Annotated in this window: 56 protein-coding genes, 1 other RNA gene and 1 riboswitch (2 of these 58 cut by a window edge); of the genes, 28 read left to right on the forward strand and 29 right to left on the reverse strand. The window is 39.5% G+C overall.

The features are described from left to right. Window positions 1-262, reverse strand: partial view of a VOC family protein gene (locus M3O96_RS11065; protein ID WP_249720654.1) — the 5' portion only. Its footprint begins 128 nt before the window's first position; the window shows 262 of its 390 coding nt (coding positions 1-262); the start codon lies at window positions 260-262; its stop codon lies beyond the left edge, outside the window. A gap of 173 nt (window positions 263-435) precedes the next feature. On the opposite strand from M3O96_RS11065, the gene M3O96_RS11070 reads away from it, so the two are divergent. After that, window positions 436-1,575, forward strand: a complete 1,140-nt coding sequence (locus M3O96_RS11070; protein WP_249720655.1) for a DUF4221 family protein — start codon at window positions 436-438, stop codon at window positions 1,573-1,575. A 49-nt stretch (window positions 1,576-1,624) separates the two neighbouring features. On the opposite strand, the gene M3O96_RS11075 is transcribed toward M3O96_RS11070, so the two are convergent. From M3O96_RS11075 to M3O96_RS11100, 6 genes are all read right to left on the reverse strand, one after another. Next, complete coding sequence (locus tag M3O96_RS11075; protein ID WP_249720656.1) at window positions 1,625-2,680, reverse strand: homoserine O-acetyltransferase family protein; 1,056 nt, start codon at window positions 2,678-2,680, stop codon at window positions 1,625-1,627. A gap of 46 nt (window positions 2,681-2,726) precedes the next feature. Then, entirely contained in the window at window positions 2,727-4,025 is a 1,299-nt protein-coding gene (locus M3O96_RS11080) for an O-acetylhomoserine aminocarboxypropyltransferase/cysteine synthase family protein (RefSeq protein WP_249720657.1), read from the reverse strand. 189 nt (window positions 4,026-4,214) lie between these two features. Then, a riboswitch (SAM riboswitch) is annotated at window positions 4,215-4,318 on the reverse strand. Between the two features lie 361 nt (window positions 4,319-4,679). Further along, window positions 4,680-5,003: a YbjQ family protein gene (locus tag M3O96_RS11085; protein WP_249720658.1), complete on the reverse strand. Its 324-nt coding sequence runs from the start codon at window positions 5,001-5,003 to the stop codon at window positions 4,680-4,682. A gap of 126 nt (window positions 5,004-5,129) precedes the next feature. Next, entirely contained in the window at window positions 5,130-6,431 is a 1,302-nt protein-coding gene (locus M3O96_RS11090) for an amidohydrolase family protein (protein ID WP_249720659.1), read from the reverse strand. Window positions 6,432-6,462: 31 nt separating this feature from the next. Further along, the gene (locus M3O96_RS11095; protein WP_249720660.1) at window positions 6,463-7,845 is read right to left on the reverse strand and encodes an amidohydrolase family protein; all 1,383 of its coding nucleotides are present in this window, start codon (window positions 7,843-7,845) and stop codon (window positions 6,463-6,465) included. Window positions 7,846-7,863: 18 nt separating this feature from the next. After that, entirely contained in the window at window positions 7,864-9,561 is a 1,698-nt protein-coding gene (locus M3O96_RS11100) for an amidohydrolase family protein (protein WP_249720661.1), read from the reverse strand. A gap of 251 nt (window positions 9,562-9,812) precedes the next feature. On the opposite strand from M3O96_RS11100, the gene M3O96_RS11105 reads away from it, so the two are divergent. The 5 genes from M3O96_RS11105 to M3O96_RS11125 are packed head-to-tail and all read left to right on the forward strand — an operon-like array spanning window position 9,813 to window position 15,696. Continuing rightward, window positions 9,813-10,172 (forward strand): response regulator transcription factor, encoded by a 360-nt coding sequence (locus M3O96_RS11105; protein WP_249720662.1) that lies wholly within the window; start codon window positions 9,813-9,815, stop codon window positions 10,170-10,172. A gap of 9 nt (window positions 10,173-10,181) precedes the next feature. After that, window positions 10,182-11,777, forward strand: coding sequence for a hypothetical protein (locus tag M3O96_RS11110; RefSeq protein ID WP_249720663.1), 1,596 nt, complete (start codon window positions 10,182-10,184; stop codon window positions 11,775-11,777). Then, window positions 11,770-13,233 carry a glycosyltransferase family 2 protein gene (locus tag M3O96_RS11115; protein ID WP_249720664.1) on the forward strand — a complete coding sequence of 488 codons (1,464 nt, stop codon included), beginning with the start codon at window positions 11,770-11,772 and terminating at the stop codon, window positions 13,231-13,233. The genes M3O96_RS11110 and M3O96_RS11115 overlap by 8 nt, the downstream gene beginning before the upstream one ends. 7 nt (window positions 13,234-13,240) lie before the next feature. Then, window positions 13,241-14,482: a YaiO family outer membrane beta-barrel protein gene (locus M3O96_RS11120; RefSeq protein WP_249720665.1), complete on the forward strand. Its 1,242-nt coding sequence runs from the start codon at window positions 13,241-13,243 to the stop codon at window positions 14,480-14,482. Then, on the forward strand, window positions 14,482-15,696 hold the full coding sequence (locus M3O96_RS11125) for a hypothetical protein (RefSeq protein ID WP_249720666.1): 1,215 nt from the start codon (window positions 14,482-14,484) through the stop codon (window positions 15,694-15,696). Before M3O96_RS11120 ends, M3O96_RS11125 begins: the two co-directional genes overlap by 1 nt. On the opposite strand, the gene M3O96_RS11130 is transcribed toward M3O96_RS11125, so the two are convergent. Then, the gene (locus M3O96_RS11130) at window positions 15,693-17,720 is read right to left on the reverse strand and encodes an LTA synthase family protein (RefSeq protein WP_249720667.1); all 2,028 of its coding nucleotides are present in this window, start codon (window positions 17,718-17,720) and stop codon (window positions 15,693-15,695) included. The two genes, M3O96_RS11125 and M3O96_RS11130, sit on opposite strands and share 4 nt — an antisense overlap. Window positions 17,721-17,805: 85 nt before the next feature. Here M3O96_RS11130 and M3O96_RS11135 point away from each other — a divergent pair, with 85 nt between their 5' ends. The 6 genes from M3O96_RS11135 to M3O96_RS11160 all read left to right on the forward strand — a co-directional run bounded on the left by M3O96_RS11135 (window position 17,806) and on the right by M3O96_RS11160 (window position 20,680). Then, window positions 17,806-18,354, forward strand: coding sequence for a class I SAM-dependent methyltransferase (locus M3O96_RS11135; protein WP_249720668.1), 549 nt, complete (start codon window positions 17,806-17,808; stop codon window positions 18,352-18,354). Between the two features lie 148 nt (window positions 18,355-18,502). Beyond that, window positions 18,503-18,769: a DUF3253 domain-containing protein gene (locus M3O96_RS11140; RefSeq protein WP_249720669.1), complete on the forward strand. Its 267-nt coding sequence runs from the start codon at window positions 18,503-18,505 to the stop codon at window positions 18,767-18,769. A gap of 43 nt (window positions 18,770-18,812) precedes the next feature. Next, entirely contained in the window at window positions 18,813-19,466 is a 654-nt protein-coding gene (gene msrA / locus M3O96_RS11145; protein WP_249720670.1) for a peptide-methionine (S)-S-oxide reductase MsrA, read from the forward strand. A gap of 65 nt (window positions 19,467-19,531) precedes the next feature. After that, complete coding sequence (locus M3O96_RS11150) at window positions 19,532-20,041, forward strand: DUF4920 domain-containing protein (RefSeq protein WP_249720671.1); 510 nt, start codon at window positions 19,532-19,534, stop codon at window positions 20,039-20,041. Beyond that, a complete protein-coding gene (locus tag M3O96_RS11155) occupies window positions 20,034-20,465 on the forward strand; it encodes a hypothetical protein (RefSeq protein ID WP_249720672.1) in 432 nt (143 codons plus the stop codon). Before M3O96_RS11150 ends, M3O96_RS11155 begins: the two co-directional genes overlap by 8 nt. A gap of 5 nt (window positions 20,466-20,470) precedes the next feature. After that, a complete protein-coding gene (locus M3O96_RS11160) occupies window positions 20,471-20,680 on the forward strand; it encodes a hypothetical protein (protein ID WP_249720673.1) in 210 nt (69 codons plus the stop codon). Between the two features lie 168 nt (window positions 20,681-20,848). On the opposite strand, the gene M3O96_RS11165 is transcribed toward M3O96_RS11160, so the two are convergent. Continuing rightward, on the reverse strand, window positions 20,849-21,742 hold the full coding sequence (locus tag M3O96_RS11165; RefSeq protein WP_249720674.1) for an HAEPLYID family protein: 894 nt from the start codon (window positions 21,740-21,742) through the stop codon (window positions 20,849-20,851). Window positions 21,743-21,836: 94 nt separating this feature from the next. Then, a complete protein-coding gene (locus M3O96_RS11170; RefSeq protein ID WP_249720675.1) occupies window positions 21,837-22,211 on the reverse strand; it encodes a hypothetical protein in 375 nt (124 codons plus the stop codon). Window positions 22,212-22,339: 128 nt separating this feature from the next. Here M3O96_RS11170 and M3O96_RS11175 point away from each other — a divergent pair, with 128 nt between their 5' ends. Further along, on the forward strand, window positions 22,340-22,726 hold the full coding sequence (locus M3O96_RS11175; RefSeq protein WP_249720676.1) for a DUF983 domain-containing protein: 387 nt from the start codon (window positions 22,340-22,342) through the stop codon (window positions 22,724-22,726). A gap of 60 nt (window positions 22,727-22,786) precedes the next feature. Here the strand turns inward: M3O96_RS11175 and M3O96_RS11180 are convergent, their stop codons facing one another. After that, window positions 22,787-24,193, reverse strand: a complete 1,407-nt coding sequence (locus M3O96_RS11180; protein WP_249720677.1) for an alkaline phosphatase — start codon at window positions 24,191-24,193, stop codon at window positions 22,787-22,789. 235 nt (window positions 24,194-24,428) lie between these two features. Here M3O96_RS11180 and M3O96_RS11185 point away from each other — a divergent pair, with 235 nt between their 5' ends. Then, window positions 24,429-24,788, forward strand: coding sequence for a DUF2237 family protein (locus M3O96_RS11185; protein ID WP_249720678.1), 360 nt, complete (start codon window positions 24,429-24,431; stop codon window positions 24,786-24,788). Between the two features lie 66 nt (window positions 24,789-24,854). Next, window positions 24,855-25,364 (forward strand): hypothetical protein, encoded by a 510-nt coding sequence (locus M3O96_RS11190; protein ID WP_249720679.1) that lies wholly within the window; start codon window positions 24,855-24,857, stop codon window positions 25,362-25,364. A gap of 30 nt (window positions 25,365-25,394) precedes the next feature. Here M3O96_RS11190 and M3O96_RS11195 read toward each other — a convergent pair whose 3' ends face one another. From M3O96_RS11195 to M3O96_RS11230, 8 genes are all read right to left on the reverse strand, one after another. Continuing rightward, a complete protein-coding gene (locus tag M3O96_RS11195; protein WP_249720680.1) occupies window positions 25,395-26,636 on the reverse strand; it encodes a glutamate-5-semialdehyde dehydrogenase in 1,242 nt (413 codons plus the stop codon). Further along, window positions 26,629-27,714 (reverse strand): glutamate 5-kinase, encoded by a 1,086-nt coding sequence (gene proB, locus M3O96_RS11200; protein WP_249720681.1) that lies wholly within the window; start codon window positions 27,712-27,714, stop codon window positions 26,629-26,631. Before proB ends, M3O96_RS11195 begins: the two co-directional genes overlap by 8 nt. Window positions 27,715-27,852: 138 nt before the next feature. After that, a complete protein-coding gene (locus M3O96_RS11205) occupies window positions 27,853-30,588 on the reverse strand; it encodes a T9SS type A sorting domain-containing protein (protein ID WP_249720682.1) in 2,736 nt (911 codons plus the stop codon). A 74-nt stretch (window positions 30,589-30,662) separates the two neighbouring features. Next, window positions 30,663-31,100, reverse strand: coding sequence for a DUF8693 domain-containing protein (locus tag M3O96_RS11210; RefSeq protein WP_249720683.1), 438 nt, complete (start codon window positions 31,098-31,100; stop codon window positions 30,663-30,665). Between the two features lie 202 nt (window positions 31,101-31,302). Next, on the reverse strand, window positions 31,303-32,313 hold the full coding sequence (gene corA, locus M3O96_RS11215; RefSeq protein WP_249720684.1) for a magnesium/cobalt transporter CorA: 1,011 nt from the start codon (window positions 32,311-32,313) through the stop codon (window positions 31,303-31,305). Further along, the gene (locus M3O96_RS11220; protein WP_249720685.1) at window positions 32,310-32,684 is read right to left on the reverse strand and encodes a response regulator; all 375 of its coding nucleotides are present in this window, start codon (window positions 32,682-32,684) and stop codon (window positions 32,310-32,312) included. Before M3O96_RS11220 ends, corA begins: the two co-directional genes overlap by 4 nt. Before the next feature lie 175 nt (window positions 32,685-32,859). After that, a complete protein-coding gene (groL, locus tag M3O96_RS11225) occupies window positions 32,860-34,488 on the reverse strand; it encodes a chaperonin GroEL (RefSeq protein WP_249720686.1) in 1,629 nt (542 codons plus the stop codon). 43 nt (window positions 34,489-34,531) lie between these two features. Then, window positions 34,532-34,810 (reverse strand): co-chaperone GroES, encoded by a 279-nt coding sequence (locus M3O96_RS11230; RefSeq protein ID WP_249720687.1) that lies wholly within the window; start codon window positions 34,808-34,810, stop codon window positions 34,532-34,534. 218 nt (window positions 34,811-35,028) lie between these two features. Between M3O96_RS11230 and M3O96_RS11235 the strand changes: the two genes are divergently transcribed. Next, window positions 35,029-35,736 (forward strand): hypothetical protein, encoded by a 708-nt coding sequence (locus tag M3O96_RS11235; RefSeq protein ID WP_249720688.1) that lies wholly within the window; start codon window positions 35,029-35,031, stop codon window positions 35,734-35,736. A gap of 36 nt (window positions 35,737-35,772) precedes the next feature. Here M3O96_RS11235 and secG read toward each other — a convergent pair whose 3' ends face one another. The 10 genes from secG to ffs form a co-directional block, all read right to left on the reverse strand. Beyond that, window positions 35,773-36,132, reverse strand: a complete 360-nt coding sequence (secG, locus tag M3O96_RS11240) for a preprotein translocase subunit SecG (protein ID WP_249720689.1) — start codon at window positions 36,130-36,132, stop codon at window positions 35,773-35,775. A gap of 10 nt (window positions 36,133-36,142) precedes the next feature. Further along, entirely contained in the window at window positions 36,143-36,964 is an 822-nt protein-coding gene (locus M3O96_RS11245) for a DUF8458 domain-containing protein (RefSeq protein WP_249720690.1), read from the reverse strand. A gap of 37 nt (window positions 36,965-37,001) precedes the next feature. Beyond that, window positions 37,002-37,547, reverse strand: coding sequence for an LPS assembly lipoprotein LptE (lptE, locus tag M3O96_RS11250; protein ID WP_249720691.1), 546 nt, complete (start codon window positions 37,545-37,547; stop codon window positions 37,002-37,004). Further along, window positions 37,534-38,820 (reverse strand): sigma-54 interaction domain-containing protein, encoded by a 1,287-nt coding sequence (locus M3O96_RS11255; protein WP_249720692.1) that lies wholly within the window; start codon window positions 38,818-38,820, stop codon window positions 37,534-37,536. Before M3O96_RS11255 ends, lptE begins: the two co-directional genes overlap by 14 nt. Window positions 38,821-38,836: 16 nt before the next feature. Beyond that, on the reverse strand, window positions 38,837-40,297 hold the full coding sequence (miaB, locus tag M3O96_RS11260) for a tRNA (N6-isopentenyl adenosine(37)-C2)-methylthiotransferase MiaB (RefSeq protein ID WP_249720693.1): 1,461 nt from the start codon (window positions 40,295-40,297) through the stop codon (window positions 38,837-38,839). 132 nt (window positions 40,298-40,429) lie between these two features. Beyond that, a complete protein-coding gene (locus tag M3O96_RS11265) occupies window positions 40,430-41,839 on the reverse strand; it encodes a S41 family peptidase (protein WP_249720694.1) in 1,410 nt (469 codons plus the stop codon). A gap of 106 nt (window positions 41,840-41,945) precedes the next feature. Further along, complete coding sequence (locus M3O96_RS11270) at window positions 41,946-42,656, reverse strand: cell division ATP-binding protein FtsE (protein ID WP_249720695.1); 711 nt, start codon at window positions 42,654-42,656, stop codon at window positions 41,946-41,948. Beyond that, window positions 42,656-42,859 (reverse strand): fructose-6-phosphate aldolase, encoded by a 204-nt coding sequence (locus tag M3O96_RS11275; RefSeq protein WP_249720696.1) that lies wholly within the window; start codon window positions 42,857-42,859, stop codon window positions 42,656-42,658. The genes M3O96_RS11270 and M3O96_RS11275 overlap by 1 nt, the downstream gene beginning before the upstream one ends. 138 nt (window positions 42,860-42,997) lie before the next feature. Then, window positions 42,998-43,657 (reverse strand): fructose-6-phosphate aldolase, encoded by a 660-nt coding sequence (gene fsa, locus M3O96_RS11280; RefSeq protein ID WP_249720697.1) that lies wholly within the window; start codon window positions 43,655-43,657, stop codon window positions 42,998-43,000. 308 nt (window positions 43,658-43,965) lie between these two features. Then, window positions 43,966-44,052, reverse strand: an RNA gene (gene ffs, locus M3O96_RS11285) — signal recognition particle sRNA small type. Between the two features lie 141 nt (window positions 44,053-44,193). Between ffs and M3O96_RS11290 the strand changes: the two genes are divergently transcribed. The 12 genes from M3O96_RS11290 to M3O96_RS11345 all read left to right on the forward strand — a co-directional run. After that, window positions 44,194-44,496, forward strand: coding sequence for a hypothetical protein (locus M3O96_RS11290; protein WP_249720698.1), 303 nt, complete (start codon window positions 44,194-44,196; stop codon window positions 44,494-44,496). Between the two features lie 208 nt (window positions 44,497-44,704). Further along, a complete protein-coding gene (locus M3O96_RS11295) occupies window positions 44,705-45,547 on the forward strand; it encodes a polysaccharide biosynthesis/export family protein (RefSeq protein ID WP_502798910.1) in 843 nt (280 codons plus the stop codon). Continuing rightward, a complete protein-coding gene (locus M3O96_RS11300) occupies window positions 45,547-47,976 on the forward strand; it encodes a GumC family protein (RefSeq protein WP_249720699.1) in 2,430 nt (809 codons plus the stop codon). The genes M3O96_RS11295 and M3O96_RS11300 overlap by 1 nt, the downstream gene beginning before the upstream one ends. Window positions 47,977-48,422: 446 nt before the next feature. Continuing rightward, window positions 48,423-49,550, forward strand: coding sequence for a DegT/DnrJ/EryC1/StrS family aminotransferase (locus M3O96_RS11305; RefSeq protein WP_249720700.1), 1,128 nt, complete (start codon window positions 48,423-48,425; stop codon window positions 49,548-49,550). Further along, complete coding sequence (locus tag M3O96_RS11310) at window positions 49,547-50,131, forward strand: acyltransferase (RefSeq protein WP_249720701.1); 585 nt, start codon at window positions 49,547-49,549, stop codon at window positions 50,129-50,131. The genes M3O96_RS11305 and M3O96_RS11310 overlap by 4 nt, the downstream gene beginning before the upstream one ends. After that, window positions 50,128-51,090 (forward strand): Gfo/Idh/MocA family protein, encoded by a 963-nt coding sequence (locus tag M3O96_RS11315; protein WP_249720702.1) that lies wholly within the window; start codon window positions 50,128-50,130, stop codon window positions 51,088-51,090. The genes M3O96_RS11310 and M3O96_RS11315 overlap by 4 nt, the downstream gene beginning before the upstream one ends. A 350-nt stretch (window positions 51,091-51,440) precedes the next feature. Continuing rightward, window positions 51,441-52,070 carry an acetyltransferase gene (locus M3O96_RS11320; protein ID WP_249720703.1) on the forward strand — a complete coding sequence of 210 codons (630 nt, stop codon included), beginning with the start codon at window positions 51,441-51,443 and terminating at the stop codon, window positions 52,068-52,070. 9 nt (window positions 52,071-52,079) lie between these two features. Next, entirely contained in the window at window positions 52,080-53,351 is a 1,272-nt protein-coding gene (locus M3O96_RS11325) for an oligosaccharide flippase family protein (protein ID WP_249720704.1), read from the forward strand. A 37-nt stretch (window positions 53,352-53,388) separates the two neighbouring features. Beyond that, window positions 53,389-54,687 carry a hypothetical protein gene (locus tag M3O96_RS11330; RefSeq protein WP_249720705.1) on the forward strand — a complete coding sequence of 433 codons (1,299 nt, stop codon included), beginning with the start codon at window positions 53,389-53,391 and terminating at the stop codon, window positions 54,685-54,687. After that, window positions 54,653-55,606, forward strand: coding sequence for a glycosyltransferase (locus M3O96_RS11335; RefSeq protein ID WP_249720706.1), 954 nt, complete (start codon window positions 54,653-54,655; stop codon window positions 55,604-55,606). The genes M3O96_RS11330 and M3O96_RS11335 overlap by 35 nt, the downstream gene beginning before the upstream one ends. 9 nt (window positions 55,607-55,615) lie before the next feature. Further along, on the forward strand, window positions 55,616-56,689 hold the full coding sequence (locus M3O96_RS11340) for a DUF354 domain-containing protein (protein ID WP_249720707.1): 1,074 nt from the start codon (window positions 55,616-55,618) through the stop codon (window positions 56,687-56,689). A gap of 92 nt (window positions 56,690-56,781) precedes the next feature. Beyond that, a protein-coding gene (locus M3O96_RS11345; RefSeq protein ID WP_249720708.1) for a hypothetical protein crosses the window boundary here: on the forward strand, window positions 56,782-57,671 show its 5' end (the start). 1,060 nt of this gene lie beyond the right edge of the window; 890 of the gene's 1,950 nt are visible here — the first part of the coding sequence; its start codon is at window positions 56,782-56,784; the stop codon falls past the right edge of the window.

A 57,671-nucleotide genomic window follows, 5' to 3' on the forward strand; every position in this document is an offset into this window, starting at 1 on the left:
ATTTGGCCATCAGGTAATCTCTCCGGCTGACTTCAAAAGCGATATGCTGCTTTCCATAAGCATAATGTGGAGGCAAAGTCTGTTCAAATTTGGTCACCTCCGGGATGAAACACAGCAATACAGAACTGCCGCAACGAAAAAAAATATGCCTGTCTGCTACTTTTGATATGATGGGCATTTCAAGGATTTGGCCATAAAAGTTTTCAGCCAGATCCAAGTCTGTGACATACAGGCAGGTTTCCTTGATTTGGATATATTTCATGATAGAAGCTACAAAAAAACAAACGCTTCAAAAAGATAAATGTGGAGGATTGAACTATGTTTTTTTAACCTTCCGATTTTTTGGAATAAATGGTAAATGAAATTTCCGTATTGGATTTAGACTAGGCTGTTTTTTGATTTCAATATGCTATCTTGTTAGTTTAATTCAATCCTATGAAATACCTGCAGCCCGTTAATTCCCTTCTTTTGTTTTTGCTCCTATTTTGGTCGTGTTCTGCTCCAATAGAGAAGGAGACTAAAACTGAACTTGAGTTTGTGGTCACTGAAAAATTCAAAACCTTTCCTTTGCCGGAGGATATTGGGCATTTGGATTTGTATTTTCAATCCATTGAAGACAAGTATTTTTTTCTCTTTGATTACAAAACCAAGCAACTTTTGACGTATTCAATTCCTGAAAACCGCCTGCTCAAAACCATCAAGTTTGAAAAAGAGGGGCCTGCCGGTGTCGGGAACAATATTGCAGGTCTTTTTATAGAAAGTCCGGATGTGATTTACCTGACCGCCGGTATCAATACACTTTTCAAATTTGATGGGGACGGCAATTTGCTTCAAAAAAATCCGATCAATGTAGAGGGATTGGAGGAAAAAGGAATCAGTCTTTTTTCTAACATCTTCACCTTGGCTAAGGACGGCTTTTACTTTCCTGCCTTTCCTATGGTATTTGCATGGACATCGGTAACTCCCAAGGAATTAACCGAAATCCCTAATCTGATGAGGTACGACACTCTCAACAAAATTTTCACACCTGTAAGTTACTTTCCTGAGGAATTTGTTGGAGATAATCTCAACAAGTCAATCTTTCCTTTGCTGTCTTTGGGTCCTGACGACATGCCTGTGATCAACATGAATTTCAGGAATATTTATCGGTTAAAGGAGGGAGAAATTATTTCATCATTTGCAGGACACTCTGCTTTTCCCAATGATCCGCCGATATCAAAGTCCCCCAATATGTTTGAAGACATGCCCGAGATCATGAAAATCATAAGCCATGTGGACATATATACAGACCTTTTTTATTTCAAAAATCAAGAACTGATAGTAAGGGTCGCAAAATTTGAGGATGTCCCTGAAAACGTTTTTGAACCAGGTTCTTTTTTGGCTTCAAAGTGGGGCTTGGTATTTTTGGATTTGGATTTCAACAAAATCGGCGAAATGGAATTGGACCCGGATAGGTATAATGGACATTATATTTTTGAAGACAAAGAAGGCATTTGGATATCTACAGACCATCCGGAAAACCCAGCCTTGTCAGAGGATTTCCTTAGGTTTCAATTGATAGAGATAAAAAAATAAGGGACTTGCTTTTACAGAATCCCTTTTCATTCAAACTCCAGAAGCTAAATTACCCATTATTCTCCAGATAAAATCCTTTCAGAATATACTGCAACTGCCCATATTCAATAAGAAAGGCATCGTGGCCATAGGGAGATTGGATTTCTCTGTACGTTCCCTTGGGAACATGCCGCGATATGAATTGGGATTCTTCTTTGAGAAACAATAAATCCCTGTCTACCCCGATTGCCAAGACTTTGGAAGATATTTGTTGGAGTACTTGTTCCGTTCCCCCTCGTCCGCGTCCCAGGTCATGACTGTCCATGGCTTTGCTCAGCACCCAATAGGAAAATGCGTTGAACCTATTTCCTAGTTTTTGACCCTGATACCTGAGATAGGAGGAAATGCGGAAGTTGTCGAGTTTTTCTTCTGTGTCGGTTTGCTTGAGAGCAAAGTCCTCAGGGTGTCGGTAAGAAAGCATGGCAATCGCTCTTGCGGCTTCCATTCCTTTTTTGCCGGCGTCAGGTTGATTTTCTCCCCAGGTACAGTCAGATTCAATTGCCATTCTTTGGGTTTCATTGAAGCCAATGGTCCAAGGAGAAGTCTTGGCATTGGAAGCTAGGATGATGGTGTTTTTTACCTGATCCTGCAGAAGATATGCCCACTCGATGGCAACTTGACCTCCAAGTGAACCTCCAATGACAGTATTGATGGTATTGATTCCAAGGTATTCCCTGAGATGATCAAGTGACCTTGCCATATCCCTTGTGCTGAGATTTGGAAAATCATAGTAATAAGGTTTGCCAGTCAGGGGATTTTCCGAAAGCGGACTGCTCGATCCATAGCACGAACCCAGCAAATTGGCGCAAACAATGAAATACTTGCCGGGGTCATAAAACTTATCTTCTCCAACCATTCCGTTCCACCATTCCTGCACTTTGGCATCACCGGTGAGCGCATGGATGACCCAGATGACATTGTCTTTTGCTGTGGTAAGACGTCCTTGGGTGGTATAGGCCATTTGGAATCCGGGAAGAGACTCTCCGGACTCCAGGTCAAATACGCCCTCATGGGTGTAGGTTTCTTGCGCCATATCGATAATCAGGTAGTTGCTTGCTACATTCATTGCATTACTATTGGAATCATTCTCAGGCTACTTGGCCTGATATTTTTTAACTGTTGAAAGCGTGCTCTAAATCGGCTTTGATATCTTCAATATGCTCTATGCCCAATGAAATCCTCAAGAGGGTAGGAGTGACACCCGCGGCAGCCTGTTCGGTTTCACTCAACTGCTGATGCGTCGTCGCGGCAGGTTGGATGATCAATGTTTTGGCATCACCGACATTGGCAAGGTGGGAGATCAATTTGAGGTTATTGATGAAGTTGGAGGCACTTTCTTTGTCGCCTTTCAATTCAAAACTCAATACCCCGCCGAAGCCATTTCTCAGGTATTTCTTGGCAAGTTCATGATAAGGAGAAGATTTCAAACCCGGATAATTCACCTTTTGCACTTTTGGATGTGCTTCTAGCCATTGTGCAATGGCGAGGGCGTTGTCTACTGTTCTTTGGACTCTGAGGGATAAAGTTTCCAATCCCTGGATTAATAAGAAAGAGTTGAAAGGGCTCAATGCCGGTCCAAAATCTCTCAGTCCTTCAGTCCTTGCACGGATGATAAAAGCCATGTTTGGAAGTCCCAAGGGGTTGTTTTCTCCGAATACTTCCCAGAATTTCATCCCATTGTAGCCTTCGGATGGCTCGGTGAATTGGGGATATTTGCCATTGCCCCAATTGAAATTGCCACCATCGATGATGACACCACCGATGGAAGTACCGTGGCCGCCGATCCATTTGGTGGCAGAGGCAGTGACGATATTGGCACCATGCTTTAGTGGCTGAAACAAATAGCCACCTGCACCAAAGGTATTGTCCACGATGACAGGAATGTCATGTCTTTTTGCCATGGCAGCAATGGCTTCAAAATCCGGGATGTTGAATTCAGGATTTCCGATGGTCTCCAAATAGATAGCTTTGGTCTTCTCATCGATCAGTTTTTCAAATTCCTTGGCATCATTTCCTTTGGCAAATCGGGCTTCAATCCCGATTCTTTTGAAGGCAACTTTGAATTGGTTGTAGGTACCTCCATATAAATAAGATGTGGAAACGAAATTTTCACCCACCTGAAGAATATTGTTCAAGGCTAAAAATTGAGCAGCTTGTCCTGAAGCCGTAGCCAAAGCAGCTACGCCACCTTCTAAGGCAGCGATTCTTTGCTCAAACACATCTGTGGTAGGATTCATGATCCTTGTGTAAATATTCCCGAATTCTTTTAGGGCAAAAAGGTTGGCCCCGTGTTCAGCGGAATTGAAGACATAAGAAGTAGTCTGGTAAATGGGCACCGCGCGGGAATTGGTGGTAGGATCTGGAACCTGTCCGGCGTGCAGTTGCAATGTTTCGAAGCGATAATTTGACATATTATTCTTGGTTTATGGTTTGGTGAAAAATTATAGATTTTAACAGGATTAAATTTAAACCTTTTGATTTGGTAAAAGAAAAAAATTAGTTTCGATTAAGGGAAAGTGTACAACATTTTCTTCCAATACTGATGCTGCGGTTCTTGAAAGGAAGGGATGTTTGAGAAGGAATTGATCCATGATGTTAAGAATTTATATTTCCAGGAAATTTGACCTGGCAGGATTTGGCACCTTGGATTTTCCTGGTTGCCAGAGGGTCACAGAGCCTGTCTCTTACCTCTTCTTTATAAATCCCCACACTAAAAGTAAAAGGACAATGCAAATAAATAGTTGAATTGCCGGATATGCAAGGCTCATGAAAAATATTTTCCTGTGTAGTCTAGAATAAGTTTATAGTCAACTAGATTAGACAATGAGGTAAACAGACTTATCCATTTGGACTTTCGAAAGAATTTTTGAGAGGACTGCTTTTTTATTTGGTCTAAAATCTGATTGTCAAAAAGTAAAGGCTTTAAGAAAAGCTACCTTATCAATCCGGTCAGTTGATTGGGACAGGATTGAGTTCGTAAACTTGACTTAAAACCTTTTCTGGAAATACTTATATCCCATCTTGGGCTTTTGCGAAGTGGGCTCAGGGAAAATCGAAATTGTGAATTAAAAGATTTTCTCAATCTTGACGGCTGTACCTGCGGCCGTCACCATCAACATGCCATCTCTGATGGTTTCATAATCCAAGTCGATCCCCACAATTGCGGTTGCGCCAAAAGCCCTTGCCTGCATTTCCATTTCGGACATGGCAGTGGCTTTTGCCTCCCGCAAAACCCGCTCATAGGCTCCAGCCCGACCACCCACGATATCAGTGATGCTGGCAAAAAAATCTTTGAAAACATTGGCACCTATAATTGTTTCGCCGGAAACGATGCCGAGGTAGGCAGTGATTTTGTAACCTTCTAAGCTTGGAGTGGTACTTACTATCATTTTTTATTATGGTTTAAGGTTTAGATTTCTTGATTAGCCATTTTGTACTTTATCGGCTACAATTCTAGCAATTTAATAAAAAAAATAAACCGCAGCTTTTTGGCTGCGGTTTCAATGAATATCAGATCAATTTTCTTTTAATCCAGGGGATCTTTCCAAGAATTCCTGATAAAGTTTGATATGTCTGTTGCTCATCGGAACCCGATATCCATCGATGAATACATGCCTGATCTGGGTTTTGGTCTCAAATGGATCACCTGTCGAAACAAACAGCGTGGCGTCTTTTCCCTGCTCGATGGAACCCATTCGATCTGCAACACCGAATACTTCGGCGGCATTTATGGTGACAGCTTTCAAAGCTTCCTCTTTGCCCATGCCATAAGCAGCAGCAAAACCGGCATTGAAAGGCAGGTTTCTTGTATTTTCAGCATCATTGGATCTGATGACCACTTTCACACCTGCTTTGGCCATTTTGCCAGGATTGGTGTAAGCTGCGTCAAAGCGGTCTGAATTCCTCGTAGGGATCGAAAGCATCGGGCCTGTAATAACAGGTATTTTGGAAGCAGCGATTTTGTCTGCTACCCTCCAGCCTTCTGCAACACCGGTAAGGATGGCCTTTACATTTTTGGATTGGAGCCATGCAATCGCAAGTGTAATGTCAGAGGCAGCATTTACCTCAACAAGCAATGGCAATTCACCTGCCACCACTTTTGCCAACTGCTCTATTTCAGGATAGTAATCTAAAGCTGCTTCTGCTTTTTTCAACTCATTAAATGTTACAGCTCTGTCCCATATTTCATTCAGGGATTTCTCAGCTTTTTCAGCTTCTTTTTTGATATCCTCATCGCTCCTTCTGTCCCAAGTGCTACGTCGTGCCGAAGAAGGAAAATTCATTACGACACCTTTAAAACCTGCATACATTTGGTCCGCAGTATAGCCGTTGAGATTGATCAAGGCTGCAGTTCCGGGAAATAACCCCCCCGAAGGAGTGGCCAAAGTTGTAGTGACACCACTTACCCTAGTTACCGGAATGGCAATAGAGTTTGGATTGACAGCCACAAGTGCCTGCATGTTGGGAGTTACCTGACCGATTTCAGCAAAATCCTGGGTCTCCGGCACGGAATTGACCTCGACCAAACCCAGTCTGCTTCCGCTATCAAACATTCCCGGATAGATATAATATCCTGTACAGTCTATCACCTCTGCATCACCTGCAGGGATGTTTTTTCCGACAGCTTCGATTTTCCCGTTGGAAATCAAGACGCTGCCATTCTCAATATTGCCCTTGGTAACAGTTACAATAGTCGCGTTTTGCAATAAAAATCTACCGTTTCTCGGCTTTATAAATTCACCATCAAATTGGGCTTGGGCCAACAACGGGAGTATCAATAAAGCAACTGTATATATAATCTTATTTATCTTTTTCATCTTCAGTATGTTTTGATCTTCCATTTAGATTTTAATGTTCGTGGTCGAATAAGTTTCTACCAAAGTTTGTAAAGAAGAAATCCACTCCGTGCATGCATTTGTGGTCATGCTCTTTGAGGAATATAGGCTCGATGGATTCTGTTGCTTCAACTTTTAACCTCATGTCATTTTGATCCTCATTGATGTCAAAATATTTGACTCCATCTACAAAAGTCATCTGAGGGATGGCATATACTGAAAGTGGATGTTCATTGAAAATAACCAGATCAGCCTGCTTTCCTTCTTCGATAGAGCCTACTTTATCTGCAATCCCAAGTTGCTTTGCAGGATTGATGGTGATCAAAGCCAAGGTCTGTTCATCGGTCAACTCACCATATCGTTGTGCTTTTCCGGCTTCGTGATAAAGGTGACGGATCAATTCTCCTGAATCTGAATTGATAGAGGTGATGACTCCGTTTTGGGTCAATATAGCCGCATTGTAAGCTGTGGAATAATAAACTTCAAATTTATAAGCCCACCAATCAGCAAAAACCGATGCGCCCATGGTGTATTCAGCCAATTCAGGCGCAACTTTAAAGCCTTCATTGACGTGGGAGAAGACGATGTTTGTGATACCAAATTCCCTACAGACATTGATCAGCATGTAGATTTCATCTGCCCGGTAGGAATGGCAGTGGATGATGATTTTTCCATCCAATATTTCTGCAAGTGTCTGAAGCCTTTCACTGTATTTTGGAGGAACCGGAGTAGCTCCTTTTACTTTCGAGGCATTATTGTAGGTTTCCCATGATTTCTTGTATTGGATGGCATCGTTGAATCCGTTTCGGATGACTGCTTCAACACCCATTCTTGACCTAGGTTGAATCCCATTACCTCGTCCGTGAACTCTTGTCGGGTTTTCTCCAAGGGCAAATTTGATAGTCCTTGCCGCATCTTTCATGATCAGGTCATCAGGAATGCCGGATCCATAGCGGTGCTTCAATGTGATATTCTGTCCACCGATCGCATTGGCTGAACCATGCATGGCGTGGGAAACAGTCACCCCTCCGGCAAGAGCGCGGTACAATCCAATATCATAAGGATCAATGACGTCTGCCATTCTTACTTCAGAAGTAATTGGGGCAGTTCCTTCATTGACCGCATCTAAGGCAACGTGGGAGTGGGCATCAATGATTCCCGGCATCAGGTATTTTCCTTTTGCATCGATGGTGGTGACGTTTGAAGCTGTAAGTCCTTTTCCTATTTTTTTGATGATGCCATTTTCGACAAGGACATCAGTGTCTTCCAAAATACCTTTTGTCACTGTCAAAACAGTGGCATTTTTGATCAAAACAGACCCTTTTTGGGTTTGGGAATTTGCTGGATTCCAGCCCATCACCAATACAGCTGCTATTATAGAGATTATCTTTTTCATGATTTCGGTGATTAGCGATTAAAATGATATTGGTTTTTTGGTAGCGTTCATAGGAAAGCTGCCAAATTCGGATAAGGAAAGATTTCCGGAAATTTGATCCCCATTGACTTCTCCGGTAACATTTACATCCAAAGCCATTCCATTTGCTGCCACATCAAATGAGAAAGAAATACTCGAACCGGAAAGACTGATGTTTTTCATCTCAGAGCTCGCTTTGCCTCCTCCATCGGGATTGTCATAAGTGATTGTGCCTGAGTATCCATCTCCCTCTTTCTTTATTTCCAAGGTTCCGGAAGAACTTCCGGCTGGTGTATCAGCAGTATACTCCCAAAAGCCATTGATGGCAACAGCACCATTGTTACCGTTCTTTTCACCGTTACCGTTTTTCTTTGGTTTGACTTCGTAATCAAACATAAATCCGTCAGCTATCACGTGCTTCACCTGGGTATCCTCACCTAAGAAAGGACCTGTCAGAATTACCATATTAGCTAGTTTTCCTTTTTCCAAAGTCCCGGCAAATTTTTGTATTCCAAGGATGTTGGCTGCATTGATGGTGAGTGCTGCAAGTGCAGTATTTTCAGTCAATCCATTTTCGACCATTAGTCTTAGGTTTTTGAATGTGTCTCCACTTTTTGCATCCATTGAGGTAAAGCCAAATGGAATGCCTGCAGCCTCCAAAGATGCTGCCTGCTTCAAGTTGTTTTGATAGGCTTCCTGTACCCGCTTGGTCCTAGCTTGCATTTCCTCAGTGAGGTCCTCTGTTTTGGCTTTGGTCACCTTGTCATCGGGCAAAAGGAGAGGAAGCAAAACAAAAGCCTTTGCAGAAATTATTTCATTTGTCACTTTCTCTACATCGTGAACACCGGCTAAGATGAGTTTGAACCCATTTTCCTTTTGTAAGGAAAGGGCTCTTCTGATTTCAAGATCATCACTTACTTTAAATAGAACAGGAATGTTATTATCCACTACCGGATAAAGTGCTTCATAGGTCTTATTGATTTCGGGCCTGTTGAGTCCGGAATTTGACGCAAACAGCTTACTGTGCCTTGATGCCAATTCTGCGTTTTTATACACATCCCTGAATTTTGCCATGATCCCTAGCGGTGTACCCGGATAGACCCGAGCGCCGCCTCTGGCACCTTGGAATTTTACAACCATGGCGGAATTTTGTGATAAAATATTGGTAGAAGTGGAGTTGCCAAATACGACAATTGCTGTTTTGCCTGGGATCATTCCTCCTTCAGGAATCAGTTGAGCTATGGTAAAGCCACTTTTTCTCCACTCATACACCTGATTGTTTTTGTAGTCATAATTATCTACCACATTTCTCCAAGGAGTGATTCCGGCCAATTCATCAGAAGGATTGGCAGGATTAAAATCTGAAGGTTTCTCAGGTTCGGTAGGTTTGCCTACTCCGGCATTGCTGGCGCCGTCAATAAAGCCTGGATAGATAAATAAGGAGTCAGCGGAGATAACTTGGGCCTCTTTGGGAATGGTGACATTCGTACCAACTGCCTCTATCAGGCCGTTTTTTATCAGAATAGTACCGTTTTGAATGGTTTTTCCGGGTGCTGTGGTAATGGTGGCATTCTTAATGGCTATCGTACCGGTCACTCTCTTTTCTCCAATTGGATCACTTTGCGCTTTGGATTCATGAAAAGAAAGAAAAAGAACCAACACCAATATACTTTTGAATACCTGAAGCTTAGGGCTCATAATCATACGGTCTACTTAAATTGAAGGAAATAATCAGTTTGTAAGCTAACAAAAGATTTATTTTCAAAAAAAATATATTTTTTTAAGAACCTCAAACGGTTAGGAACGGCAAATATATTTTTATGTAATACATTTTATGTCCATTGTATTTTTTCATAAAATAATTTCAATTTTTCGGGTGTCGTCAAGCTTGTTTTTTTCTTTTTTTTAACTCTATATTTAACTCTCTAATCACCCAAACGATTGAAAAAATGAAGAATATCCTAATCATCGAGGACGATAAGCTTATATCTAGTTTGTTGAACTTTAGACTTAAAAAAGATGGATACCACGTCACTACTGCTGAAGATGGATTAACCGGAATGGATGCGATAGATGCCTCTAAACCCGACCTGATTATCACAGATGTGATGATTCCTTTCAAAACAGGTATCGAAATCATCAACCATGCGAAGAAGGTATATCCTAAAGTGCCCATCATTGTATTGAGTTCCCTAGGAGAAGAAGAAGCTACTGTCATGGAGGCTTTTAATCTCGGCGTATCTGATTTTGTCCCAAAACCATTTAATCCAAATGAACTTGCAGTACGGGTTCGGAGATTAATCCAATAGTTAAAATGGATGAATGATTTGTGTAGGAGGCATCTCTTTAAGTTCAGACCGATATTTTTGTTTCTGATATTTCCGCTTGGCAGTCTTTATGCTCAGGACTCTTTGAGTTTGCAGCTAGAATCCAAGCTGTCACTGGTCTCCCAAGAAATCCCGGGTCTTTCTTTCGTATTGGAATTTGAAGAAACCAAAAAGGACCTGCGTGTTTTTTCATTGAATAATAAATCCGGAAATAGCGGATTGTGGATCTCAGACACACTTTCTGATTTTAATAGTGCTTCTCACCTGAGGGATACTGTTTTTTCAATAACGGGGCTCAAAGGTGAGCTCGCTTTTTTGATTTTTGGAAAAAAAGCCGAAAAGGAGGCCGTAGAGGAATTTGTTGACAATCTTATCCGCAATGAGCTCTTATCAAAAGATCCTTCTCTTCAGGATAGCGGATTTCAAGAAGGGGAATTGCTAATGCTTGCTTCTAGAGTTAATTTTTATCCTTATTATAAGTTAAAAACAAAAATCCTCACTGATACCAAAATGTTGCTTTTGTTGGCAACGGTAATTTTGTTTTTGTTGGCATCTGTCATATTGGTGACGATCATGTATGTGATCAAAGTAAGGAAGGGTAAAAGGGATGCTCTAACCCTAAAGTTTAAGGAATTGAGTTTCGAGCCAATTTCCAACCTGCTTTTCGAATATTCCCTCGAAGAACTTCAGTCATTTGACAGGCGAAAGATTGAAAGTTTTTTTCCGGTAGACCATTTGAAAAACAATCTTTTCAAAGATGTCATGATCTTGGAGATCCTCAGCCTCAATAAAAACATGAAGGGCGATTTCAAAGCAAAACTCAAAACGATTTACAGGAAGCTAGGTCTTGATACCCATTCCATCCAAAAACTTTCTTCCAAGAAGTGGGATGTCATCACGTCCGGAATCGTCGAAATCAACGAAATGGACGTCGTCGAGGCTGTTGCTAAGGTTACCAAATTTGCCCAATCAGAAAATTTTTATATCAGGTCAAATGCCGTTGCGACACTTTTGAATATTTCCAATGACCCTGAGCTCAGAGTACTTGTTGATCAGGATTTTCCTCTTTCGCGCTGGCAACAAATGATATATTTCCGAATCATCAAATTCATCAATAATACCCAGCAAAAAGTCAGGGTGGATTTTTTGTTTGATTCCAAAAATGAATCCGTAAGGGTATTTGGATACAAACTTGTCAGGTTTCTCGGTCTTTTTGAACTGCTTGAAATAGTAAATGAAAAATATAAGAAAGCGTCCGTTCCTGAAAAATTAGAAATGATCAAATGTTTCGATGCCTTCAGCTATCAGGAATCACTACGTCACCTACACAGAGACCTTTCAACTTCGAACATGGGTCTTTTTCTCGGAATTGTCAGTGCATTACAAAACATCGGCAACCCGATTTCGGAAGTAATTCTGGTCGAGAAATTAAAATCAGACTTGGACTTTGATTCCAGAAAAGCAGTGATGCAGGCATTGCATGCTCTCAATCCTAATGTTTTGGCTGAATGTGTTCAAATGTCAAACAACCCGGAGGTCAGTCAAATTTATGAACACCTGATGGATCCAGTTTTGAGCAATGTATAATTTATTACTGGACATATTGATTGAGGTTTTTGGGATACTGTTCTTAGTGTACAGTTTCTCCATTATTTCATTTTACCTCATAATGACAGTGCTATCTGCTTTGGAAATGCGCGACCATCTCAAAAAAAACAAATTTGCAGACTATAAGGATGTCATTACAAGTCCTGTCACGCCGGGGATCTCGGTAATTGCTCCGGCTTATAATGAAGGGCAAAATATAGTGCAGAATGCCAAAAGCCTGCTTACTCTCCACTACGGAAAATACGAAGTGATCATTGTCAACGACGGATCCATTGATGATTCCCTCGAAAAGATGATAGAAAGTTTCGGCCTTGTAAAGACAAAATATGCCTATTACAAACATGTTGAAACCAGTAAAATCAGGGGAATTTACAAATCTACAAATCCGTCTTATGCCAAGCTGACTTTGGTCGACAAAGAAAACGGGGGAAAGGCTGATGCACTCAATGCAGGTATCAATATTGCTGCAAATGAAATATTGGCTTGTATCGATGTAGACTGTATCCTATCAAGTGATTCCCTGACTAGAATGGTGAGGCCTTTTATGGAAGAGACCAACAGAAAGGTAATCGCAGTAGGAGGGGTGATCGGGGTGGCCAACAATTGTCAGGTAAAAGATGGAACGGTAACTGAATATAGGGTACCCGAGACACTTCTTGGAAGGTTTCAGGTAATAGAGTATTTCCGGGCCTTTTTGATGGGACGGATGGCATGGACTAGGATCAACGGATTGATGCTAATTTCTGGTGCATTTGGCTTTTTCAACAAAGAATTGGTTTTGAAGGTCGGGGGATATTTTCCCAAGACAGTTGGAGAAGACATGGAGCTTGTCGTCAGGATGAGAAGGTACATGGAAGAAACGGGTCAAAAATATAAAGTTGGATTTGTGCCTGATCCTTTATGTTGGACTGAAGTGCCCGAGTCTGAAAACATCCTTTCCAAACAGCGCAACAGGTGGATGCGGGGAACAATCGAAACGCTTCAGCTACACAAAAAGATAAAATTGAATCCCAAATATGGGGTGTTGGGATTGGTATCATATCCCTATTGGTCAGTTTTTGAAAAGGCCGGACCGATCATCGAAATGATGGGGTTTCTCTACACGATTTTCATGATTATCACAGGAAATTTCAGCGCTTTGTATTTTATAGGGCTTTTTGGGTTGATGTATATTTTTTCTGTCATGATTTCTTCTTTCAGTATTTTATACGAAGGGGTGGCTTACAATAATTATAAGAACAAGTCAGACCTCAATAAACTGATGAAGACTGTCTTGTTAGAACCTTTCCTGATCCATCCCAAGATCGTGCTTTGGGGGCTTAAAGGACATTGGCATTTTATCAAAGGCAAAGGAGGATGGGGAGAAATGATCCGAATAGGCTTCAAAAAATCGGAGGATAAGAAAAAAGTTGAATCACCTATCCAACTTCATTAGACCGATTATGGGAAATATTAAAACATTATATTTTTACAGTATTTTATTTTTGGCCTTGACGATGTCAATAAGGGTACTCGCCCAAGAGACATTTGACCCGGACCAACTTTATCAGGATGCCCGAAAGCTCATCTTGGAAGGTAAAAGGGACGAAGGAAGGTTGATCTTATCTAAGGTTTTGACAAAGTATCCCGGATATGGGGATGTATTGATTTTGATGGGAAGATCTTATGCGTGGGATGGTAAGTATGATTCAGCAGCCATTTATTTTGAAAAAGCATTAATTGCAAGTCCCAACTACGAGGATGCCTACGTGGCCTACATCGACGATTTGTTTTGGAGTGAAAATTATGACAGGGCAGATTCAGTGATTAAAATGGGGCTTGATAAAGTAGGTAACCAATCCATGCCTTTGAAGTACAGGTCATCCAGGCTTTACTACTATAAGGAAGATTACAAAACTGCCTTGAAGATTGCTAATGAGGTATTTGCCAAGGCTCCCAAAACGGAAGGATTGCTTGGCTACATTGAGACACTGAGGAGGCAGACACGCATCAATGCAGTGGGTGCCACTTATGATTACGATTATTTTTATGGGGATTTGTCTCCATGGAATACCTACTCTGTGTATGGTCGAACCCACACTGATTTAACAGGATCGTTGATTGCGAGGGTTACCCATTCTGAGAGATTTGACGGAAGAGGAACCCAAGCTGAACTCGATGCCTTTCCCTCATTGGGGAAAAACAAATATGGTTATCTCAATGTGGGATATTCGGGAGCGTCTTTTTTCCCTAAATTCCGCTTTGGGACGAGTATTTTTTGGAATCTTCCAAAAGCCTATGAATTGGAGGCCGGATATAGATACTTGCAATTTTCCGACGTCACGCACATCATCACAGGTTCCGTCGGAAAATATATCAGCAACTGGTGGCTCAACCTCAGGCTAAATTTTATTCCCGGCAAAGAGGGTTCATCCACAAGTGCCAACTTTCAGACTCGGTATTACTTTAGCGGACCTGAGGACTTTATCAGTGTCCAGGTTTCTACCGGTGTTTCCCCTGACGAGGAAACCCGAGATTTTCAATCTCAATTGCTCAATAGCTACAGAGCAAGGATTGGATACCAACATCTTTGGACTTCTCGTTGGATGGGATTTGCATTTGTGGGCTATTCGAGGGATGAAATTTCCGAACAGAATTTTCGTAACAACCTCAATATTTCAATCGGTACTGAATTCAGGTTTTGATGGCAAATTTCCTGAATAAATATTTTCCAATAGAATTCCGGATATTTTTCCGTGGGTTTTTGATAGTGGCTCTTATAATTCTCATTTTTCCTTTGGGAAGCTTGTTGATGTGGCATTTGACTCCTCCCGGACCTTTGGAGGTGGTAGTCATTGACAAAACTGTTCCAAACCAAAAACACCAAGAACACCAATCCATACATTGGCTACTTAACCATTTCCGGTACACCAAAAGTGATGGAAGTATCTATGATGAAACACTGGATTATTTTGGATTTTTTCCGGGCGAAGAACGAGACCAATACCAAATCAATGATCTGTCAAATCAGACTGAATCAAAAAAGCAGGAGATTCTAAATGAAACCAAGGTGATTTACTTTGCAGATACCTATGGGGTGTATGACAATGACTTGACAGATAAACCTGCCCAAACGTACTCTAAAAAGATTTATGGAGGAATGGATTCTTTGGACATGAGCTTTCTGGAAAAAGCATACAAGGCCGAGATTGATATCATCAGTGAATTCAACACCATAGCCAGTCCTACAAAAAAGGATGTCAGAATGGATTTTGAAAACCTAGTCGGCATCAAGTGGACGGGATGGATCGCGCGGTATTTTGATGAATTGGATACGCTATTAAATGAGGAGCTTCCGCCATGGCTGGTTGCGGGCTATATGCGTCAGCACAATTCAGCCTGGGATTTTTCGGGCTCTGCTATGGTTTTTCTACATGAAAACGGACAAATTGAAATTCTGAGGGACAAGGTTGAAATAAAAAATACAGTTCCTCATATAGTCTCTGGCTTAAATAGCCAACAAACATATGGCATACCGGAAATCGTAAAATATCCCTATTGGATCGATATCATTCTTGTCAGCCGTGATTATGAGGTCATTTCCCATTATGACTTGGCTCCGACAGAAGCTGGGATAAAAAAGCTAAGTGAACTTGGCCTACCAAAGTATTTTCCTGCTGTTGTAGTGAAGAAAAACGGTGCAGGAAAGTTCTATTATTTCTGTGGGGATTTTGCTGATAACCCTGTTTCAGGATTTTCTAATAAATTTTTTGGGATAGAAAAAATCTGGAGGATGTTTTTGCATTCGGAAGATTATTCGCAGAGAAACAGCTTTTTTTGGAATTATTATTACCCATTGATGGGTACAATTCTGAAGGATACTTATCAGAGAAAAGACATCACTCGCACCAGGGATTAATTTTTTGGGATGTAAACAGCCATTGAATCGGGGAGAATCCGGTTGTTTTCGGTAGCGTATCGATTGGCGTTTTTATAGGTTTCAAACTCGGTCTGCAGCTTTTCCTTGAGAGCCACATTGGTAATCGGTTCGAGACCCATATTGTCATAGAGTTGATAAAGTTGGTTATCAGCCAAGACATACTCTCCGCTTAAAAAATCGACAAGCTGGTTTTTATTTCTCATCAATGGGTTAGAGATTTTGGACTGAAAAGTCGATGAAGTATCCATAACGTAACCCTTCCAGGCCACAAGGGAAGGTAAATCCAAGTCAAACCTATTTTCCAGCAAACTCAGAATCGTAGGCGTAATCTCAAAATGTGTGGTGACACCATGCATTCTTTTGCCTTGGTTGAGTTTTGGAGAAAAAATCATGATCGGAACGTGAAATCGATCAATGGTCGTAGCCAAGGGGATCTCAGGAAGCCTATGGTCTCCTGTGATGACAAAAATCGTGTTTTCATATTTTGGGAGTTTCTGATAAGCCTCAAAAAACTCCTTGATAGCTTCATCCACATAAAGAATACTGGCATACATATTTTTATACATCCTGTATTCAGGCAATTTCAAAGTTGTAATTTTTAGGTCATTGGTGATATAATCTTCAAACATTGCCAGGTATTTTTCCTCGTCAGGGATAAGAAATGGGTCATGTGAGGTTTGTGTCTGAAATATGTTGATTTGTGGCTTTAAGACCACAGGTAGTTTTCTCATTCCGTTTTGAAACATGGCCTTATCCGGGTATCCCCAAGAAAATCCTGATTTGGAAGGTGTTTCTTCAAAATCAGCATCAAAGGACGTCATATCCAAAATCCGATCAACCTGCTGGTATTGAAGGAAAAAATTGACATTGTCAAAGTTTTTGTCTGCCCCGATATGGAAATTGGTTTGGTAACCGTTTCGTTTGAGAAGGGATAGCAAAGTATGGTGGAGAGGTAAGGTTGGAGACTGATCCATAAAACCTTTTTGGGCAAAAGGCAAGGAACCAAACATACCTGTAAGGACTCCAAATGTTCTTCCTGTAGTCGAGAGGCCATTTTTCCAATACAATGAATAATCGCTCAAAGAATCTAAAAAAGGAGTAAAACTCTCCAGATAAGCATCTTCCCCGGAATAGGCTTTGCCTAATCCTTCTACGATGACAAAAACGATATCAGGCTTTTCTTCAAAGTTATCAAAAAATGGCCCCAGCACATCAGGGTAATTATTGGAGTGTAAAAAGGGATAATTTGTTTCGTTTAGTGATTTGGTGACTAGCACATCACCAGAATTAGTAGAAGCTAGAAAGAAATCAAAGTACAGGTATTCATTAGACGTGAAATAATTGTAAGACTGCCCATAGAAATAAGAGGATTTATTTGCCGTAAGATTACTTTCAAGTTCATTTCGGCGCTCTTTTTGTGCACTATTAATAATTCCGATTCCAAGTAGGTAACCATAACACAGCACAGTAAGGTAAATCGCAGGATTAAGACTTATAGGAATCCATTTTCCTAGACCAAGTAGCAGGTAAGCCACCGCCAATATGGCTATAATTGCCAAAATATTGAAGAGGTTAAGTTCTCCGGAAGCTTTGAGGGTAAGGAAAATATCGTTGAGAGAATATGCGTAAAGATCAGTGCCAAGAGGCAGCAGCATTTTTGTAAAATAGAAAAGCAATCCTCCCTGCAAAACTATAAGAAAAGCGAGGATGATTTTTACAAAAACCCTTCCGATATGCGGATCAAAAAGGCTTAGAATAAGGTTCATTATTAGAAGAAAACCTAAAATGTAGAAGACCCATTCCAAATCATATATCCATCCCATCAGAGTAATCTGGGTTTTGGAATATTCCAATGTATGGATACGGAAAACAGCAAATACTTCTACTAGTCTAAGAATTAGGAAAATCAATAGAAAGGGAATTGCCAATTTCCAAAAATTGATAAAATTGAGCTTGAGATTCAATAAAAATGTTGATCTGATCTGGGCCTGCGAGGAAGACATATTTACTTTTGGGAATACTTACTTTGGGATGATTTACAAATATAAATTTTCTAAAATTCATATCTTGCGCAATTAATTAAAATCTATGAATAATAAAGGAGCCTTGCTCAAAGAGCTTTTTACAAATCTTTCAACTACAGGTGCGATTACTTTTAGTTCTAAATCATTGGTAAATAAAATGTTATCCTATGCCAATTTCCGTGGAGCGAAACTCATCGTGGAATTGGGAGGAGGAGATGGAAGCATCACATACGGGATAGTCGAACGTATGGATCCTGATGCCGTATTACTGGTCTTTGAAATCAACAGACCCTTTTGTGATAACCTAGAGAAGATCTTCAATCAGAATAATGTAAAAATTATCTGCGATTCAGCAGAAAACATTGACCAGTATTTAGGTGGAATAAAGGCGGATTTGATCCTTTCTTCTTTACCATTGACCTTGATTCCAAAGCCTTCAAGAGAGCAGATCTATAAGAAGTGTAAGGAAAACATTGTCGAAAACGGAAAGCTTATACAAATCTGCTATTCTTATCTGCTAAAGTTCCAGTTTGGAAAATATTTTGAGGGAATTAAAAGTCATTTGATGTTCAAAAACTTTCCTCCCACATTCATTTTGGTCTGCCAACAATAAAATCAACCTTTTCAAGAATTTCAATAATAGCCTATTCCCATTTTCTAAGAAAGTGGAAATGGGCTTTTGTTCTTGGATTTTTTTGTAGTTTTTGAAATGAATTCAGGTTTATCTTGAAGTCTTCAAAAAAGTATTTACCCCAATTTAAATGAAAGGTTCTAACATTTCTGATATCCAACCTATTTTGGCGATTGCCATCATGGAAATGTGCAGGGCGAAAAAGGGGGAGAGTTTTTGCCCATCAGAAGTGGTCAAATGGATCTATCCTGAATCATGGCAACATTTCATGGAGGATGTTTTGGTAGAAATGATGAAGCTTTACCAAATTGGAATGATCGAAGTGACCCAAAACAAGATTCCTATTTCTCCTGATCGCATACCAAAAGGGGAATTGAGAATCAAAGCCAAATTTTAAACTTCATCGGGCAGGTTGGTGTTAAACATTCAAAATCGAAACAATGAAAATTCTCCCTATTATTTTCTGCTTGAGTATCATGGCGACGATGGCCTGTGCGCAAGCGCCTAACAAAAACGAAAAATCCATGCAAAATTTACCAAAGACAAACATAAAAGCAGAAGAAGGACTTGAAGTAGCCATTTTAGGAGGGGGTTGCTTTTGGTGTACAGAGGCGATTTATCAGGACCTGATAGGTGTCAAAAAAGTGCTTTCAGGATACAGTGGAGGACATGTAGACAATCCCCCTTACAGACAAGTGACCTCTGGTACGACCGGTCATGCGGAAGTCATCCAAGTGATTTTTGATCCAAAGGAGATTTCATTTGAGGAAGTTTTGGAGATCTTTTGGGCAACGCATGATCCTACTACACTGAACCGACAAGGGGCTGATGTAGGACCACAATACCGATCGGCGGTTTTTTATCAGACTGAAGATCAAAAGCAAAAAGCAGAATTCTTCAAAAAGAAATTGGATGAATCCGGTGCTTTCAGCAAACCGATAGTGACAGAAATCACCGCCTTTAGCAACTTCTACGTGGCAGAGGATTACCATCAGAATTATTTCAAAGAAAATGGAGGTCAACCTTATTGTCAGTTTGTCATCCGTCCAAAAATGGAAAAGTTCAAAAAAGCATTTGCTGAAAAATTGAAGTAATTGATTGTAATTAAATATTGGATTAGATTTTCCTCCTATTTAGTTTTGGGAAAACAATACTCACTATGAAAAAGACATTCATTTATACATTGATGATCGTTTTGGCAGGGTTCTCTTGCCAGCAAAAAGCAACAGAAGTCTCTGCACCCGCCACTGAGGAAGCAAAGTCAGAAACTGTTTCAGGTAAATTTGGTGCAGACATCAATGACTCAGGCTTGGTGACTTTGGCTGAATTGGTTACTGAACTTGAATCTAAGGAAGAATTCCAAGGGAAAGTGGTAGGTCAAATCAAAGAAGTCTGTTCCAAAAAAGGATGTTGGATGACCATAGACCTTCCTAATGGTCAAAGCATGCGGGTCACTTTCAAAGATTATGGGTTTTTCGTCCCATTGAATTCTAGCGGATATCCGGTCGTGATCGAAGGCATTGCTACCAAGAAAGTAACAGACGTGGAGACTTTGAGGCACTATGCACAGGATGCAGGCAAGTCCAAAGAAGAAATCGAAAAGATAACTGAGTCAAAACAAGAATATGCTTTTGAGGCTGTCGGCGTCATTATAAAGGAGAATGCTTAAAAAGTATTGTTTTTTCATTCTTTTGGTGGTTTCTCTTTTTTCCTGCAAGGAAAATGAAAAAGAACAAGTAAATGCTGTTCCAGTATTGTACCCCAATCAAGATGCACCTTTGGCGCTTTTGATGAGGGAAATGTACCTCGATATGGAGGAGATGAAGGTATCTTTGGAAAAAAAAGAGAACATCAAATCTTATCTTGAAAAGCATCAGGCTATACTGACGGCAAAGCCTACCGACCCAAAAGTAAAGGATGGCAAATTTGACCTAATGGCAATTGGCTATTTAGAATCGCTAAAGCAGATGGAACTTGGGTCCTATGATCTAAAAGCTTCTAAATACAAAATCGTTTACAATTATTGTTTGGCTTGCCATGAAACATATTGTCCCGGTCCAATCAAAAAAATCACTAACCTTCATATAGATTAACAAGTATGGCTATCGCATTGGATAATCTTCGAGTTGGCAGATTTTACTCTTTTACCAATATGGGCGAAAATAGAAAGCTTGAGATATTGGCAAGGTTGTCAGGTAATAATTTTAAGGTTAAAGACATGGATACCACTGAGATTTATACCATCGAGGAGTTGCTAAGGTGGGGCAAGGGCAAAGATTATGAACTTGATGAATGGTGGGAGGAATAAGGTGATTAATGGTTATTTGCTTAAAAATCGATATTCTTTTAGGGTAAGAAATAAGAAGTCCTAGATACTTGATATTTATGATTCTTTTTAAAAATTGATTTTAAGTTTATCAAGTTAATTTGGCATACATATAAAAAAAAAGCCTTTGGGATTTCCCAAAGGCTTTTTTTATCGGTAGGGTTTGTGTCCGGGTTCATAAATGATTCTCAAAAAAGAGCTCAAACCTTGAGTTTCCCTATTGATAGGTATTCCTGAAACAATTCCTATCAATAAATTGTCTGCAACTGATACACGCATCTGGGGGCGTAGTACTGCTGAAAATTTACCGTCCTGAATTTCCTTATTGATTTCAATACCAAGAAAATTTCTTGTCCCTGAGATCATGTAATGAAAACTGGTATTAATATCGAAAACTGTTTCGGTAGCATGGTCAAATTCACGAATGATTCTTGGACCGGTATAGATCAGGGTGTGAAAATTTCTTCCCCATCTTTTGGCTGCGACAAAAAACGGATTGAAGACATTACCTCTATAAAGCTTTTCATTACCCCATTGATTTAGGTCTGCCAATTCAAATTCATGAATGTATCCTAAGGCAAGCGATGTTTTGGCTTTTTCAGAAACAAGGAAAGACCATTGTCCTGCTACCTTAATAGATTCCAGTCTATTGGAAGGACGCTCTAATGTGGTTGGAAGCTGACCCCTACTTGAATAGACTGTGAGGGGTAATTCCACCTCAAGTCCCAGCCTGTCTATCGGTGCCCATTCATATTCGATCAGCGTTTCATATTCATCAAAGCCCCTTTTGTCTGTCATACCCATACCGACGTTCCATTCTTTTTCACCTTTTCTTGCCCCGAGGTCGCGAATCAGATCTATGTATAATGGTTCGGCATGCAGCACTTTAGGTTTTTGAGTACTTTCGACATTTTCTGTTTCTGCCAAAAACAAACTGTCCAGAATTGTTTTTTCCTGTCTGATACTATCTAACCTTGTATTTTGGGAATAGACATATTGGATACCCCCCAAAAGAAATATCACTATGAAATATATTTTTTTCATTTTTTGTTTTTTTTTGAATGCAGGAGCTAAACCTGTTTAAAAATAAGGTTTGCGTTTTTTTTAAAATTAAATAGTTGTTTTCCGAACGGAAAAATTAGGATTTCGGTGGGGGAGAGATTATTCCAAAGACGATGTTTTTATACATGTCTGATGCAAATATATTATTAAAGACAGTAATGTTGGATAAGTGTCTGTCAAATTGAAAAGTCTCATTTCCAATAACGGTCTTAATATCCAGCATTTTTCTTTTGTCCTCAGGTAATTCTGTATCCGGAACAGTGTCCTCATCCATTTCCAAAAAATATTCCAAGATCAATTCGGAAAGAGAATCGTAGGGATCTTCATACTTCAATAGCGTATTGTCAAGAGAAGATACCTGATAAAAATTGGCTGTTAGGTTAATGAAGTTCACCAACAAAATATAAGTGATATATTTTATGATCGCTTTTTTTCTTAATCGTCCAAACATGCCACAAATTTAATAGAAATGGTATAGATATTCATGTTTAATTGACTTTTCTAAATCTGCAACGTGATTTTGATCACCTGTGGTACCCCCATTTTGGTTATATTTGTATTTGTTAATTCAAATAAATTATGAAAGTAAAAAGTCTCGGATCAGCTATTCTTCAGGGAAAGTGTCCAAGATGCAGGGAAGGGAATATTTTTCCGACGTCAATATTCAGTTACAACAAATTAACCGACGTGCACCACAAATGTCCACATTGTGAAGCGGTGCTAACGCCGGAGCCTGATTTTTTTTATGGCGCCATGTACATCAGTTATGCTTTCTCTGTCGCCTTGGTCATCAACGTGATGATCGTCCTGAATTTTGTTTTCAATGATCCTGAAATGTGGGTTTATGGAGTTACAGTCGTTGTTACTAATTTACTTCTCCTGCCTGTGATGTTGAGATATTCCAAGATATTATATCTCTATGGAGTTGGGAAGCTGAGATTTGACCCAAAGTATTCAAAAGGTTAAGCTAGGATTTTTATAAAATAAGCCATCCCGAAAAGTTAATATCGGGATAGCTTTCTTGTTTCATACCAACAGGGATTGCTCCGCCCCGCAGGCCTTCAGCATGTAGTTGTGGAGTTCATGGTTTTTGACAAATCCTCCCAAATCTTCTGATCCCGGCCCAAACATGGCCAATTCAACATAATCCGCGGAATGGTTGCTCCCGGCCCATTGTATGGAAGTGTGTGGGGATTGCATGGCCGCCAAAGGCATCATGGGAAGATTCCGTGGATTGTACATCCCGTCCGCTCCCCTTTGATAGCTTTTCAAGATGGTTTCAGCTTCTTCAGTTTTCAAAGTGATTTTCTGATGGCTGACGATCAGATCAATCACCTGCGTAGAGGTAGTTTCAGGTGTAATCTGATTCAAAACCCATTCATTGGAGGCTTTGGTTTCGTAGAGCTTTCCAAAATTTTTATTTGCTTGACTCCCAGAAAAAAGTCCCGGATTGCTGTTGCCGTGGTCTGTGGTGATGACTACAAGCGTTTCTTTGTCCTTGGTTGCAAAGTCCATGGCCACTTTGACCGCATCATCAAAATCCACCTGATCATAGAGGAGGGCAGCAGCGTCATTGCCGTGTGCCGCCCAATCGACTTTGCCTGCTTCTACTTGCATGACAAAGCCTTTTTGGTTTTTGCTCAAAACCTCAATGGCTTTCTTTGTCATTTCGGCAAGAGAGGGAATTTCATTTTTCAGCTTTTCATTATTTTCTCTGTCCACGGCGTAAGGCAATCCGTCATTGGTAAAAACCGCCATGATTGGTTTGCTGCCGTCCGCCTTCATCATCTCACTCTTGTTTCTTGCCACGTCAAATCCTGTCTGTTTGTAGGCATCGAACAAGTCTCTTTTGTCCTTTCTTCCTTCAGCAGAAAAAAACTCAGCACCTCCACCCATCATCACGTCAAACCTTAACTTGAGGTAATCTTCGGCTATTTCGGGCATGGCATTTCTGCTGCCATTGTTAACACAAAAAGAGGCCGGTGTCGCATGGGTAATCTGCACTGTGGTCACACAGCCAACTGATTTTCCCATAGATTTGAATTTCTGAAGAATCGGTACAGGCCTTTCGCCATTTGGGCCGATATTTAGTGCACCGTTTTTGACGCGCATGCCGCCACCCCAAGCGGAACCTGCAGCAGCCGAATCAGTGATGAATGAATTGGCAGAAGCCGTATCCATCAATGCTCTTTTGACCATGTTTTTCTCATAAAGGCCGATCCAATTGGAAGATCTTCCTTCTTTGTTCTTCAAAAGAATGTCCGCCATATTGAGCGTTCCTGTACTCATGCCATCACTCACCAAAAAAATGATGTTTTTGGCCTGTCCCAATTTGGATTTGGGAGAAGATGCTAAGGATGGGAATGAGGAAAGAGCACCCAGACCGATGGTGGTCAAAATGCCATTTTTGAAGAAATCGCGTCTTTTCATCATTGTAAATGGAGGAGGTTTATTGAATTTAGAATTAATGTTTCAAGGTGAAAATTAGCCTGAATTTATTTCTGAAAAGTAAATTAAGGATTAGCTTATTGTTATCAATCAATTTTGTTAACCAAAGGTTAAATGTTTGGATGAATCCTTCCTGATAAGGCCTATATCTTGCAAACAATAACTGATATTCACACGATATTGATTTTTTGGGCTTATATTTTCACAAAATATAAGAGTTATGGCTAATAATGTTTTCGGAGAATCTTTGGCAGTTTGTAGCAATGAGCCCAAAACTGGGTATTACCGGAATGGTTGCTGTGAAACCGGACCGGATGACCTAGGTACGCATACAGTTTGCTCAGTGATGACAGAAGAGTTTTTGAACTTCAGCTATAAAAAGGGGAATGACCTCATCACGCCACGTCCTGAATATGCTTTTCCAGGACTGAAGGTCGGTGACCAATGGTGCCTTTGTGCAAGCCGCTGGATAGAAGCATATAAAGCCGGGGTAGCGCCATTCGTGATTTTGGAGGCAACACATGAAAAAACATTGGAGTATATACCTTTAGAGGAGTTGGTAAAGTTCGCCCAAGTTTAATCCGCACTTATAAATTGGTAACTTTGGGATAAAAGCAGATCAGATTTTACCTATTATTTTATTGCCATGAAAAAAATATTGACAATCCTAATTGTTTCGCTATCCTTAAGTATTTCGGAAAGGTCATTTGGGCAGGAAGAAAAGGAGGGAAGCAATCATGGAGTTTTTTTTGAGTTTCTAGGAAATGGCATTTTTAATTCGTTGAATTATGATACGAGATTTACCAAAAAAGTGGATGGTTTTGGAGGTAAAGTGGGCTTTGGATATGCACCTGTGGATGGCGGTCAATATTTTTCATTTCCCTTTATGGTCAACTATCTTTTGGGAAAAAACGGCCATTATTTTGAGGTAGGAGCCGGAGCCAATTACATGGTCGCTGATTACCGAAATGGGGGAGGCAATATTGGTAGTCTTGAAATTGCCCAATGGGAGGGATGGTCCGGCAATATGAGTTTAGGATATAGATATCAGCCTGTTGATGGCGGTTTTCTCTTCAGGGCAGGAATTACTCCCATGTTTATTAAAGATGAATTTATACCCTTTTGGCCGCAGATCTCGATTGGCTATGCCTTTTGAAAGATGGCTTGGAGAGAAGAGCTTATCTTTTTATTCTCTGATTTGTCCGTCACCTTGGATCACCCACTTGTAGCTTGTCAGTTCATTTAGGGCCATTGGTCCTCTGGCATGTAGTTTTTGCGTGCTGATTCCAATCTCGGCTCCTAGTCCAAATTGGTTTCCATCTGTAAATGCCGTGGAGGCATTGGCATAGACAGCCGCAGCATCGACTGTTTTAAGGAATATATTGATATTGGTTGGGTTTTCGGAAATGATCGCTTCGCTGTGTTTGGAACTATACTCTGCGATGTGGTCCATGGCTTCTTCCAGATTTGAGACAGTTTTGATCGACATTTTCAAGGATAAAAACTCTGTTCCAAAATGCTCTTCACGGGCTTTCTCTACCAATGGAAGTTTGGATATCCAAGGAAATGAGGCCTCATCTGCAAAAATCATAACTCCTGCACCTACAAGATTTTCCACTAATTCAGGCAAATCATTTAGCCGGTCACGATGGATGATGAGGCAATCAAGACTATTGCAGACACTTGGCCGTCTGGTTTTGGAATTGAAGATGATGGCCATTCCTTTTTCCAGATCTGCCGATTCATCAAAATAAGTATGGACGATCCCTGCACCTGTTTCGATGACGGGAACTTTTGAATTTTGTCTCACAAAATCAATCAATCCCTGACTTCCTCTAGGGATAATCACATCCACAAAACCTACGGCTTCAAGCAAAGATTTGGTTGCCTCTCGATCCGGAGGCAACAATTGAAATGTATCTTTTGGCAAATCGTTTTTTTCTAGGGCCCGATGGATAAGTGACATAATTGCCTTGTTGGAATGGTCCGCATCTGAGCCTCCTTTTAAGATTAGGCCATTTCCAGACTTGAGTGCAAGGGCAAAAACATCGAAAGTCACATTGGGCCTTGCTTCATAGATCACACCCAGAACCCCGAGCGGGACAGTGATTTTTTTGAGCAATAATCCGTTTGGAAGAATTTTTTCTTCTAATATTCTGTCCAAGGGTGAAGGAAGGTTTTGAACTTGTGTCAATTCTGCACAAATTCCTGTGATCCTTTCTTCAGTGAGTTTTAATCTGTCGTATTTCGGATCGTTGCTGTCCATTAGGGCCAAGTCTTTGGCGTTTTCTGCAAAAATAAATGGGATTTCAGCAAGGCTTATCTGAACCAAAGAAGACAATGTATTTTGAATGGTAGTATCATCCACAGCCATCAGTTTTCGTGATGCCGATTTGACTTTTTTAAAAAGGTGGCTATAGTCAGGCATTTTGAAACAGGTAGAGGTAATCGTAATGGATAAATGGTTTTTGGTTTTTCAGGCCGATTTTTTCGTGAACAAGAGGAGAGGGGTATTCCGCTTTTCCCAAGCCTATTTTTGCACCGTTTTCATCAGTGATGCGAATGATGTCTCCTTTGGAAAAATCCCCTTTGACGGATATAATTCCAATCGGCAAAAGGCTGCTGATTTTATTGGAAACCAATACATTTTTGGCTCCTTCATTGATGACTACTTCTCCTTTGAAATATTGGTCTCCATGTGCGAGCCATTTCTTCGTACTGTGTTTGGCGGGATTCGGTTCAAAATAGGTGTTTGGAGCTTGATTTTTGAGCAAGTCAATCAGAATATTCTCTTTTTTCCCGTTGGCAATCCAAACTTGTATTCCCAACTCCGCTGCTTTTTTGGCCATGGTGGTTTTGGTGAGCATGCCACCTCTACCGAATGCAGATTTAATAGGACTGATGAAATTGTCAAGTTCGGGAAGTTTATTTCCGATTACAGGAATAAGTTTAGAACTGGACTCCGAGGGATGACCATCATAAATCCCGTCTACATTGGTCAGCAAGATCAAACTATCAGCATTGACCATGGATGCAGTCAGAGAAGCCAATTCATCGTTATCGGTAAACATCAACTCCGTAATGGCCACGGTGTCATTTTCATTGATCACAGGGACAATTCCTTGGGCTATCAGTCCAAGAAGGCAATTCCTCATATTAAGATAATGCTTTCTGTCCCGGAAATCCTCTTTGGTCACCAGGATCTGTGAAATGCTGGTGCCATGTTTTTTGAAAAGTTCCTTGTAGGTATTGATCAATTCAATCTGTCCGCTGGATGCCCAGATTTGCTTTTTCAAGATCGGATCTATCTTTTCCGGTAGGGATATTTCCCCCCTTCCAAAAGCTACTGCGCCAGATGATACCAACAACACCTTGATGCCATCAGATTTCAATAAGGCTATCTGAGCTACCAAAGAGGTCATCCTTTCTACATCTGGTTGACCGGTCTCTTTTGTCAGGACATTAGACCCTATTTTGATAACAAGGATTTTGGGTTTTTGTAACATTCCCTAAGTGTTGTTGCAGTTATGTTACAATATTAGGCTTAATGTTGACTGTTTTCAAAAGAAAACCCTGAATATCGCCAAAAACAAAAAAGTCTTGCCGTTAATGGCAAGACTTCCTATTTTTCAATTTGAATCGTCTTAGTGGATCACTACTTTTTTGGTTTCCCAATAAAGGTTGTTTTTGATCTTGATCAAGTAAAGTCCTTTTGGTAAAGAAGAGAGGTCCATTTCCACTAGTCGGCCGGAAATTCCTTTGATTTCTTTTACTAATTTTCCCTGATTATCCAATACCATAATTTCGGCTTCATCCATATTATTGTTTTGGGATAGGATTTTTACTATACCGGTGGAGGGGTTTGGATAAACCTTATACTCAATTTTTTCATTGTTGTTTTGGATAGTCACACCGACTACTTTGAAGGTTTCGCTCTTCCCGTCAAAGTCTGTTTGGGTCAATCTATAATATTGTCTGCCGTATACCGGACTTTCGTCAATAAAGTCATAGAACAACACAATATAGGAATCACCTGCTCCCGGAACTAATCCGATTGTAGACCAGTCGCTTCCATCGAGTGACTTCTCCAGGGTAAATAATGCGTTGTTTTTTTCTTGAGATGTTGACCATGATACCTTGATTTTATCATCTTCGGTAATTGCTGCTGTGAATGAAAGCAGTTCTATCGGAAGGATTCTGAATGATTGGGACAAGGTAAAAATTCCCGGTGAAAAGCTTGGAACTGCTGTTTGGTTGCGGACACTTCCCGTATTTGCGTCTCCAGACAATCCTGTTTGTCCCAAATCTATCCATTGACTTCCGTCCCATTGCGTCACCATAAACTCATTATAGTCATCTATAGGGCAGGTCCTGTCTGACGCCCAAGTCAAGGTCAGAGTAGGTATTGCTGAAGAATTGGTGTTGTCCAATTCCCAATATTCGCATTCATTGACGATGCCGATGGTTGGTTCCTTGCTTTCTCTGTCGTAAGGAACATCGTCAGGATTGACATGGAAATACCTTCCTGTAAAATGCTGTGTAGTAGCGCCACCCAATGCTGAGGTTGTCAGCGGGGCATAATATCCATCATTTCCAAATGGGTAAGTAAATTCTGTATTCCCGGTTTTACGGATTCTGCCATTGACATGAGAGGCATTGGAACCACCTGTCACAAAAGATCCTGACGGAAATGAGAGTAGATTTTCATTGTTGTTGATGATCCCATTGAATAGTTCGAGGGAGATAGAAATTGTTACAGGATCAGATAATTCAAATGTCCCGGTTCCATTCATCCTAACTCTTCTAAATAGCGGGATCAATGTCCCATCAGTCAATAGATTTTGTGCAGTGCTTCCGTTTATCTCAACTGTCCCATTGTTAAGACCAAATGTCAATGCTGAATTGGAACCTACCGTAGAAATATCACCTGCAAAAGTACTGATGCTGTTATAGGCAGGATCAATGGCGCCGGATGAATTTTTAACAAAAGACACATCACCCACAAAAGCATCTCCTCCTAGAGAATTTGCAGTCCTTATCCTTCCTGTACCATTATTGATCAAAGTGAAATCCCCAAATGTATTGCCACCCTGCCAGTCATTATTGGTATTCCCGTTTTTGATCATAGTGGTCAATGTTCCGGGATTGGAGCTAAAGTTGTTTCCTCCATTGTTGAGTTGGATTCCCGTAAAGGCTATGAATGTATTATTATCAGTGAATAGGTTTCCATTATCTATGGTAATTCCTCCTGTTGTTGTTGAGAATGTATTGTTCCCGCCAACATTGTTATTTGTAGCAATGAGCATTGTCGTACCGGCGACAAAATCATTGTTTCCTGAAAAGGTATTTCCATTCGATACGGCGATAGAGGAGGCCGCAGTAAATGTGTCATTTCCCGCAAAGGAGCTGTTGTTTGAAATGCTGATCAAACCTGCGGAGTTGAAAGTGTCATTTCCGGCAAAGTTGCTTCCATTTTGCAGGGTTATATTTCCTGAGAGGGAGGTGATTCCGATATCTCCAAAGAATGAACTAGTGGAGGCAGAAAATGTATTCATCGAAAAATCCCCATTTGGGATAGCTGTTAACTGAGAGAAATTATTTACAGTCAATGTATTCCCTACCGAAAAATCAGTAGTAAGCAGACCTCCATTGGTTAGGGTACTGATCCCTCCATTGATACCGAAATTCATTGTTCCGCCCGCATTTAAGTTATTTATGGTGATGTTGTCCCCAAATATATTTGTGCCGGCTCTTGCGATTTCAAATGTATTAGTGCCGTTATTGATAAATGTACTTGTACTCAAAAAATTATCTCCTTGAGTATTTGCCAGTCTTACAAGTTTGTTTCCATTATTGACAATGGTAGCAGGGCCAAAGGTATTTCCTCCCTGCAGTGTAAGATTTTGGGCGGAATTGTCTGTAAGCAACAAGGTTCCAAAAGTATTTCCAGGACCCCATGTTACGCCGGCTGTTCCGCCATTTCGAGTTAAAATGGTGGTATTGCCTGGATTACTGAAAAGATTTCCTCCCGTAGCCATATTCATTTGGCCTGCAGAAATAAAAGAGTTGTTTCCGGCAAAGGTATTGTTTCCATTGAAATTTATGGCTCCCGTAGACGTTACCTGAAAATCCCCTAAAAAAGTGCTGTTTGCCACAGTAAATACAGCCAAGGAAAAAGAGATGTTGGCGACATTCATCACTTGGGTAAAATTATTGATGACTAAAGTTCCGACAAAACCCGATGTAGCCAAACCTCCTGTAGACAATGTAGAAGTACCACCTCCTACACCGAAATTCAATTGACCCCCGTTATTGGTGTTATTAATTGTGATGCTGTTTATACTATTTGTCCCATTGTAAGCCAATTCAATATTCCCCATGTTATTTTTATTTAGAGTTAAAAAATCATTGAATGTATCTCCGGTTGTATTTGCAAACCTCAACCTGCTGTTGGTCAAATTGGTAATTGTCGTAGATCCATTAAAGGTATTGTTTCCCTGAAGATCGTTGTTTCCGGCAGCGGTTTTGAAGAGCGATATATTTCCATAAACATATTGGCCATATAATTAAAATTGCTTGCGCGAATCTCACCGTTGGAAATTGTTCCATCTGAGGTATTGCTATTCCGTATCGTTAATGTATTTCCTCCCAAGGTTAAGGTTCCACCGGACATGGTAAAATCCCTAATGGTGGTATTAGCAGGAAGAGTTGGCTGAAAAGTTCCGGCTCCATTGATTAAGACATCCTCATTATTTGCATCGGGTACGTTTGCAGGAGTCCAGTTGGCAGCTGTGTTCCAGTCAGAACTTATGTTTCCATTCCATGTGATCTGGGCAAAAGTCAATGAAAGGGTCGCCACAAAAAGAACTGAAAACAGTAAAATATTTTTCATTTTATATTAATTAATCTATATAAAAATGGATGAATCATAAAATCTAATTGGACATCTAAAACCTGGGTAAAGTTTCAAATCCAAATAATCGAACTTTACTTATTTAGGAATGCTTTTGGTGTTTTACGGGTGATTATTACCGAAAAATATAAAAAAAGTATTAAAAATAAAAGGAATGTTTATGTAAATAAAAAGTATAAAATCAGAACCACTTTTTCTTTTTGAAATAGTACATCATTCCCAAGGTTGACCCTAAAAAGAAAATCCAAATAACTAAGTAGCCGTATTTCCAGCCTAATTCAGGCATAAACTCAAAGTTCATTCCATAGACTCCTGCGATAAAAGTTAGAGGTATAAATATGGTAGCAATGATGGTCAGGGTTTTCATGACCTCATTTTGCTTCAAGCTGAGATTGGACATGAACAATTCGACCAAGGCAGAAATTGATTCCCGTTGGATCTCCAGATTTTCAATGATTTCAATGACATGTTCATAGACATCATTGATAAAGGGATTGGTTTTCTTTTTGACCAAGGGACTTTCCGACTTTTTCCATGCGGAAAGTAATTCCCGAGTGGGCCAAACCGTTCTTTTGATCTGTTGTATGGTTTTTCTTTGGTGGAAGATATCAGGAAGTTTTGTATTCTTAGATTGACTGATAATGTGGTCTTCCAGTGTTTCGATTTTTTCGACAGCATGTTCGAGGCAATCAAAGTATTTATCCACAATGGTATCTAGTAGGGTGTATGCGAAATAATCAGTCCCTAGTTTCCGCATTTTACCTGTTGGATTTTCTAGCCTTGACCTGATCGGGTCAAAAATATCAAAGGGGTTTTCCTGTATAGAGATGATATAGTTTTTTCCAAAAAGAATACTTATCTGTTCTGTAATGGGTTCATGTGATTTATTTTTATAATAAATCATTTTGGAAACAATAAAAATATTCTCTTCAAACTCTTCAAATTTTGGCCTTTGCGATGTGTTCTTAATGTCTTCGAGCGTCAAAGGGTGTATTTCAAAAATCTCACCGATTTCTTTTAGCAAAATATCGTTTTCCAGGCCATAGAGATTGAGCCAAAATTTATGGTTGACTTCCAAAAACGGTTTGATCTCCTCAGTATGGGTGATATGGTGCTTATTGAAAATCCCATCACCAAACTCATAAACTTCGATTTGGGTCTCAGAGGATTGGATTTTAACCGACCGGCTCATAAAATATATTTGATTTTTTCGGGTGAAAGCGGCTTCTCAATGAATCCTTCCACACAGGTAAATTCTTTTGCTTTTTGTCGGTCTTGAAAATCAATGGAACTTGAGAGGACGATAATTTGATCCTTCCTAAGTTTAAATTCTTTCATGTATTGGTTTAAAAAATCCCACCCATTCATCACCGGCATATTGATATCTAAAAAAATCAGGATGTTGTCAGACACATCCATTTTTCTGATTCTCTCTATTGCTAGTTCGGCTTCTAGAAATTCCTCAATCTGGGGCGTCAACTTTAATTTCGATATCAACCTTTTGTTGATCAAGTTATTGATAGGGTCATCATCTACTAAAATTATTGAATGGAACCTTTGCATAGAAGATTATCCGAAATTCGAAAGCTGTTTAAGTTCTCCCAAATATACTTTTCTAAATTATAAAAATATAGGAATTAATCGCAATTGATATTTATAGATTCATTTAATAGGTCAACGCGTTGAAAAAAAAAGAGGAACCCTTAAAGTTCCTCTTTCATATCAGACGAATTATGAATTACATCATGCCGCCCATTCCGCCGCCGCCCATAGGAGGCATTGCAGGAGATTCCTCTTTAACATCAGCTACTACACATTCGGTAGTCAACAATAATGCAGCAATAGAAGCGGCATTTTCCAATGCCAATCTCGTCACTTTGGTAGGATCGATTACACCTGCTTCGAAAAGGTCTTCATAGACATCTGTTCTTGCATTGTAACCGAAATTACCTGTATTTTCTTTGATTTTGTTGATTACAACTGATCCTTCACCGCCCGCATTTGCTACGATTGTTCTCAATGGAGATTCGATAGCAAACCTGATGATGTTGATACCTGTGTCTTCATCTTCATTGATACCTTTTAGGTTGTCCAAAGCTAATGCAGCTCTAACAAGAGCAACACCGCCACCGACTACAACACCTTCTTGAACAGCAGCTCTGGTTGCATGCAATGCATCATCAACCCTGTCTTTCTTTTCTTTCATTTCAACTTCAGTAGCAGCGCCTATGTATAAGATGGCTACACCACCTGACAATTTTGCCAGTCTTTCCTGAAGTTTTTCTTTATCATAGTCAGAAGTTGTTTTTTCAATCTGAGCTTTGATTTCATTGATTCTAGCCTCGATACCTGATTTTTCACCTGCACCGTTGACAATAGTTGTATTGTCTTTGTCGATGTTGATTTTTTCGGCAGTACCTAGGTAATCAATGGTAGCGTTTTCGAGTTTGTAACCTCTTTCTTCAGAAATTACAGTCCCGCCGGTAAGAACAGCGATGTCTTCCAACATTGCTTTTCTTCTGTCACCAAATCCTGGCGCTTTTACAGCAGCTACTTTCAAGGCACCTCTGATTTTGTTAACAACTAGTGTTGCCAAAGCTTCACCGTCAACATCCTCAGAAATAATCAACAATGGTCTACCTGATTGTGCAACAGGCTCTAGAACAGGAAGCAATTCCTTCATTGAAGAGATCTTCTTGTCATAGATTAATATATATGGTCTGTCTAATTCGACTTCCATTTTTTCTGTGTTGGTCACAAAATATGGAGAAAGGTATCCTCTGTCAAATTGCATACCTTCTACAGTACGAACTTCGGTTTCGGTTCCTTTTGCCTCTTCAACAGTGATAACTCCGTCTTTTCCAACTTTATCCATTGCATTTGCAATCATTTTGCCGATTTCCTCGTCATTGTTTGCAGATACAGTAGCTACTTGTTGGATTTCTTTGCTGGTAGAGATGGTTTTTGAATTGGCTTTCAAATCCGCAATGATAACAGCCACGGCTTTGTCGATTCCTCTTTTCAAGTCCATTGGATTGGCACCTGCGGCTACGTTTTTGATACCAAGTCCAAATATTGCCTGAGTCAATACAGTGGCAGTGGTAGTTCCGTCACCTGCGTTGTCGGCAGTTTTGGAAGCTACTTCTTTCACTAATTGAGCACCCATATTTTCGATAGGCTCAGACAATTCAATTTCTTTTGCTACTGTCACACCATCTTTGGTGATAGAAGGAGCGCCAAATTTTTTGTCGATGATGACATTTCTTCCCTTAGGTCCGAGTGTTACTTTTACTGCGTCAGCAAGAGCATCAACTCCTTTTTTCAATCTGTCTCTTGCGCTGGTATTGAAAAATAGTTCTTTAGCCATTTTTTTGTTGTTTTAAGTTCTTTTTAATAATTGAAATAGATGATTAAAGAATTGCAAAAATATCTGATTCTCTCATGATGAGATAATCATGACCTTCAACTGCAAGTTCAGTACCTGCGTATTTGCCATAAAGCACCTGGTCACCTACTTTTACAGTCAATGGCTCGTCTTTTTTGCCGCTTCCTACAGCTATAACAGTTCCTTTTTGGGGTTTTTCCTTGGCAGTATCAGGAATGTAAAGTCCGGATGCGGTTTTTTCTTCGGCTGCAGCAGGCTCCACCAGAACTCTGTCTGCAAGAGGTTTGATGTTCACGTTTGACATAAATTATTGGATTTTTAAAGGTTAGAAACAAAATCTTGTAACCGTCTATTGTCACTTTTTGTGCCAAACAAGATATATGTGGGCCAACTGACATATAGTCCGTCAAATTACTTCAAAACCTGTCAGAGGTTTAGAAATCCAAAAATATTTCCTGTCAATTTTTCCAAGACATTTTTTAATTATGTCAGTTTTTTTTAAATTTTCACAAAGTGAATGTTATGAAAAGCTTATCAGAAAATTGGATTACAGAAGGATGGATTGATTTTGAATACAAAAAATACCTTCTTTTGGCCTATTTGCAGCACGTCGGAGGTCAGTTTAAAGAGGTAAAACTTTATCCGCCTTTGGCTGACCTGATTCAGCATTACACCAGACTCAAAATTTTTGAACAAAATAGGGATCAGATCAAATCTGCCTTTCCAAAAATGCTTGTGGGTCCTGATTCCAACGAGATGAAATTTACCTACAAACCTTTGGTCATCGATGATGAGATGATGAAGCAGCTCGAGGACATCGTCGCCTTTTCAATTCCAAAGCTCAAAAACCACATTGAGGAAGGAAAGAATATTTACGATTTTTTGGAAAGAGAAATGAAAATTGAGCCAATTGGGATATCACCTTTATACCAGAAAGAAGGTTATGTATTTCTTTCATTCGAAAAAACGAAAGAAGTGTTTGTATATCAATACAAGGTTAATCTGTTTCAAAACAGCGTTGATACTTTTAAAGGCATTATGATGCAATTGGTTCAAAAAGTGCGGAGATCTATCCTCAATACTTACGAGCAAATCAAACTTGACCTTATCAAGACCAACAAGGAGCTTCCCAATCCTGCCACCTACTGCATTTGCAGCCGGCAGCATATTCCTTTGGAGGAGAGTTTTGTACCTATCAGTAAAAGGTTGCTTTTAAAAGTGGTGGAATAAAAAAGCCCGCTTGGAGCGGGCTTAATTTTTTTGATTTTAGTTATTGGTAGTATCGACTGGAACAGGAACTGCTCCTTCGGTCGGAAGCAAGCTTTCTGAATCACCAAAAGAAGGACTCACAATTTGTTTCCTTGCGTTTTCAATATTCGGAGAAGTAGATTGAGTCTGTTGGGAGGTAGAATAAAAAGCTGAAGAGGAAAGGGAAAGCGCCAAGATAGCAATCGCCAAAACCCAAGTTGCCTTTTCAAGAATATTTCCGGTTTTGGTCACACCCATGATTTGGGATGCTCCTGCACCAAATGCTGCGCCAACGCCTCCTTTGGAATCCTGTGCCAGGATTACTAGAACCAACAATACAGCAAGAATAATAATTAAAGTAATAAGAAATGTAAACATATGAGTGATATTATGAATCCAAGCTTTTAATTAAGTCCGCAAAGTAAAGGTTTTTATCTGGAAATTTCACCATTAATTTTTGATATATTTCTTTGGCTTTTTGTTTTTTGCCCTGCTTTACCAACAGTTTGGCGTATGACTCCGAAAGCAAAGTAGGATGGAGGTGGGTACTGTTTTCCGAGAGATCAGCTTGCTTTTGGAAATCTTCCATTTCCTTGAGCGTAGCCAATTTGATGTCTTTTTTACTAAAAGACTTGATCAGATCTATTTGCTCTTTCCTTTTCTCATCGACGATTTCTTTCTTTTCCCTTTTCCTGATGGTTTCGATCAAATCATCATTTACCCTCCTTTTCTTTGGCTTGAAAGAAGTTTCGGGTTCTTCCATTTTTGGAGTGACTAATGGGTCATGCCTACTGTTCAGATTTTCCTCCAATTTTTTGAGGATTTTGGCTCTGATTTCAGGATCGGTCTCTACGGTAGGTTCAGGAACCAAGGATTGTTCAAATCCCTCTAAAACAATGTTTTTTTGAGAAGCCTGTCTGTAACTCGAAAGAGTTTCAATGTTTTCGACAATCTTACTTTCCAAAAACCGAAAAGGTGTGTCAGATTCCACCATCAGTTTGAGCCATTTCCGGTCAGGGCTTGCAATGGATGCGAAAGGTAAAATTTCTTTGGATTTGCCACCTGACTTTTCAAATTCATATTTGGCAAGCAAAACTTTTGGAACCTGAAAAAACGGAAAGCTTTCATGCAATTTGATCAGGTGGGCGACATCCTCTTTTTGGAGAGAATTTCCCACCTTCAGAATTGATATTAATTGTTGGCTGTTCACGATAATGAATTTTGAATAGATTCCAATTTAGTGATTTTTACCAATTGGCAACTGTAGCAGTGAAAATGTCCTGAATAATATTGTTGAAAATCTCCTCAATCAATTGGCTTTCTACCTGTAGAATGGATGTGGTCCTCGGGTCATAATCTTTAAAGAAGGAGAATGTCTGTTTGAGGTTTTCATCTTCATTGACCGTATTGAGGTATTCCACTTCAATGGATATGGTCAATCTCATTTGTCCTGCCCTGTCAGGAAGATTTGGGTCTGTGCTCGTTACTGTTGCCTGTGGGGTGATTGCATATCGTTTGATTGCCCCGAGAAACTGAAGGTCGCCATTCGTTCTTACCAATTCAAGTTGGGTATTTCTCTGATAAAATTCCTTGAGCGATTCTGTAAATAACTGCTCCATATTCGCAGGACCACCGCCGGAATCATTGAAGAAATTTTCTACCGAAAAGGATTTGGTCAATTCATAGTTAATATTCGTTCCGGTAAAGCTGTATTTGATCGCACATCCCTGAAAAACCAAAATAGGGATGAGCAATGTAAAGAAATAGCTTTTTGTTTTCCTACTCAATGTCATACTGTTTGATTTTTCTATATAACGTTCTTTCGGATATCCCAAGGTCACTTGCAGCGTATTTTCTTTTATTGTTGTGTTTTCTGAGTGCTTTGAGAATCATTTCTTTTTCCTTTTTCTCCAATGACAGCGAATTGTCGTCCTCCTCATGGATGATATCTTCAATGGTATCATCATCATAATCTTCCAATTCTTCATTCTGCTTTTGATGGTCAATCACGAGAGGCAAATTGGATGATGTTGTTGTAGGTTTTTTCTCCTCGAAGGAAGCTGTTTTCTCAAGGTCATCAAATAGATTTTGATGTTTGCTCATGATATTCGAATTGATCCCACCTGATTGGAACGTCTCCAAAACCAACTTTTTGAGGTCATTCATGTCCCTTTTCATATCGAAGAGGACTTTGTATAATATTTCTCTTTCCGAAAAATCACTTGAATCACCAAGGCTTCCCAATCCATGGGTCAATGCCGGAAGCCTGCTTTGCTCTGTCGGTAAGTACTTGGCTAATGTTGCAGCTTCTACCTCTCTGTTTTCTTCCAAAAGTGAGATCTGCTCAGCAATATTCTTAAGCTGTCGGATATTTCCGGGAAATGGGAATTTGACCAATAACTTTTTGGCAGCATCATCTAGGGCAATAGGTTTTACTTTATACCGTTCCGAAAAGTCAGTCGTAAATTTTCTAAACAACATGACCACATCTTCTCCTCTTTCTCTCAGCGGCGGTACATAGATAGGAACTGTATTCAATCTATAATACAGGTCTTCCCTGAATTCCCCTTTTTCAACAGCTTTGATCAGGTTGACATTGGTGGCTGCTATGACACGAACGTTGGTTTTGAGGACTTTTGAGGAACCCACTTTGATAAATTCCCCGTTTTCCAAAACTCTAAGAAGCCTCGCCTGTGTTCCCAATGGCATTTCTCCGATTTCATCCAAAAAAATAGAACCGCCATCGGTTACTTCAAAGTAGCCTTTCCTTGCTTCATGAGCCCCGGTAAAGGAACCTTTTTCATGTCCAAAAAGCTCGGAATCAATTGTCCCTTCCGGAATGGCCCCGCAGTTGATGGCGATAAACTTGCCATGCTTTCTGAGACTTAAGGAATGGATAATTTTTGAAAATGATTCTTTGCCACTACCGCTCTCGCCTGTAATCAATACAGTCATATCGGTAGGGGAGGCCTGCATGGCCACCTGAATGGCGTGGTTCAGCAATGGGCTGTTTCCTATTATGCCAAAGCGCTGCTTTATACTTTGAATCTCTGAGTTTGTGATCATTATAGCGTCTTGAATATCAGGAAACAACTTCTCCAAACAATGTTGCCGGTGAGCAATCGGTAATTTTTACCATGACATAGTCACCTTTTTTGTAAGGTCCATCAGGAATTATCACCACTTTATTGGCCGAGTTTTTTCCTTTGAGTTGCTCATTTGACCTTTTAGATGTTCCCTCGATCAAGATTTCATGGATTTTCCCCAAGTCAAGTTTATTTCTTTCAAAAGACAGTTGGCTTTGTTTGTCGATGATTTCAGCCAACCTTCTTTTCTTTACTTCCAATGGAATATCATCTTCGAATTTTTTTGCAGCTAATGTTCCGGGACGTTCGGAATAGAAAAACATGTAGGAGAAATCATACTTCACAATGTCCATCAAGGTCAATGTATCCTGATGTTCTTCCTCTGTTTCGGTACAAAAGCCGGTAATCATATCAGAAGAAATACCACATTCTTCTCCAAGTACTTCTCTGATTTTACTCACCCTTTCCAAATACCAATCCCTGTCATAAGTCCTGTTCATCAATTCGAGGATTCTTGAATTTCCGCTTTGGACTGGAAGGTGGATGTATTTACAGATGTTGTGGTATTTTTTTATGGTGTACAGCACTTCGTCAGTAATGTCTTTGGGGTGGGAAGTCGAAAATCGCACCCTCAGCAAAGGACTGATCTCTGCGACCATCTCCAATAAATGGTGGAAATGCACCACCTCTGACAACTCATCCTCTTTTTTGATCAACCTAGCTTTGTTGTTTTCTTCTGCAGACCATTTGTAGCTGTCCACATTTTGGCCCAAAAGCATAACCTCCCTATATCCCTGATTGAAAAGATCTCGCGCTTCAATGACAATGGAATGTGGATCTCGGCTTCTTTCCCTGCCTCTTGTAAATGGTACTACACAAAAAGAGCACATGTTGTCGCAGCCTCTCATGATCGAAATCATGGCATTGACCCCATTGGAGTTGAGCCTGACGGGAGAGATGTCTGCGTAAGTTTCTTCTCTTGAAAGAAAAGTATTTACACCTTTGTTACCAAATTCCGCTCCTGTTATGAGATTTGGAAGATCTCTATAGGCATCGGGTCCGACGACGACATCCACGATTTTTTCTTCTTCGAGAAATTTTTCCTTCAATCGCTCCGCCATACAGCCAAGCACACCCACCATCAATTCGGGTTTATTTCTTTTGAGGGTATTGAACTGACTGAGTCTTTTGCGTACAGTCTGTTCAGCTTTGTCCCTGATAGAGCAGGTATTCAAAAAAATCACATCAGCTTGCTCAAAATCAGAAGTGGTATCATAGCCATTTTCTTTCATGATGGAGGCCACTATTTCCGAGTCGGAGAAATTCATCTGGCAGCCATAGGATTCAATGTAAAGCTTTTTTTGCTTGCCGGTATTGACTTCTTCTGTGGTTTTGTAATCTGTTGCTTGCGCCTCCTCAGGACTGAGGATATCTATATCTTTGATGATATTTTCCATGAATCATTTACTTAGGACTGCGAAATTAAAAAAATACCGACAAATTGACAGGTTTTATTCTATCAATTCTGTTAATGGTATTCCATTGTCAAAAAAAAACTCCTTCCGGTGGGGAAGGAGCTTGATTTTGTGTTAGCGATTCAGTTTAAATTTTGTTTGGTCATCAATCAATTTTCCAAACCTTGTCTGATTTTCTAGAGAACTTCCAAGATCAATCCTGTCAATAAGCTGAAGCCTATCTGGAGATGGAATACCTGTTATCTGTTCCAAAGTCAGTTTGAGCAGGAACTCATTGGTGTCTCCCAAAGGAAGCAGAGTAGGTTGGGAAAGCTCATTTCCCTGAACGTTTGGCTGAAAGCCGTTTGAATAATCAGATTGGTCGTTTTTATTGAAGGATTGGAATGCGATGGGTAGAAGCCCGTATTTATTGTTTGGATTTTCTGTGTCTTGAAGCGCAAAGGATCCAACATTTTTACCAAAAGTCACTCCTCCAACAAGGAAAACATCCATATAAGGCTTAAGCCCGTTAATAATCAATTCACTTGCTGAAGCGGTTCTTGAAGATGTAATAACATATAATCTATTTCCCGACAATATGGTACCAAGATTTTCCGGTTTGTTTTCAAATTCGATGATTACATTTTTGAATTGTTCAAAACCGGAAAGAAATGAATTAAACTTATTTTTGGATAAAACATCTTTATCGGTAACCCCCGGAGCAATTAAACTAGAAAGATTGACGGCACTGGATTGACTGCCTCCTCCGTTGTATCTAAAATCTAAGATCAAATTGTTGATACCTTCTGCTTTGAATTTGGCAAAAATTTCATCCATCTCATCGTCATACCTTGTTGATTGCCCCTCAATTCCCGGTGCAAAAAAGTGGTAGACTACATAGCCGATTTTTTGATTTCCAATGGTGTAAATCGAGTCAAGGAAATTTGGATTCTCTGATAGAACAGCAGTTGTCAAATCAACACTTGGTAATGCGACGTAATTGGCAGATTCTTGATTATATCTAAAGAGTGATACTGTATGCGCTTCTGATCTCAAAGCCAACAATTCACGATAGTTATCCAAATTCATTCTTACACCATTAATCTGTGTAATAAGGTCCCCTCGTTTCATTCCCTTAATTTCAGCAGGACTTCCTTTTTTGGTGTAAGTTACAAAGGCAACAACATTGTTGTTGGTACTGCTTTCACGGGCAAGGGTAATTTCATAGCCCGCTTCTTTGGTTACTCCAGAAAGGCTATTGATCAGTTCCTGATAATCTGGAAAAATGACCGAAAACCTATCTGTAGGTCTAAAAAGTAACGATTCAAAGTAATCTTCTGGATCTGATTCAAGAGAAATCGGCTTTCTCATATCCTCCAGCCAATAGTAAGCTTGATCCATAATGGTTTGGATCCAAGTATTTACTTTCGCATTCTCAGATAAGACTGGTGCCGGATCTTCAGTTTTGTCTTGACAGGCATTCAACAGGATTAAGGCTCCCATCAAAATGTAAAAACCAGATTTTTGACTGAATAGGTGCTTCATATACAATTATTTTAACGGGTTGATCACTAGGTCATAACAAAGAGCTAAACGCAGTTCCCTGCCAAATTGATTGAAAAGATAAAAAGTATTTTCAAATAATCTGAACTCAGTATGAGGTGTTGATCGTAATGTCAGAGGTCTTACTGTCAAGGAGTTTGCCTTTTTCACATTTTAGTACCCTATATGGATATTTCCTCAACAGGTCATGGTTGTGGGTTGCCATCAGTATGGCGGTACCTTCGTTGTTTATTTCCTGAAAAAGTTTGAAAATACCATCTGCCACATCGGGATCAAGATTTCCTGTAGGTTCATCTGCCAAAAGAATGGAAGGTTGGTTGATCAGCGCCCTTGCTATGACGACACGCTGCTGCTCTCCGCCCGAAAGCTGATGAGGCATTTTGCTTGCCGCATCAGCAAGACCAACTTTCAACAAAACCTCGATCATCCTATTTTTCATTTTGTCTTTGTCCTTCCAACCGGTGGCTTTCATGACGAAAAATAAATTTTCGGCTACTGACCGATCCGGAAAAAGCTGAAAGTCTTGGAATACTATTCCAAGTTTTCTTCTCAGGTAAGGAACTTCATTTTTTTTGATTTTGGCTAAGTGAAATCCAACTATCTCGACCTGACCCATTTTGAGGGTAAGATCAGCATAGAGCGTTTTTAAAAGTGAACTTTTTCCACTTCCCGTTCTTCCGATCAAAAACACAAATTCATCCTTTGCAATTGAAAAATTAACATCCTGTAGGACGGCGTCAAGTCCCTGAAAAATACAGGCATCTTTCACTTCAATGATCGCTTCTTTACTAAATTCCATTAAAGTTCTATTTTCTGGGTTTTTCCAAAGGGAAGTTCACGGATCAAACTTTCCAATTCTATTTCCTTTCCCTCCAATCCGAATTTCTCGATATTTTTCAAAGGTCTATCTGCCCGAAAATAGGCCACCAACACAAAATTGTCATCTCTAATCTGAACATAATCAGGGATTTTGGCTTTTCCTTTTACTTTTAGAATATACATAATTTTGTTTTTTTCCGCTGTAAGTATGGAAAACAACGGTTTCCCGTAATCTGTTTCAATGTATTAAAAGAATACTGACTTATAGGAACGAAATGATCGGAGATTGTTACCAATTCTCCGATCCAAGTTTACAATTCTTTATTTTCCTGCTGCTTTGGCATGGTCTGCTAGGAAAGTAGCCAATCCAGAATCTGTCAAAGGGTGGTTTAACAATCCAAGGATGACCTTCAGTGGGCAAGTGACCACATCGGCACCGAGTTCAGCACATTTGATCAGGTGCATAGAATGACGAACAGATGCTGCCAATACCTGAGTAGCATAGCCATAATTTTCATAAATGTTGACAATCTGGTCGATCAGTTCGAGTCCATCAAAGGAAATATCATCCAATCTTCCGATAAATGGAGAGACATAAGTCGCACCTGCTTTCGCAGCCAAAAGCGCTTGTCCTGCCGAAAAAATCAAGGTGCAATTTGTCCTGATACCTTCATTTGAAAAATACTTGATGGCTTTGATACCGTCTTTGATCATTGGGATTTTAACAACGATCTTGCTATCGATTTTTGCAAGTTCTTTTCCCTCTTTAATCATTCCTTCAAAATCCGTGGCAATAACTTCGGCGCTTACATTGTCATCCACGATATCGCAGATAGCTTTATAATGTGCCCGAACCCTTTCCTCCCCGCTGATGCCTTCTTTGGCCATCAATGATGGGTTGGTGGTCACCCCGTCTAATACGCCAAGGTCGTATGCTTCTTTGATGTCATTCAGGTTGGCGGTATCAATAAAGAATTTCATAAGTATTATTTTTTGGTTGAAGGCCGTAAAGTTAATTGATAAATCAGGAAATGGAAGGGGGGAAATTATGAATGCTGAATTAATAATGAAGAATGGGAAAAGATGGAAGAGACAATATGCGAGCTTTGGCTTAATACAGGAATCAAAAGGCAAATAGAGAGAGCAAAAGACTTTGCCTTGTAATTTCGGTTACAAATCAAATTAAAATAAATTGGTCTTTTTCACCAAGATTGACTGGCTACATCTTTCAAAAACGAATTTGTGTATTGGGAATATATTTAGTCAGAGTAATCACTCAAAAAAGTAAAAAAGAAGCGGCATCGCACCGCTACGACTGCTTACCCTTGCTCCCTTCCGGACCTGGGGGATTCAGCAGGAGCTGGTCGTGCCGCTAGGAAGCAAATGTAAATCAAAATTCTCCGATTGCAAACCCATCGCCTAGATTCGAGTATATAATTTTTCAAGTCCCTCAATGTCAAAGAGAAATACAGTGGCAAAGTTTTTGCATGTTTTACATCAAATTAAAGAATAAAATTATGAAACGAGTATTTGTGATATTGTTATCAGTGATGTTGTTATCCTCATGTAGTGTTTTTGGACCAAGACCGGAATTTTATCAGGGAATGAAGGAAAATAAATTCTTGAGACAAAATAGAGATGCTGTCTTGAGTACCCTGGATGGTAACAAAATCACATACCGGGTAAATAGGGATGTTAAATTTTATGTGCTTGCGACATTTGAAGATGGATATCTGGTGAAGTTGGAAGAAAGAGAAACTGTGCCGGGTTGGATGGAAAACAGACCGGTGGATGGAAATATCAATACTCCAAAAGAGTAAAAATTATCTTTCAAAATAAATATTGAAACCCGATCCTAATCAATCGGGTTTTTCTTTTTTCAGATTGGTTGCTACAGGAAAACCCTTTTAGAAACAGTCTGAATATTTCGAGTTTTCTGTAAGTGTTTTTATAATGAGTCCAATAGCCAAAATGCCCCAATCTGTTTAAAATTAAATTATTTGATTAAGTTTACAGCTAATGTTTGATATGGATATGACATTATTTTCAGCGATAAAAAGATTGGGACAGGGGCTTTCCATCCCGTTTATTTTTTCTGTTTATTTTTCCTGTGTATCTAATGAGAAGATCATGTATTATCAAAACCTTGAAGGAAATTCGGTCATTCAAGATGGAGAATTGATCAGCTATGAATTGCCGGAGTATAGGCTTCAATTCAATGATATAATTGACATTCAGATTCAGACAGTAGAGCAAATACTTAAAGACGGATTAACCTCGAAAATTCAAAATGAAGCAAACAATGCCGTTTTTGGACAGATTGCCCAATCCGGGGGAGATATCTATTATATGACAGGATATACGATTGACAAAAACGGGTTTATAAGAATGCCTCTCTTGGGTGAAATCCAGGTCAATGATATGACCTTGGATGAAGTTAGAATATTGGTAGAAAGTAGCCTCAAAAAATATGTGACTTCAGAGATTTTTGTTAGGGTCAAATTGGGTGGAATACGGTTTTCAACGCTTGGAGAATTCCGGAGACCGGGAAAATATGTTGTCCTGCAAGATAGGCTGACTATTTTTGAAGCCATTGCACAGGCCGGGGACATGACGACAGTAGCCAAAAGAGACCAAGTCATTCTTGTCAGACAATATCCCGATGGAACCAAACTTCACAGGATAAATCTGAATGACAGGCAAATAATCCAAACGCCCTATTACTTTATCCAACCAAACGATCAGATTTATGCCGAACCTCTCAAAACCAGAGAAATCGGTACGGGTGAAAATACCGCTCAGACTGTTGCTTTGATTTTGTCTTCCATCACCGCTGTGGCTTTGGTTCTGAATATTATTCTCCAAAACTGATGAGTACAAACAACTCCTATCCATTTTTACCTGATCCTTTTATGCCGCCGCATGAGGATGATATTGAGTTGAAGGTAATTCTATTTAATTACCTCAAATATTGGCCTTTTATAGCCATCTGTACCTTGGTTTGTTTGCTCGGTGCAGTGCTTTTCAATAAATATGCGACCCCGGTCTACATGGTTCAGTCCTCTGTGATTATCACCGAAGAGCCACAATCCCTAGGATCTGAGATTTTTGATGCAGTCGGAATGATGCCCATCAAAAACAATGTTGAAAATGAAATCGGAATCCTTAAATCCTATACACTTGCAGAAGAAGCCATCCTTGAACTCGGTTTGGATGTTTTCTATTTTACAGATGAATTGTTGGTGAGTTCGCAGATTCATGCTGGAGTTCCTATAGAAGTCAACGTGGAATGGACTCATTCCCAATTGGTTAAAGGTAAATTTGTCGTTGAAATACTGGGTAATGAAACTTTCAGCATTGATCCCGATGGAGATGAATTTGAAATTTTCAATCCCAATGATCCGTTTTATAAAACTGAAATCAATTCAATTCCCCAACTCAACCCAACTTATGCTTTTGGTGAGTCCATAGAATCGGGATTTTTAAAAATCAAAATTGAAAGCAATGGTGCCAAAGTTGGTGATAAGATCCTTTTCCAGTTGGTAGATACGCCTTCATTAGCACTTTTTTTAAAAGACAAAATAAATGTCACTCCGATCAATAAGCAGGCTTCTATTCTTAATATTTCTTTTGAGACTCCCGTGAGAAGAATGGGAGAGGAATACCTTAACAAATTGATGGAAGTTTACCTTCAGAGGGAATTGGAAGAAAAAAACAAAGCCGCTGAGAATACCATCAGGTTCATTGAGGACCAACTAAGTGGAATAACCGATTCATTGACTTTTTTTGAGGGAAACCTGGAAAAGTACAGGTCTGAAAATAAGATTTTCAACTTAAGTGAAGAAGGGTCACAGATATTTTTGAGATTGCAGGAACTTGAGAAGGACAAATCCCAAGCAGAAATTAACCTCAGGTATTTTCAGACGCTTCAAAATTACATCAGCGAGGACAATCTTGAGGAAATTGTGGCTCCTTCGATCATCGGTAATACAGATCCACTTTTGCAGTCATTGGTAGTCAAAATCAGTGAACTTCAAGCTGAAAAATTGAGACTTTCCAATAATTTCTCTGATGAAGCGCCGCCTGTTAGGGAGATCAACAGTCAGATTAGAAATACAAAAAATGCCCTTCAGGAAAATATCCTTTCTTCTATCCGCAACAACAATACGTATTTGCAGGAAGTCAATATCCAGATTAAAAAAATTGAAAGAGAAATCAATTCACTCCCCGAAACAGAAAGACGGCTATTGGGAATCCAGAGAAAATTTACCGTCAACGAAAACATTTACGTTTACCTACTTCAAAAAAGGGCTGAATCCGAAATTACCAGGGCATCCAACATGCCAAAAAATGCAATATTAGATCTTGCAAGGGCGGGGCAGGAACCTGTATTTCCCAAAAAAATCATAAATCTCATCATTGGATTGGCTATCGGTCTGATTTTTTCAATTGGATATATTTCCGTCAGGGATTTCTTGAATACCAAAATTGAAGATCCCAAGGAACTCGAAAAACAGATTAAAACCCCGCTCATCGGAATGATCGGTAGGAACCAAGGAAATGACCCCAAGCCAGTGTTGCATAATCCAAGATCTTCGGTAACTGAATCATTCAGAAACATCAGGGCAGACATGTCCTACCTCAGCCCAAATAAGGAACACCTGACGATATTGTTCACTTCCAGCATATCAGGGGAAGGTAAGACATTTGCCTCTATCAACATGGCATCGGTTTACTCCCTTTTGGGTAAAAAAACGCTTTTGATTGGATTGGATCTAAGAAAACCAAAAATCGCTGAGGAGTTTGGATTGGTCAATGACGAAGGCATGAGCACTTGTCTGAGCAAAAACAAGCCTTGGCGGGAGGTAATCAAAAAAACCAAATATGATAACTTGGATATCATACTTTCAGGCCCTATTCCCCCAAACCCTGCCGAATTGCTATTGCAGAAGAAATTCTCCATTATTATGACCGAAATCAAGGAGGAATATGATGTGATCATCATGGATTGTCCTCCGGCAGGATTGGTATCGGAAACAAAAGAACTCTTCAAACATGCTGATGTTAATTTTTTCATTTTCAGACAGGGATTCTCCAACAAAAACAATATTCAGATTTTGAATAACCTCATCGAAAAAGGTGGGGTTTCTAAGATATATGCCATTCTCAACGATGTCCATATCGACAAAGGATATGGTTTTGGCTATGGGTACGGGTACGGTTATGGGTATTCTAGCCATTACGGGTACCATGATGAAGAGCAGTTGCCGTGGTGGAAGAGGGCGATGAGGAGAGGTTAGGGAGTGGGAAGTCAGGAAGGGGGAGGTAAGGAAGTGGACATTGAATGATGAATTAAGAATTAAGAATGAGGCCCAACTAACCTTAAATGAAAATGACGGTTACTCCTCCGTCATTCTGAGTTTTTAACAATTTTAAGAATGTTCAAAATGGGGAATGACAAGTTGGAATATTGAGGTTGAATAGGAATAAGCCCATTCACAAATAAATGCCGAGTAAAAATCGGCTTTAGCCAAAACATTGAGACAGAATTAAAATGCCCGCAGCTCCGATGACGTCATTGGTAACCGCAGTGTGACGACCAAGATATTCACGTCATAGGTAAAGAGGTACAGCCTGTCCCGATTTCTTCGGGAACTTAAGGGTCCCTTTACTTTAGGTGAGACACTTCACTGTGACCCAGGTGGCGAAGCTGTGACCACATTATTTTGAAACCTCTAATATTATAATGAAAAAAATCCAGATGGTGGACCTCAGGTCCCAGTATGATAAAATAAAGGTAGAAGCTGACGCTGCTATGCAAGAAGTGATCAGCCAATCTGCTTTTATCAATGGACCCCAGGTAAGGCTTTTTGCGGATGAATTGGAAGGATATCTGAATTGTCGGTATGTCATTCCCTGCGGCAATGGCACAGACGCCTTGCAGATTGCGATGATGGCTTTGAATTTTAAGCGGGGAGATGAGGTTATCGTTCCGGCATTTACTTATATCGCTGCCGTGGAGGTGATTGCATTGTTAGGATTAAAACCAGTTTTTGTAGATGTGGATGCTGATACTTTTCAGATTGATATCTCAAAAATTGAAACCGTCATTACTGCCAAAACCGTTGCAATTGTCCCTGTTCATCTTTTTGGACAATGTGCGGACATGGACGCTATCACGAAGATTGCAAAAAAACACAGCCTAAAAGTAATTGAAGATGCCGCCCAATCCCTTGGCTCAATATATACTTTTCCTGATAAGGAAAAATGCCAATCAGGAACAATAGGTGATATTGGAATCACTTCATTTTTTCCTACAAAAACCCTTGGGTGTTTTGGGGATGGAGGTGCATTATTTACCAATGACCATGACCTTGCAGAAAAAATGAGGATGATTTCCTCTCATGGACAAAAGAAAAAATACCATCACCATTCTGTCGGAATCAATTCACGTTTGGATACCATTCAAGCGGCATTGCTACGGGTTAAGCTGAAGTATCTGGACCAATATCTTCAAGCCCGAAACTTTGTTGCTGAAGCTTATGACAAAGCTTTTGACGATAATCCACACATTTCCATTCCCAAAAGAATTGCAGAATCCACCCATGTCTTTCATCAATACACCATCAAATTGAAAGGAACAGATCGGGAAGAGTTTTCAAAATATTTAGCTTCTTACGGAATCCCCACTATGGTATATTATCCTGTTCCCGTGCATCTTCAGGTGGGGTATCAAAGCTACGGTCATCAGGTAGGTGATTTTCCTGTATCTGAAAAACTCTGTCAAGAAGTGATTTCCCTTCCGATACATAGCGAAATGGAACCTGAGGATCTCAACCATATTATAAAAACCATAAATACTTTTTTTGAATGAAAAATTATTTCGCCCATGAATCCGCCTACATTGATCAGGGATGTGAGATTGGGGAAGGGACAAAAATCTGGCACTTTTCCCATATTATGATTCATTGCAAAATTGGCATGAATTGTAACATCGGCCAAAATGTGGTAGTATCTCCACAGGTTGTACTTGGTGACAATGTCAAGGTTCAAAATAATGTTTCCGTATATACAGGTGTCACCTGCGAAGATGATGTTTTTATAGGGCCATCTGTGGTTTTTACCAACGTCATCAATCCCCGATCAGCCATCAGTAGAAAAACGGAGTACTTGGCTACAAAGGTTGGAAAAGGCGCAAGTATTGGAGCTAATGCGACAATAGTGTGTGGGAATACCATAGGTTCTTATGCTTTTATTGGAGCGGGTTCGGTTGTGACTAAAGATGTCCCTGATTATGCCTTGGTGATGGGGAACCCAGCCCGGCAAAAAGGATGGATGAGTGAACAGGGAGTCAAGTTATCTTTTGATGCTGAAGGAAAAGCCAAATGTCCCGATAGCGGGAGTGTTTATTTATTGGAAAATGGCAAAGTCCGTAAATCCATCAGTCAGCCATGAAAAATTTTGCCTTGATCGGAGCAGCAGGATATATCGCTCCCAAACATATGAAAGCAATCAAGGAAACAGGCAATCAGCTAGTCGCTGCTTATGATAAGTTTGATTCGGTCGGGGTGATGGACAGTTATTTCCCTAAAGTAGATTTTTTTACCGAATTCGAGCGGTTTGACAGACATGTCGAAAAACTTAAAAGAGAGGCTAAACCTATAGATTACGTCAGCGTATGTTCCCCAAATTACCTTCATGATTCTCATATCAGATTTGGTTTGCGGCTAGGGGCAGATGTGATCTGCGAGAAGCCTTTGGTACTAAATCCATGGAATATAGCTGGTCTGGAATCTGTAGAAAAAGAAACTGGTTCCAAGGTGTATAACATCCTTCAACTCCGGCTTCATCCTGCGATCGTGGCTTTGAGAGAAAAAGTACTTTCTGAACCTACCGACAAAATCTATGACATTGACCTCACTTATATTTCTTCAAGAGGCAATTGGTATTACACCTCATGGAAAGGGGATGAAACCAAATCCGGTGGGATTGCCACCAATATTGGGATCCATTTTTTTGACATGTTGACCTGGATTTTTGGAAAAGTCAAAACCAATATCGTCCACCTTCAGACCCATGACAGGGCTGCAGGATTTTTGGAATTGGAAAGGGCAAGAGTCAGGTGGTTTTTGAGTATCAACCAAGGCACTTTACCGGAATCCATTTCGGCAAAAGGAAAAAACATCTACCGTTCACTGAGCATTGAGGGAAAGGAAATAGAATTCAGTGAAGGGTTTGTGGATTTGCATTCGGAGAGTTATGCCGGGATTTTGAGGGGAAATGGGTTTGGATTGCAGGAAGCAATAAATTCCGTAGCTCTAGTCCATGACATCAGGCTACAAAAAGGAATTGGTCTAGTAGGTGATTACCATCCCTTTGCAAAAAAGCCATTGGCCGACCATCCTTTTCATTGAAAGATCAATAAAATTTTTAACCACAGAGGGCTCAGAGGACGCAGAGAAAGAATGAAGGAGGAGGGTAGAGGAATGAAGGATTGTAAAAGGTGAGAGGTAAGAGGAGGCGTCGCTATCCTGCTTCTCCAGAAGCTGGATTTATAAATTGAGGATAAAGCCGATAGCGACGACTGGCCGCGTAGTGCCTGCCCGGCTGAAGCCATTCGGACAGGGTCAAATCTTGGTAGAAAAGGAAAGGAAAAGCAATCCGGTTTTTGGCCGAAATAATCCCAAGTCAAAAATTAGCCTTGCGCTAAAAACAATGAAATTCAATTCTTCAATTTAGATAAGAAATTAACCTCTTAATTAAAATGATACAACAAAAAAAACTCTTTATCATCGGCTACTCCGGCCATGCCTATGTGGTATTGGACAGTATCCTTGATTTGGGATTGACTGTCGGGGGATATTTTGCCAAAGATTACAATGTGGAGGATCCTTACAACCTGGAGTTTTTTGGCAGCGAAAGGGCAGATGATGTCGGTCTCATTTTGGCGGATCACTTTGTTTTTCCCTGTATCGGGGACAACAACATCAGAGAAAAAGTAGTCAATTTTCTCAATACCAAAGGTTTTAATCAATTGGCGGTGGTGGACAAGATGGCCTTGGTTTCCCCAAAAGCCACCATCGGCGTGTCTACTTTTGTGGGAAAAAACACAGTCATCAATTCCTTAGCGAAAATCGGAGAAGGTGTCATCATCAACACAGGAGCGATAATTGAGCACGAGTGCATCATCGGAGATTTTTCCCATGTCGCGCCAAATGCTACCTTGGCGGGAAATGTCACCCTTGGAAGTAAAGTGTTTTTTGGAGTAGGAGCAGTAGCCAAACAAGGAATTACCATCGGTGAGAACAGCATCATCGGTGCCGGTTCGGTCGTCATTTCAGACATTCCAGCAAATGAAGTGTGGGCAGGCAATCCGGCCAAAAGGATTCGGTAAAAATAAACTTTGAAGTTGGTTTATAAGATTTTAGCAATTTTCAAGGACAGAAAGTTCACAGTCGATACATTGTGGTTGGTTTCCTCACAAGGGATTCTGATTATATCAGGGTTTTTGGTCAATCTGATTATCGGTTACCAATTTGGTGCCTCCACATTGGGTGTGTTCAACCAGGTTTTGGGCTTTTACCTTATACTATCTACTTTCTTCTCTTTAGGTATAAATAATTGCCTCGTACAGAAAATATCTACCGGAGTTGAACAGGATTTTCCCCTGATTTTTTCCTCAAATTTTGCAATTACAACAGTAAGCAGTCTGTTTTTTTCAGGGGTTGTACTGATGGTTTCTAATTATTTACCAGGTGTTTTTAGTTCACCTGACTTGGCCAAAGGATTGTTCATCGGAACTTTATCCCTGCCATTTTTCAATTGGAATAAAAACTTCATGGCCCTTGCTACAGGCATCAGAAACCAAAAACTCTTTTCCAATATACGGTCTTTCAGGTGGTTGATAATTATTGGTTTTGTTGGAATGGTCACTTTGGTTTCAGATGATCCTATTTGGCTTTATTATTCTTTTCTGATTGCAGAAGTAACTTTATTTGTATTTTGTTTTGCAAAATTTTCAAACTTGCTGACATTCAATTTTTCATTTAACGAGGTAAAAAGCAACCTTTCCTTCGGATTGAAAAGTTTTTTTGCCGAGGCCTTTTCAATATTGAATGACAAGCTTGACCTAATCATAATCGGCTACCTGATTAGCAGTACAGATGTAGGGGTTTATAGCTTCCTGATATTCTTTGCCAAATCATTATATATTTTTCCGGGCACTCTACAACAAAATATAAACCCACTAATAGGCAAGCATTGGGTCTCCAATACAATGGATGAATTGAGTAAAACCTTGAAGGACATTAGGAATGTTAACTTTGTGGTTGTTTTGGTACAGGCTACTTCTATTTTGATTTTTTATAAATTATTGATATCATTTTATAAACCTGAATTTGCCGGCTCTTGGAGTTATTTAGCTTTGTCAATGGTAGGCATTATACCCTTTGCACTGATATCATGGGGTGGATCTATTTTGGTTATGACAGCAAAGCTGAAAGAAAACATCCTTAGGACACTTATACTCCTCGTATTCACCATATTGACTACCTTTATATTTACGTCTTTATTAGGTTTCCAAGGCTCCATTTGGGCAGTAGTGGTTAATGGGATTTTTGCCTTTTTGCTGTTATTCGGTTTTGTAAAAAGAGAAACAGGGATCAGGCTAGTTTGACAAAATTCATTGCAAAAAAAACCGAATTAATTAGAGGATGGAAGAAGTTGTTTTAACACATATTCCAAAAGCCGTTAGGACTAATAATTTAAAGCCAAGTTACCCAAGGGCTTTTTATTGGCTGATACTGATAAATGTGGTTATCGATATTTTTGCTTTTTGGTCCGAACCGGGTGGCTTAACAGCTATATTAAGAGTTATAATATTGTATGCTGCTTTCTTCTATTTTCTGTTGATTAAAAAATTGAAGTTTGAAAAAAACATTTACGTTGTCATCTTTTCCTTTTATGTGCTACTGCAGCTTTTTATTGCTGTTGATTTAGATTATTCTTTAAAAATATCTATTCAAATAATCACCTGTTTGTTGATGTTTTTTGTGGGCTATGCCTTGATAAAAAATGAATTTGATTTCTATTATTACCTCAAACAGTTTTTCTGGATTTACGTGGTCATCATTGTCAACACTATTGGTTCAAATATTTTCAAAATTGGCCTAGATGATTATACCCAATCCACTGATTATGTAGTAGGGGGATTAAATGATCTTTGGAATATATATACCTATAGTTTAATTATTTTGCCATTGTTGATTTTATATAAAATTCAAAAAAAATGGTTGTTATATATCTGTGGATTCTTAGTTTTGATATTCCTGATGGTTTCATTAAAAAGAATTGCGATTTTAGGTGTTATTTTTTCGTCAGTTATATTTGTTTATTTTTTGGGAATTCGAGCTCGGATGATAAAGAAATTATTTTACCTAATGTTAATTCTATTGTTAACATCTCCATTGTATTCCAAACTTTTAATAAACAGGATTGAGATTAGGGCAGAACAAGGAAGATTTCAAAAGGATTTTTACCAAGATGAAGGAAGATATTTAGAAGTTACTTATTTGCTAGATAAATTTAAGGGTTTTGAAAATCCCCTAGAAGTTTTTTTTGGTTTAAGAGCATTTGATTCTAGAGGAGTAGTTGGTGATGATTTGCGTCAATTTCATGTAGATTACACATTGGTAGCATTTACTTTAGGTTTTTTTGGCCTAATCTTATATTTGTTAATACATATAAAAATTTTAATTCAACTGAGGGATATTTTCAAAAACCTGGTTAGGAATCACTACCTCTTTTTGAAATACAAGACCCATATTATTTCAGGCTTTGTTTTATTATTCAGTTCTATGTTAACTTCAATTGGAGGTCAAATGTACCATGTTTCGTTCAGAGTGTTGATTTTTATGACATTGGGGGGTATTATAAAATTTTTATTGATAGAGTTAAAAAGTCATCATTTGAAAAAGCATGCGTATTTTAATAGTCTGCAAAGCAAATTTTGAGCCTTCTGAATTGAACTTTCAGAAAAATAGGGCTTATATATATGATCAATTTGTTGGCATAAAAAAACACATCCACACAGTTGATGTGTTTTTTTTGAGGGGTACAGGAACTCTAAGCTATGTCAAAGGGGCATTTGAGCTCAGGAAATTTTTAAAAAATAAAGATTATGATATTGTACATGCCCATTATGGATACTGTGGGTTTATTGCAGGATTAGTCTCAAGATTTCCGGTTGTTGTAACCTATCATGGGACAGACATTAATGAAAAAGTTTCAAATTTGATTTCCTCCGTTTCAATGTATTTTGCAAGCTGGAACATTTTTGTTTCTGAAAAACTATATCAAAAATCGATTCTGAGGCCAAAAAAAAATTTCTCAATTATTCCCTGCGGAGTTGATTTAGATATTTTCAAACCGATTCCTATAGAAAGGAAGAAACTGAAGAAAGAATTTGGTAGCGGAAATAAAGAAATATTATTTTCTTCCTCGTTTTCGAATAAAGTTAAAAATTTCCCGTTGGCAAATGAATCGTTTTTATTGTTGAAGGATTTTGACGCGACACTAATTGAATTGTCCAATAAAACACGGTTGGAAGTTGCGGAAATATTGAATAGATGCGATATCCTACTGCTAACCTCATTCTCGGAAGGCTCCCCCCAAATTGTAAAAGAAGCAATGGCCTGTAATTGTCCAATTGTTTCTACGGATGTCGGTGATGTGAAAAAAATCATTGGTCATGCAGAAGGCTGCTTTGTTACAAAGTTCGACAAATATGAAATAGCAGAGAAAATGAGAATTATTTTGGAAAGAGGAGAGCGTTCAAATGGAAGGGAGTTTATGGGAGAGTTTAGTGATCAATTAGTCATTCAAAAGATTTTAGATGTTTACAATCAAGTTCTAGGCATTCCAAAAAGCTAATTTCATTTAATGAAATCCATCCACATCGACATCATTCATCCTGCCAATGTGCATTATTTCAAGCATGCTATTACTAATTGGAAGACTCAGGGGTTTGAGATAATCATTACCTGCCGAAACAAAGAGATTACATACGAATTGTTGGCATTGGAAGGTTTGGACTATATCCCGATGGGCAAAAATCCGAAGTCTGTTTTGGGAAAAATACTTTTCCTATTCCTTTGTGAGTGGAAAATTTTCAAGATTTACTTTAAAAAAAAGCCTGATATAGCCTTGAGTTTTGCGGCTTCTTATGTTGCCCATATGACTTCGATTTTTGGATTGCCGCATGTTTCATTCGATGATACAGAGCATGCCAAGCTCAATAGAAAATTGTATCTACCTTTTACCGACCTTGTGCTCAATCCTGAAAGTTACCTGCTTGATTTGGGAAAAAAGCAGTATAAATTCAAAGGCCATATGGAGCTTTTTTACCTCAATGAGAAGTATTTCCAACCTGATAAACAAATTTTCTTTGAACTTGGAATCTTAGAAAATACCCCATTTATTTTTTTAAGATTCGTCTCATGGGGAGCCTTTCATGATCAGGGACAAATGGGTTTTTCGGATGAATATAAAATTACCTTGGTTCAAAAGCTCAGTGAGAAATACGAGGTATTTATCTCCTCAGAAGGTGATTTACCTCATCAACTTCAACCTTTTCAAATTAAAGTCAAGCCAAATAGGGTGCATCATGTTTTGTATTTTGCTGATCTTTTTATCGGAGAAGGTGCGACCATGGCATCCGAATGTGCAGCATTAGGGACTCCTGCGATTTATGTCAATTCTCTTGATGCTGGCACTTTGCAAAGGCAGGCTGAAGATGGACTCATAATCAATAAACGTTATCAGGAGGGCATTTTGGAAGAAGCCTACAAAATTTTGAAAGATCTAGGTTATAAAATCCGATTGAGGGAAAAGATCAAATCCTTAAACCAAGAAAGGTACAATCTCACTGATTTTTTAACCTGGTTAGTTGCTGAATACCCTGCATCAAAGCAAAAGTTACTTTCAGGGCAGCTCAATCCGAAAGATAATTTTTAGACCTTATGTGCGGCATCTTTGGAGTTTTTATTAATCCAGAATCGGAATTTTCTGAAATTGACATCAGGAAACTTACCACCAAACTTGCCTTCATGAGTGAGTCTCGGGGCAAGGATTCCTCAGGGTTGGCTTTCGTGGACCATTTGGCCAAGAGGGTGGAGGTGACAAAAGGAGACATAAGAATTAGAAAACTGCTCGCCACTTCCCAAGTCAAATCCTCACTCTCAGATTCTTTGGAGCAGTATAAGAGCAATAAATGCTCTTTTTCGGTTTTTGGGCATGCGAGACTCGTGACCAATGGCTCGCAGTTGCAGATAGAAAACAACCAACCTGTGATCAAAGACGGCAATTTTTTGATTCACAATGGGATCATCGTTAATACAGATTCCCTTTGGCAACGGCATCCGGAATTGGACAGAAAGTTCAAGATTGATTCTGAAATCATTCTCAGTCTTTTGGACAAAGCCATTTCCCAAAATCCTGTTGATTTGGGTAGGGCAATAAAAGAGGCCTTGTCACAATTGGAAGGAACTTATTCTATCTTGGCGTTTTTTCCTAGAATTGACAAATACCTTTTAGCTACCAATAACGGTTCATTGTATTACCTCAGCGACAATAAAAACTACCTGATTTTTGGTTCAGAGGCATATTATCTACAAGAATTGACATCAACTGTGTTACGAGGAAAACTGCCTGATGGTGCTTTGATTTCAAAAGTGAAACCAAATCAAGCATTTTGGTTTGATCCTTCCAAAATGAAATTGGAGGAAATTGGGATTAGGATAAGTGAAATTGAAAATTCAAAATCTGATAAAATCCTTTCCTTTTCAGTCGATATTTTTTCTGTCAAAAACCCCAAATTTGGCAATGAAATTATCATTGAGCCGGAGATAAATTTTAACAGAAATAGAGAAAAGCATCTATATGATCTTTTAGAAAATCAGACCGAAAGGATACAAAAACTGAAAAGATGCACAAGATG

It is taken from the genome of Aquiflexum sp. TKW24L, assembly GCF_023502205.1.
Lineage (GTDB): Bacteria > Bacteroidota > Bacteroidia > Cytophagales > Cyclobacteriaceae > Cognataquiflexum.

Coding starts and splice junctions, on each gene's coding strand:
- M3O96_RS11070 (WP_249720655.1), top strand. CDS start 436: ATGAAATACCTGCAGCCCGTTAATTCCCTTCTTTTGTTTTTGCTCCTA.
- M3O96_RS11075 (WP_249720656.1), bottom strand. CDS start 2,680: ATGAATGTAGCAAGCAACTACCTGATTATCGATATGGCGCAAGAAACC.
- M3O96_RS11080 (WP_249720657.1), bottom strand. CDS start 4,025: ATGTCAAATTATCGCTTCGAAACATTGCAACTGCACGCCGGACAGGTT.
- M3O96_RS11085 (WP_249720658.1), bottom strand. CDS start 5,003: ATGATAGTAAGTACCACTCCAAGCTTAGAAGGTTACAAAATCACTGCC.
- M3O96_RS11090 (WP_249720659.1), bottom strand. CDS start 6,431: ATGAAAAAGATAAATAAGATTATATATACAGTTGCTTTATTGATACTC.
- M3O96_RS11095 (WP_249720660.1), bottom strand. CDS start 7,845: ATGAAAAAGATAATCTCTATAATAGCAGCTGTATTGGTGATGGGCTGG.
- M3O96_RS11100 (WP_249720661.1), bottom strand. CDS start 9,561: ATGAGCCCTAAGCTTCAGGTATTCAAAAGTATATTGGTGTTGGTTCTT.
- M3O96_RS11105 (WP_249720662.1), top strand. CDS start 9,813: ATGAAGAATATCCTAATCATCGAGGACGATAAGCTTATATCTAGTTTG.
- M3O96_RS11110 (WP_249720663.1), top strand. CDS start 10,182: ATGAATGATTTGTGTAGGAGGCATCTCTTTAAGTTCAGACCGATATTT.
- M3O96_RS11115 (WP_249720664.1), top strand. CDS start 11,770: ATGTATAATTTATTACTGGACATATTGATTGAGGTTTTTGGGATACTG.
- M3O96_RS11120 (WP_249720665.1), top strand. CDS start 13,241: ATGGGAAATATTAAAACATTATATTTTTACAGTATTTTATTTTTGGCC.
- M3O96_RS11125 (WP_249720666.1), top strand. CDS start 14,482: ATGGCAAATTTCCTGAATAAATATTTTCCAATAGAATTCCGGATATTT.
- M3O96_RS11130 (WP_249720667.1), bottom strand. CDS start 17,720: ATGTCTTCCTCGCAGGCCCAGATCAGATCAACATTTTTATTGAATCTC.
- M3O96_RS11135 (WP_249720668.1), top strand. CDS start 17,806: ATGAATAATAAAGGAGCCTTGCTCAAAGAGCTTTTTACAAATCTTTCA.
- M3O96_RS11140 (WP_249720669.1), top strand. CDS start 18,503: ATGAAAGGTTCTAACATTTCTGATATCCAACCTATTTTGGCGATTGCC.
- msrA (WP_249720670.1), top strand. CDS start 18,813: ATGAAAATTCTCCCTATTATTTTCTGCTTGAGTATCATGGCGACGATG.
- M3O96_RS11150 (WP_249720671.1), top strand. CDS start 19,532: ATGAAAAAGACATTCATTTATACATTGATGATCGTTTTGGCAGGGTTC.
- M3O96_RS11155 (WP_249720672.1), top strand. CDS start 20,034: ATGCTTAAAAAGTATTGTTTTTTCATTCTTTTGGTGGTTTCTCTTTTT.
- M3O96_RS11160 (WP_249720673.1), top strand. CDS start 20,471: ATGGCTATCGCATTGGATAATCTTCGAGTTGGCAGATTTTACTCTTTT.
- M3O96_RS11165 (WP_249720674.1), bottom strand. CDS start 21,742: ATGAAAAAAATATATTTCATAGTGATATTTCTTTTGGGGGGTATCCAA.
- M3O96_RS11170 (WP_249720675.1), bottom strand. CDS start 22,211: ATGTTTGGACGATTAAGAAAAAAAGCGATCATAAAATATATCACTTAT.
- M3O96_RS11175 (WP_249720676.1), top strand. CDS start 22,340: ATGAAAGTAAAAAGTCTCGGATCAGCTATTCTTCAGGGAAAGTGTCCA.
- M3O96_RS11180 (WP_249720677.1), bottom strand. CDS start 24,193: ATGATGAAAAGACGCGATTTCTTCAAAAATGGCATTTTGACCACCATC.
- M3O96_RS11185 (WP_249720678.1), top strand. CDS start 24,429: ATGGCTAATAATGTTTTCGGAGAATCTTTGGCAGTTTGTAGCAATGAG.
- M3O96_RS11190 (WP_249720679.1), top strand. CDS start 24,855: ATGAAAAAAATATTGACAATCCTAATTGTTTCGCTATCCTTAAGTATT.
- M3O96_RS11195 (WP_249720680.1), bottom strand. CDS start 26,636: ATGCCTGACTATAGCCACCTTTTTAAAAAAGTCAAATCGGCATCACGA.
- proB (WP_249720681.1), bottom strand. CDS start 27,714: ATGTTACAAAAACCCAAAATCCTTGTTATCAAAATAGGGTCTAATGTC.
- M3O96_RS11205 (WP_249720682.1), bottom strand. CDS start 30,588: ATGGGGAATATTGAATTGGCTTACAATGGGACAAATAGTATAAACAGC.
- M3O96_RS11210 (WP_249720683.1), bottom strand. CDS start 31,100: ATGAAAAATATTTTACTGTTTTCAGTTCTTTTTGTGGCGACCCTTTCA.
- corA (WP_249720684.1), bottom strand. CDS start 32,313: ATGAGCCGGTCGGTTAAAATCCAATCCTCTGAGACCCAAATCGAAGTT.
- M3O96_RS11220 (WP_249720685.1), bottom strand. CDS start 32,684: ATGCAAAGGTTCCATTCAATAATTTTAGTAGATGATGACCCTATCAAT.
- groL (WP_249720686.1), bottom strand. CDS start 34,488: ATGGCTAAAGAACTATTTTTCAATACCAGCGCAAGAGACAGATTGAAA.
- M3O96_RS11230 (WP_249720687.1), bottom strand. CDS start 34,810: ATGTCAAACGTGAACATCAAACCTCTTGCAGACAGAGTTCTGGTGGAG.
- M3O96_RS11235 (WP_249720688.1), top strand. CDS start 35,029: ATGAAAAGCTTATCAGAAAATTGGATTACAGAAGGATGGATTGATTTT.
- secG (WP_249720689.1), bottom strand. CDS start 36,132: ATGTTTACATTTCTTATTACTTTAATTATTATTCTTGCTGTATTGTTG.
- lptE (WP_249720691.1), bottom strand. CDS start 37,547: ATGACATTGAGTAGGAAAACAAAAAGCTATTTCTTTACATTGCTCATC.
- M3O96_RS11255 (WP_249720692.1), bottom strand. CDS start 38,820: ATGATCACAAACTCAGAGATTCAAAGTATAAAGCAGCGCTTTGGCATA.
- miaB (WP_249720693.1), bottom strand. CDS start 40,297: ATGGAAAATATCATCAAAGATATAGATATCCTCAGTCCTGAGGAGGCG.
- M3O96_RS11265 (WP_249720694.1), bottom strand. CDS start 41,839: ATGAAGCACCTATTCAGTCAAAAATCTGGTTTTTACATTTTGATGGGA.
- M3O96_RS11270 (WP_249720695.1), bottom strand. CDS start 42,656: ATGGAATTTAGTAAAGAAGCGATCATTGAAGTGAAAGATGCCTGTATT.
- M3O96_RS11275 (WP_249720696.1), bottom strand. CDS start 42,859: ATGTATATTCTAAAAGTAAAAGGAAAAGCCAAAATCCCTGATTATGTT.
- fsa (WP_249720697.1), bottom strand. CDS start 43,657: ATGAAATTCTTTATTGATACCGCCAACCTGAATGACATCAAAGAAGCA.
- M3O96_RS11290 (WP_249720698.1), top strand. CDS start 44,194: ATGAAACGAGTATTTGTGATATTGTTATCAGTGATGTTGTTATCCTCA.
- M3O96_RS11295 (WP_502798910.1), top strand. CDS start 44,705: ATGGATATGACATTATTTTCAGCGATAAAAAGATTGGGACAGGGGCTT.
- M3O96_RS11300 (WP_249720699.1), top strand. CDS start 45,547: ATGAGTACAAACAACTCCTATCCATTTTTACCTGATCCTTTTATGCCG.
- M3O96_RS11305 (WP_249720700.1), top strand. CDS start 48,423: ATGAAAAAAATCCAGATGGTGGACCTCAGGTCCCAGTATGATAAAATA.
- M3O96_RS11310 (WP_249720701.1), top strand. CDS start 49,547: ATGAAAAATTATTTCGCCCATGAATCCGCCTACATTGATCAGGGATGT.
- M3O96_RS11315 (WP_249720702.1), top strand. CDS start 50,128: ATGAAAAATTTTGCCTTGATCGGAGCAGCAGGATATATCGCTCCCAAA.
- M3O96_RS11320 (WP_249720703.1), top strand. CDS start 51,441: ATGATACAACAAAAAAAACTCTTTATCATCGGCTACTCCGGCCATGCC.
- M3O96_RS11330 (WP_249720705.1), top strand. CDS start 53,389: ATGGAAGAAGTTGTTTTAACACATATTCCAAAAGCCGTTAGGACTAAT.
- M3O96_RS11335 (WP_249720706.1), top strand. CDS start 54,653: ATGCGTATTTTAATAGTCTGCAAAGCAAATTTTGAGCCTTCTGAATTG.
- M3O96_RS11340 (WP_249720707.1), top strand. CDS start 55,616: ATGAAATCCATCCACATCGACATCATTCATCCTGCCAATGTGCATTAT.